We start from the raw sequence: 57,671 nt of genomic DNA, 5'->3' as shown, positions 1-57,671 counted from the left end.
CAAAATCGCTACAGGGGCAATGTCGACGATTGTATCGGCGGCTGCAACGGTTAACCTCGTAAGCATTGTAGGCTGATTATTGCCAGCTGTAGGAGACTCAATGAAAATAGTCATTCCTGGAGAAATTACAGTTATTTCGCTGTCGATCTTCCCTTTAAAACTGACCTTTTTGCCGGAAACATCCAGCTTGATTTTGCCGAATCCGCTTTGTCCAGAAGAACCCTCTAACACAGCTTGAGTTGTCACTTCGGTATGAGTTATTTGGGTACCATCGCCGGCTTCTACTCTCACGGGAAGCCCGTTGTTGTTCACTGCGTTTATTTTCAAATTCTTTACGACCGCATTTCGCAGCTTAATGGAGCTTACGCTCCCCGACCGCACTTCCATCTGCTCTGCATCAATATTGTTCAAGCTTACTTCGCCAGTAGGACCCGGGTCCAGAATTAGAGTCTGGACATTTGTTTTACCGTTTGCGGGACCGTATGTGCCGGATGATTGAACGGTAATAGCCGTTTGCGGTTTTCCGCTGGCAAGCAATTGCTCGACTGTCGGCGTTACGCCGCCGGGAACTCCGCCCCCTCCGAAACCGCCACCGCCAAACACGGGAGACGTGCCCTCAACGGACTTGCCGCTGGGCTTGCCTTTGTACGTTAATACGTATTTCGTTCCGGAATTTTGCGATGTTGTCGTGAGCACGACAATTGTTTTGCTCCCCGACTTGAAATCCGCCGCTGTAACGAGAAGATCATGATCGAACTTGAAATCTTCCTTGTTCAGCTCCGTCAATGCGGAAGAGAATGTAACTTCGATTGTTGTGCTGCTTTGCGAAACCAAAGACTGGATCTGCTGCGCCGGTTGAGTCACTTCGGGCTTGGAAGCCAGGATTTCTTCGGCTTTGCTTAAATAGGCTTTATTATTTGTTTTGAATTCATAAGCGAGACGGGCTACAGCCTGACGGTCCGAACTGCTTTTCGGCTTGAAGAGAAGCCCTCCCTCACCGTCGATCCCGTTGACAAACCCGATCTCATAAGCCAAAGATATGGACGGCTTGGCCCAGTCGGACGCCAGGTGCAAGTCTGTCAGCTTGGTTGCCGGGCTTTTTACGGAAACACTCTCCGCGAGCCCAAATGCCCTCACAAAAAAGACAACCAGTTCTTCACGCGTTACTTTGGCCTCCGGCGAAAAAGTGCTGTCCGTCGTCCCCTGTGTAATGCCGGACGCTACAAGTGAGCCGACATAGCCGCTGTACCAGCTCGAAGCGTCTACATCATGGAAAGAAGCCGACTTGGCCGGTTCTTCCTTCAATCCCAGAGCCAATACAAGAATTTTTGCGAATTCGGCGCGCGTTATGGGATTTTCAGGTTTAAAAGTTCCGTCGGGGTATCCCGAAAGGATTCCTTCCGAGATGAGACCCGCTATTTCTTTTTGGGCGTAAGAGCGATCCAGGTCTGTAACGTTTCTGTGGATGCCGCTTGAACAAAGTTCGGTAACAGCATACCCAGAACCAGAACACTTAATGAAAACAAATTCATAAAACGGCGTAATCTTGCGAGCTTCATTTTACGGGTTCCCTCCGTTAGTTCTAATAAGTATGTTGTATACGCCGTTTCTTGTTGTCCGTAGTGCTTTGGGTCTAAACGCATATAACGACCTTATTATACTAGGTCGATAGTATGAAAAATAGAGGGAAAAGAAAATATTGGAAAACCACTTGTTATTCGCTATCCTATGAGAAAAATCTTTGAAGCACTAGGCGCTAATGTAACCTGGGATAGTAACACGGAAACCGTGACGGCTCAAAAATCAGATATCTCTTTACAATTAAAAATCGGCTAGAATAAAGCCATAGTAAACGGCAAATAAGTATTCTTGGAATCTGCCGTAACGGTGGTTAACGGATCTGCTTTTGTACCTGCAAGAATGGTAAGTGAGACATTTGAAGCAAAAGTAAACTGGGACTCACATACAAAAACAGTTGATATCAGACAATAGTCTGATCAAGGTACTTACAATGATCGGAATATCCCAGAAACAAAGAAGATACGGATACTTGTTAAGAAAAAACCGAAAATGTTAGTAGCGCTCACCCTCTCGGTTTTTGTTCATTAGGCAACCCTGTAAACCCTTGGATATAGATAGGTATTCAAAGAAAAGGCAAGATTAGGATGTTCTTTCACCTAATCTTACCTTTGTCTTGTCCGCTGTAATATGAAATGTCATTAATTTAGCCCTTTAAAAGGGCTTTTTGTATGAACAAAATGTCATCTACAGCATCATCAAATGTCAATTTGTATAAATGTTGTATGGTCAAATGTCAAAACGGTAGGTTGTATCTGTTACTCGGTTATAGTGGCGAAAATATCCTCGAATTGATCCGAGCAAAGATTCTCAAGTTTCGCAAAGTCGTCAACCCTGTGTTTAAGTCCGAATGTTCAGATTTTACTATTCTGTTTATCGTAAGGTAGGGGTGGGAAGCTAGGATATGTAATAGATGAGAATAGCAGTGTAATAAATGCACTCGCTATGTAGTTAACGAATATATATTTCTCAATAAAGTAAGAAAGAGACCCGATGTTTCCCATAATTCAACTTTAACATATCAGATTAGTTCCATTTCTTCTAATTTTTTGAAGTAACTCTTATATAATAACCGTCAGGATCTACTATTCTAAAGTCAGTCGCCCCCCACGGTCTAACAGTTACTCCGGTTTCTATAGGGTGATTGCTATTTTGTATTTTATTTACATACGTTTTAATGTCATCTACTTCAAAAACTATTTCAACACAAACTCCTTTACGTTCTGACTCTGACCCCGGTTTTAGATAATGGTTGTCATCAAGCAGGGACAAAACACCAAGGCCAATGACAGCATCACCATTTCTCATTGAAATGTATTTGTCAGACTCTTTTCCTTTCGTAAAACCCAACACATCAGTATAAAATTTCACAGAATCATTCAAGTTCTTAACGAACAATTCAATTCTCATGATCAAGTCATTATACCCCCTATTTCAATAACCTAATATTTCCCGTCAACAGCCTTAATAATCTGGTGATATGTTATATTAAACTCACTACGCTTCAGATTTAGCACTAATTTATCAATATAATAACAATTTGCCTCATTCGGTCCCGATAATATCGGTTGTCGCATTTATATCCCATATTCTAATTCATCGGAAGACTTATCATTATACTAGTTGTGATTTTTCATTAGAAGTGAGAATTTCAATGCAAAACCCCCGCATTTATACAGGATCTTTGTTTCATAATAAATGAGAATAGCAATGATCCGGTGCCCGGACTTCTCAAAAAATTTCATAAAAAATGTGAAAAAGCACTTTTGGCATTTATGCATTGATTTGCATAATATTCATCTCACTCTAAAAGTACATCCTATATCAACACACAAGCAATAACTGGTCAAAAACAAAACGAGCAGTTACCTCAGAAACTTCTCGTTTAATCTAAACCAACTCACCGCCAAGCCCCAGTTTCCAAATCTGACCATGTCTTTTAATTCCATGCACCTGATGATAATATGAATTTCTTGATCAAAACTTTCACCTTGCGGCAAAAACAACTTCTCAGCAAATTCGATCATAAAATCATCAATGTGGAACATTGCCTGGAAATGACTTATCAAGCATGCATAAAATGATTAGTTATACTAATACTAAGATAAAAATTCCATGGAGAATAGCTATGAATATACCTTAGAGGAGTTATTATAAGAATAATAAACCATGAAGATATAATTCTTACCTGTGTCTGCCCAATAAGATGTCCCCTACTGTGACACCATCCACTTTATTTATGGCAAAGTAAAAATGGTCGACTCGGTTCCATAGGTAAATGCTTGACTTCTTGTATCATCATAAATATCTGCACCTACTTGATTTGCTAATGGATAGTATGCCGCATACCACCCATACATTTTAACTACTAATGCGCCAGCTTTTAAAGATTCCTCTTTAAAGTTTGGAGACCACTCATTAGGTAGGGTGCTTTTCACGTAGTCGTAGAAATTTACTGATGATACACAAGTACTGTTACCACAATATTTATTTGATTTTGTGATTTACTCATGTACACCCTAATACTTGAAGGACGTACGTGATCAGCTGTAGATAAAATTCCCAGATTATTGATAGCTTGCGTGTTCTTTGATCTAAGCTTTTCTTCTTTATCTAATTGTTCTGCTTTCACACCTATATCCTCAATTAAATCTCCTTTTCGATTAAAAACTTTACCGTTCCTTCTCTCCTTTAACATTTTTGAAGCTTTTTTCTCATCATTCGTGTTGAAACCTTTATTTAAAAACACTATTTGATCTACAGGGGCGTCTGAGAATTGAGCAAATTTCCATTCTTCACGGTCTTTTACAACAACTGCTATTCTATAATTAATGCCATTCATGTAGTATTTGCTTTCATTTCTAACGTTATATTCAACAGCAACATAATAATGAACGGTTATCATAAAACAATCGAACTTTTTGTTTAAGAGTTCCCATGACCCCCAGATTACCCACCAATGAGAGAAACGGCTGTGTTCATATGGTGAATCAAGTGGAAAGTACCGTATCGGTTATTCGCGGGTAAACGGAAAGAAAGGCCACCTGGCGTCAATGACGCCAGGTGGCCTATTGGTTTGCGATGCGCAGGCTACGTCTGAATATACTTCGCGATAAATGCGGTGACGCGGCTTTCGTATCCGGTCGGATTCGTTTGGTACGCTTTGCCGTGGCGGGCCTTCGGGACGACGAACAGCTCCTTCTCGCCGCCGGCGGCATCGTACAGCTCGCCGGCCATCTCGAACGGCACGAACGTGTCGGCATCTCCGTGAATGAACAGCACGGGCAGCTTCGTTCGCCGTACCTGCTCAAGCGCCGACGCTTCCGCGAAGCCGTAACCGGCGCGCATTTTCGTCAGCAGGCTCGTGCTCTGCACGATCGGGAAGCTCGGCAGATGGTACATGCGGTCGAGCTGGTAGCTTAATTGGTCTTCGACCGACGTGTAGCCACAGTCGGCAACGACCGCCTTGACATTTGTGGGCAGCCGTTCTCCGCTCGTCATCAGCACCGTGGCGCCGCCCATCGACACGCCATGCAGGACGATTTCGGCATCGGTGCCGACTTTGCCGATCATCAGGTCAATCCACTTCACGTAATCTTTGCGGTCCGGCCATCCGAACCCGATATAATCGCCTTCGCTCTCGCCGTGTCCGCGGTCGTCCGGTATGAGCACGTTATAGCCGAGCTTATCGTGGTAAAAGGCGGCATAAATGCCCATGTCTTTGCCTTTTCCGGCGTATCCATGAGCGATGATGACCGTTTTCTTCGTCGGCGCAGGCGCATGCCAGTAGTAGCCGCGAAGCTTCAATCCGTCGTCTGACGTCAGTTCCATCTCTTGGTATGGATGCGAGTCGATCCACGCTTTGCCGTCCACGTTAAAGCCGGCTGCGGCAGGCCTTGATCCCAAATCGGGGCTGCTCAACAAGAAATATTTCGGCGCCCTTTCAATCGCCACATGATAAAAGTAAAAGCTCCCCCCGACATCGACGCTCACCAGCAAGGCGACGACGATTCCCGCGGCGGCGAGCCATTTCTTCGTTCTTTTCTTCAATTGCTTACTCCCTCCATGCAACTTGCGGTAATTCGGTTGTTCCGTAATACTATCACACGTGTAGCACGAATAGCACATGACCTGTTTTACTAATGACTGGAAAAGCTTTGTGATCATCCAGTGGATGCGTTTTACTACGCTTGTCCCCCTACTCCAAATACATGCTTTGCAAGGCTTCCCGTCTTTGACTGGTCAAGCCGAATTCTTCAGAAAAATAAGTGTCAACATTGCCATACGTCTTCTTGATCGACCCGAAGGCGGCTTCCATGAATGGTTCTTTCACTCCAAGCAGGTGTTCGATATTGCGCAATTCCACCTCATTCACATGTTCGGCAAGCTGACTCAGCAATTTCCCGTTGAAACCTTTCATCGTTTCGTTGGTGAGCAGGTAGTCTTTCATTACCGTTTCCTCCGGGACGCCGAGCGCCAGTAAGATCAAGGCAGCACCGACTCCCGTACGGTCCTTGCCCGCCGTGCAATGATGCAGAAGCCCAAGGTTGTACGAATGCTGGATCATTTCCATTAATCGTTTATATGACGGATTGCCGAGCGGGAGCTTCGTATACAGTTCCATCATCATAGTATCTGCGCGAAATTGTTTGAAAAAGCCGTTTTTGACCATATCGACGATAAAGTGTTGGTTTCGATCGGCATTCTCAGCATTTCCCGATATGTTGATTCGAGATGCTTGTTCTGCTTGAATAGCAGCAATGCGAATATTTTGTACGCCGGCAAAAACCGGATCCGGTTTCTTTTGCGCTTCATAGTCATCGCGGTAATCGAAAATCGTTTTGATATTCAAGGCTTGAACAGCCGCTAAATCTTGCTCCGTCAAACCGGTCAATTCATCGGAGCGAAAGAAAATACCATATTTGACTTTCCTTCCATCGGCAGTTTGATAGCCTCCCATATCGCGGAAATTATGTGTTCCTTCGAGAAGGATTATTCTCTGCCCCTGATACGCCCCATCACGTGTTGTTGACATAAGTATCACCTCATAGTGTTCAATTCGCAATCTCTTTTCGGGTCTGAAGAGTCAATACCGCCGGCACCAGCCCTTCCGAATACGCTACAATGCGTATCTCCCCTGCTTTTTCCAACGACTGAATCAAGGCTAGAGCGTATCCATTGAACACGCTTCTCGTATCTCCCTTATCCGATTCGTGACAACCCGGGTCTCCGTTCCCCAAACCAAGCAGCTTGCCTTCACCTGCTACATGGAGCCGGATCAGGTTGCCCGCAACCGGTACTACCCTTCCCGATTGATCCCTCACCGAAACCGTGACCATGGATACGTCTTGACCGTCAGCAAGCAGTTCCGACCGGTTAGCCTCCAAATGAACAGAGTATGCTTCCGTTGTGGTCTCTTTCCGCTCTGCTGCTACCATCACACCATCCCGATAAGCGATGGCTTCGAGAAGACCGGGCTCATAGGCCAACTGCCACGATAATATGTGCTCGCCCGCTTCAGCATCCGCTTGCTTCTTGCCCAAGCTTTGGCCGTTCAGCATCAGCTCCACTTCATTGCAGTTGGTATACACGCGGACCTCCACCTGCTGTCCCAGCCGATCCGGCCAGTTCCAGTGCGGCATAAGATGAACGATAGGCTCGTCCTTCCAGATCGATTGATAGAAATAGTAAGAGTCCTTGGCAAATCCGCAATAATCCAGAATGCCGAAATGCGATAGCACGGACGGCCACTGGAACGGCGTCGTCTCCCCGCGATAATCAAAACCCGTCCATACGAACAAGCCGCCCGAAAAACGGTTATTTAAGAAATAACGCCAGCTCCGTTCAGGCGTTGACGTGCCGCCCGCTCCGCCCAGATTGCCTACATCCACCTCCTTACCGAACATCGTATATCTCGAGCCGTAGCTGGAACACCGCCCGCCCTCTGGATCATCCTCATAGACGCCTCTTGCCGAGAAGAAGGAGACATTCTCCGTATTCAGGACTTTGGCTTCAGGATGGGACTGGAACCATTCACCGATCGTTTGACTTCCTTTTATAGACTCGGCATAATTAACGCCATTGACCTCAATGTCCATTCCTTCCTGACTTAGATTGGCAGCCGTAACAGGACGAGTGGGATCGATTCGCTTCGTCAAATCCTGCACACGCTTCAGCATCCGTTTGGCTTGATAACTGCCGCTGATCTTTTCTTCATTGCCGAGACTCCACATAAAGATGCTCGGATGGTTGCGATCACGATACAGCATGGATTTCAGATCATCGAGCTTGATCTCCGTACTCTCCATGATCCGGTTCTCGTTCATAACCAGCATCCCGAGTCTGTCGCATACATCGAGCAGTTCCGGGGCCGGAGGATGATGGGCACAGCGGTAAGCGTTACAGCCCATTTCCAGCAGGCGTTTGATTTTATATTCATGCACACTGTCCGGCAGCGCGATGCCCACGCCGGCGAAATCCTGGTGATTGCAAGTGCCTTTCACTTGTACGTACTTACCATTAAGGTATAATCCGTCCTGGCGGTACTCCACCGTACGGATCCCGAAAATGGTCCGATACGTGTCGACAATTTGACCTTCATGAAGCAGTTCCGTTACGGCCTCATACAGATGAGGCGTATCCTGCGACCAGAGCAGCGGCTTCGCCACTTGAACCGATTGAAGAACCGTTTGCTTGTCGATTCCCGGCGTTTCGCAGTCGGTTTCCGTGATGGCAACGAGTTCCCCAGCCGGATTCAGAATACTCGTTCGGATGCCGTACTTCATCGTCTGCGGATATTCGTTGCTTACCGTCGTTTCGACCGTAACCGCGGCCATTTCATTGTCAATCTGCTCAGTTCTGACGAAGGTTCCCCAGCGGTCCACATGCAGGTAATCATGTTTGGTTAACCAGACATGGCGGTAGATGCCTCCGCCTTCGTACCACCAGCCTTCGTCTCCGCCTGTCGTATCCGTTCGGACCAGGATGACATTATCCCCTTCCTTATCCCCATATTTCAGCAGGTCCGTGATGTCATAATGAAAGCTGGTATAACCGCTGAGATGGTCGCCGACGAAGCATCCGTTCACCCAAACCGAGCTGTTCCGCATTACACCGTCAAATTCGATGATGATCTTCTTGCCTTCATCCTCCTGCGGAATTTGAAATACCTTGCGGTAATAACCCACTCCATTGGGCAGATAACCTTGAAACGCACCCCCGCGTTCCGAGTTGTACGGCTGTTCCAACCTCCAATCATGCGGCAGATGAACACCCACCCAGCCTGTAATCTTATCCTTTGGCGTATCCGAGCCATAAATTTGGGTAAGTTCGAAGTTTGGATCGCCCAGTAATTCTCGAGCGACATTCTGGGTGATACGTCCAGCTTCGCCGATTGCAAAGGGCTCATGTCTTTCCTCACCCAGCGCATTCGTCAGGCCGGCGATCATGCCGGCTTTTTTTACCGTCTTGACAATTTTCCCTACCTCACCGACATGAAACATCCAGTTCCGATCAAAATTTTCTTTGGTTCTCATAAACAACGGCTCCTTTTACGTCTAAATCTTATATTCGAAAGAGTATCTCCATAGCAATCAACCTTACTCGGCTGTATCTTTTTTTAATTCTTTCGATTCGGCATCCGGCATTACAGGCAGCTTTAATAGCTCTTTGATAGGACCGATTCGGGAGTCTTTCCTATCAAGCCAATCATAAGGAGTCTTCCCAATTCATAAATTCATTGAATTTTTTCCGGTTACCGGAATAGCCGGTTTCAAAGCAGGCAAATAACTGGATTCCGTCCACAGCACCATCTCCAGCGCCGTAATTTCTTCCAGCGCTTGGACGATATTTTCTTCTTGATGATTTTTGACCGTGAAGCAGAGTTGCATCGTAGGCATACCTCTGGCCTCAGGTGACGCGTGTTCATCCGGCATCATTTTGACGTTGGCGATTTGGATCCCTTGTTCGCCGAATTTGGAAGCAACCTTCCCAAGAACGCCTGGCATATCGATAATCATACACTTGACCTCGTGCTTTTTGCGGTGGCGCAACAAATGTTTCTCCCACTTGTTCAGCACGTATAGACTGATAAGGACGAAAAACGTACACAGAAATGCGACAAACAAAAACCCCGCTCCGACGCAAAGGCCGATTGCCGCCACAACCCAAACCGAGGCCGCGGTCGTGAGCCCTTTGATGACAGACCCGTTGCGCAGAATCGCGCCCGCACCCAAAAAGCCGATCCCGCTGATCACCTGAGCGGCCAGACGGGCAGGGTCGATCCGGACGTTGGATTCGGCAACAAAGTCGGAGAATCCGTAAATCGAAAGCAGCATAATGGTGGTCGAGCCGAGACAGACGAGAATATGGGTGCGGAAGCCTGCCGCATGGTTGTTCCACTCCCGCTCGATGCCGACCAATCCGCCCAAAACTGCGGCGAGGACCATGCGTACGAACAAATCCCAATGACCAAGTTGCCAAACATTAGCAGCGGCGCCGGACAATATCGTCCACCCCCCTTATTTCAAACATATATTTTGCAGAGTGTCCTGCCCTTGAAAAAGGAATTACGCGTTGCATGCCTATGCACTTCGTTGTTATTTTTTTGCGCCCGATTTCAAGTCTTTTAAGATGGCTGCCAATTTCTCATCCGTAAACATCGGATCGGAAAAATTGAAAAGCGACTTCAACGAAAACGCTTTGAGATAGTCGATCTTCGGCGATGCCAAAAGATCCGGAAGATACCGCTCCAATACGCGACTGCTGCAATCATCGGCCAGCAACCGGCCTACTGTTGTATACTCGTCAATCACTCGTTCTACAAGGAGGAAATTTCTGGTTTTCAACCATGCCTCACACAGCTTTGTCCATGCTTGCGCTTCCCGATGGCCGCCGGCCAGTCCGAGTCCATGAGGACCGCTCTCAAAAAGATGCATTTCGAAAGAAACCCTAAACTTCCTGAGCGCTGCCGCGAACATTAAACAATTCTCAGCCTGAACGACCGGATCGTCTGCCGTGATCCACATAAAAATCGGCGGTGTTTCTTCCGTTACTTGCTTTTCACTTGATAACAGCTCGATCAGAGCACGGTCGTTCTGCCGCTCCCCCATCAATACCGACTTGCACGATGCATTCGTAAATTCGCCCATCGTAATGAGAGGATAACAGAGCACGAGCGCATCGGGACGGCTGCTGTATCGTTCGATCGGATCATTGGCTTGCGGATTGCCGTTGTCAAAACGCGTACCTGCCATCGAAGCAAGATGGCCTCCGGCTGAAAATCCCAGCATACCGATTCGCTCGGGATCAATATTCCATTCCGGCCCTCTGTGCCTGATCGTTCGTATGGCCCTCTGAGCATCATGAAGCTGGCTCGGATATTGTGCCGGAGAAACCCTATAATGAAGGACAAAAGCCGAAATGCCGATCGCGTTCAACCACTTGGCGACAGGCTCGCCTTCATGATCGGCCCGATGTCTATAGCCTCCGCCAGGACAAACGATGACGGCAGAAAACGGTCCTTCCCCTTCCAGCAAGTACGGTGTTAAGCTGGGACAACCTTCGTTGAATCCCTGCAATGCGGGTTGGTCGTGCCACAAAGGAATGTTCATTGTTATGACTCCACCAACATACTTTTTATTTTTTCCGCAACGGCACTTCCGAGCTTCCGGTGTTGTTCCGCTTCGAAATGAATGCCGTCTGCATCACTGGAAACGATCACGGTCGAAGCATCCATGATAGAAGCGTCGGTATACGGACTAAGCATTGCGAACGCCTCGCTCAATTGTTTGGACTTCTCTTCCCCGCCCTTGAACATGCCTGCGAATAATCCAGTTTCCTTGATTGGCGGCGGAACTAGAATCAGAACCTGAGGGACTATCGTAATCCCCGGCCTTGAAAAAGTCGTTTTTACGAGTCCGGCAAGCGACAGGGTGCTCATCGCGATATCCAGCGCCGAGACGGAAAACCGCTCTTTCAAATCATTCGTTCCGAGCATGATCACGACAAGATCAAGCGGCCTGTGAGACAGCAGGCAGGACGTCAAGTACTCTTTTCCGCTCATGATTCCATCGATCGGATCCGTCCACACTGTCGTCCTCCCGGGCAGGCCTTCCTCGACAATGTCGTAGCCTTCTCCCAGTTCCTTACGCAGTACCCCCGTCCACCGAACATCCGCCGGAAACCGAACTCCTCGATTCTGGGGATCGGCTCCCCATGTATTTGAATCCCCGAAGCATAAGATCGTTCTCGTGTCGGTCATCTGTAATCACCTCCAAAATAATAGTGTCAACCTTTGACGGCGCCAACCGTCAGGCCTTTCACGAAATACTTCTGAAAGAATGGGTATACGACCAGCAGCGGAACGACCCCGATCGCGGCTATGGCCATGCGCATGGAGGTGAGCGGAAGATGACTTGTGGCGACGATCTCCGTCGATGACTGCAAAAATTGCGCATCGAGTAAAATCCGGTTGAGCATGTTTTGAAGGCTGAAGTACTGGCTGTCGGTAATGTAAATCAGCCCGTTAAACCAATCGTTCCAGTACATAATCGTATAAAACAACCCGACCGTAGCCAATACCGGCGTCGATAACGGCAATACGATTGCCGCGAAAATTTTCCATTCCTTCGCCCCGTCGATATAGGCGGATTCGATGATCGGCTTCGGAATCGAGGTTGCAAAGAACGTTCGCATCAGGATGACGAAAAAACCGTTCATCAATAGGTTCGGAATGATCAGCGCCAGTATCGTATTTTTCAAATTGAAGAAATTGGTGTATAGCAGGTAGGTCGGCACAAGGCCTCCGTTAAACAGCATCGTGAAAAATACGTAGAAGGACAGTATCTTGCGAAATGGCATCTCGGTCCGTGACAGCGGATAGGCAAGCAACGCCGTTAGCGTCAATCCTGCAGCTGTTCCGACCACCGTCACGAGAATCGTAATTCCATAAGCGCGCAGTATATTAGCTGAGTTCGTCCATAAATATTCGTATGCCGAAAAACTGACGGCTTTCGGGAAGAAAGCATATCCATCGCGAATGATTTCCATGTCGTCCGTAAGAGAAGCAGAGATCAGCAACCAGAATGGCATGATGCAGAAACATGTAAATGCCAGCATGACGATGTTGATCGTCCATTGATAAAGTTTACCGGATGATGGCATGGGAACGCCCCTTTCTAGAACAGTGCATTGTCTTTGTTGAATTTTCTCACGACCGCATTGGAAGCCAGCACCAGAACAAATCCGACGAGCGCTTGATACAAGCCTGCGGCCGACGACATCCCGATATCGCCCATATTGATCAGCGCGCGGTACACATACGTATCGATCGTGTTCGTGACCGGCATTAAGGCGCCCGTGTTAAGCGGCACTTGGAAGAACAGGCCGAAGTCGGAATAGAAAATGCGCCCGATCGCAAGCAGCGTCATAATCGTAATAACCGGCGCAATGAGCGGAATCGTAATCGTTTTGATTTGCTGCCACCGGTTCGCGCCGTCAATTTTAGCCGCCTCATAGTACTCTTGATCGATGCCGATAATCGCAGCCAAGTAGATGATGCAAAGATGTCCTACGCCTTTCCAAGCGTGTACGATCGTCAGGATCCACGGCCAGTATGTCGTTTCGCTATACCAAGAGATAGGCTCTAGGCCGAACAAGGGGAGCAGAGTCTTGTTCATGAAGCCTTTTTCGACGTCCAGGAAACCGAGCACGAGGTAACCGACGATCACCATGGAGATCAAGTGCGGAAGCAGGATCATCGTTTGGTATGCTCTCGATAAAATGCGCTTGCGGATTTCATTCAGCAGAATCGCAAGCGAAATCGCGATTGCCGTATTCAAGACAATGAAGGAGAGATTATACAATAACGTGTTGCGGGTGATAATGTATGCATCCTTCGTCTTGAACAAATACTCGAAGTTCTTGAAGCCGACCCACTCGCTCCCCCATATGCCCGTCGCGAAATTGACGTTTTTGAACGCGATGACGATGCCGAACATCGGCAAATAATTGTTGACGAGAAAGTAGAGTAGCCCCGGCAGCGTCATGAGCACGAGCATCCGGTATTTTTTTGCCTTCCTCATCTCAAGCCGCAACACCGACATTTTGCTTGCCTTCATACGTTACTACCACCTTTTGCTGTCATTGTTTTGTGCATGTTTTCATCTTATAGCAATTTGTCCGCCCCTACTTCCATGATCCCGACATCATATTTTTGAGTTTCCGACATCGGCTTGACTGCATCCGCGATGGCGTAAAAAATCCCCCCGTTCGAGACATTCCGTCTTTTACAGGAGGATCCGTCGGATTATTTATTGGCCGCTGCCCAAGCGTCAAGCTGCTTTTGCTTCTCGGCAATGACCTTGTCGATGCCCGCCGCTTTCATTTGCTTGATATACTCGGGCAATACCTTAGCGGGATCCACCGTGCCGGTCTCCAAAGCGAGAGCGTACTGGTTCGACACATTCGTAAGAGCCGCGATTTCCGTCTTAACAGACTCGGGATTGTAAATGAAGCCGAGCGCTTTCGATTTTTTCGAGTTTTTAATGAATTCCGCCAGCTTCTTGTTACGGTCCGGATCTTCCCCGTTGAACAAATAGGAGAGGAACATATTTCCGAATAGCCAGTTTTGGTAAGGGTAATAGCCGCTATTCGAAGCGTTGACGCCCTGCGGGAAATCGATGACATTATCCGATTTTTTCACATAATGCTGCCCTTCGATTCCCCAGTCGAGAAGATTGACCAAATCTTTGTCCGTATACATCAAATTAAGCAGCATCATAGACCTTTCCGGGTCCTGCGCGTTTCTGGGAATGCTCCACATATACGCGGTGATGTGGGAATTGGTCGCGACGGCCGGCAACAGGCGCACCTCGACCAAATCTTTTCCTACACTTAAGGAATTTGCCGCTTCGCTAAATGGACTCATATGGTGGAACGTCGAGAAGGCTTTTCCCGCCTTCATCAAATTTTGCCAAATTTCCGTACTGGTTGCCGCATCTTTAGCAACATACCCGGCCAAATACCATCTTCTTGTCGTATCCAGCAGCTTGGCATATTCCGGAGTTTCAACCCAATTGACTACCTTCATCCCGTTATCATGCGCCGTCAGCACACCGAAGCCGTCTCCCAAAGGATCCATCATGCCAGTGGAGAAAGGGGTGCTGCCGAGAATCGAGTTGGCAAACTTGGTCACCGGAATCACATCAGGCTCATTCTCCTTGATCACCTTGAATACGGCGTCAAGATCGTCCAGCGATCTGATCGCTTTCGTATCGATTTTGTACTTGTCCACAAGATCCTTGCGCATCGAGATACCGAAGTCGTTCGCCAGGTCCCGGATACTCGTTATCCCGTAAGATTTCCCGTTGATCCTGGTCGCTTTTAAGTAAGCCGGATCCAGATCGTCCAGCGCTTTTTGGGCGCCTTGACCGTATTTGGCAATGTAGTCGTCAAGCGCAAGATAGTTACCCTTGGCCACTTGCTGCTCGTACGTGCCTCGGCCGCTTACGATGAGGTCCATTTTCTCGTTGCCGGACAGCATCAGTGTGGTTTGCTGCGCCCAGGCGCCTTTCGTGATCTGAACGAGCTTCACGGTCGCATTGATTTTTTCCTTCGTAATCTTGTTGATTTTTTCTTGTACGGCTTTCAAGTCTTTCTGCTCGCTGGCAACCGGAAACACCATCGTCAGTTCAACGGGCTTCAGGTCCGGCTTCGCGCTGCCCGACAGTTCAGGAGCTCCGCTCGCATTCGGTTGGTTGCTCGAGCCCGAGCTGCAGGCTGTGACCAGAGTAGACGTTGCCAGCACGGAAATCAGAAGCATTGCAGCGCTCTTCATGCTTTTCTTCATGTATGAACCCCCTATTTTGATTGGTCTTGCCGCTTGCTATTATTATTTTATTGAAGTTCCCGTTTACCCGCTTTCAAGAATCCGTGCTCTCGGTTTCGAGATTCCGTCCACATAAAGAGAAAAACGCCAGTTGGCGTCCTTGATGTACATATTTCGTTTACATGCTGGAAGAGAATCTTTTCCGATATTCTTGAGGCGTCATCAAGACTTCCTTCTTGAAGAGGGTGGAAAAATAAGAGAAATTAGCGAAGCCAACCGCCAAAGCGACGTTGCTTATCGAAGTTTCCGATTTGGCCAGTAGTTCTTTCGCAAGATCGATCCTTTCTTTCAGAATATACTCCGATATCGAGAGACCTGTTTCCTTTTTGAAAAGCTTGACAATGTGGTCGGGACTGAGTCCAATGTAGTCGGCAATGTACTGTCTGGACATCTCCTGATCGATATTCGCCGATATATACCGCTTGATCTTTTCCACCACTGTCTCGTTCGAACCAAGCGCTTCGATGGAAGTCATTGCAAATTTAAGGACGTCCGTTACCCAGTCTTGCAGATTCTTGACGCTCTCGGCGGCAGACGAAATACGTTCCGGCGCGAAATGATCCGCTAAAATATCGTCCGTATACAACCCTTTCTGCTGAAGCGTATGCAGAACCATCTGCAGGAAGCTTAAATAAAACTGCTGCAGGCTTTTCGAGTTCAGCCCTTCGATCCGCTTAAGCGACTCCAGAAAATCTTGCGACTCAGCCATCAGCTTCTTCTTGTCCCCCTGCTTGATCAGCTCGGACCATATTCTCATCGGAGGCATGGGAAAAGGCGTTTCATTTGCCATTTTCTCGTCGATAAGCACGACCCGGTCGACGGCGTTCACTTGATTCTTTCTAAGTGCTACCAAATTTTCAACCATATCGCGCACGTCGTGTATCTCCGACGGTTGACCGATATAGCAGGACAAATGGCAATAAAAATATCGGTTACACGTCTCGATGAACAAACCGCAGCGTTTTATGAGCTCTTTGCGGAACTTCTCTCCGCTCGCCTCTATCGCTTGTTCCGTAGAAAACACCGCCAATAACTGTTTGGCCTTGATGCGAACGATGTGAGCCGTTGCAACTTGATGGATGACCAATTCCTCCAAGGCGTTCGTTAGCGCGTACTCCATAATTTGGGCATCGCGAGCGCTCAGTTCTTTTGTCCAGTGTTGAATGCCGATCAAAATGGGTAAAAACTTCATCCTGCTCGTATACGGTATATTGTGCTTCCCGATAGCCTCCATGATTTTGTCCGGCCGGGATGGAATGACCTGCTGCAGCACATCCTGCCAGAACCGCTCGATGACGATCGATGACGATTTCCGGTCTTTGCTTATTTTCTTGATCATCTCCGTCATGACTTGCTCCAGCTCTTCGGGTGGCGCAGGCTTGAGCAAATACTCGAAGCTCCCTAGCTGAATCGCTTTTTTCGCGTATTGAAAGTCGGCATGGCAAGTCAGAAAGACGCACTCCGTCCAAGGATGCTCTTCCCGTACCCACTCATAGAGTTCGAGTCCGCTTCCTTGCGGCATCTCGATATCACATATCATCATGTCGAACGGATGTTCACTAAACTTTTCCTTCGCTTGACGTGCATTGTTCGCTACAGATACGTGAATGATGCCGAATTTTGACCAGTTCACGCTTGCCTTAATGCCGTTCGCGGTAAATTCTTCGTCGTCCACGATCAATAACCGGTACATACTCTCGCCCCTATCCTTTCATGATCGGCAAAAAAATATCGACAATGGCGCCGTTATCGTTTGAAAACCCGATGATCGCCTGACCCCCGTACAACAGCCGCAGTCTTTGCCGAGCATTCCAAATCCCGATATGCTCACCTTCTTCAGTCGTCAGCTTGATGTCTTGTCTCAGCTTCTCGAGCACCTCGTTCTCATAACCCATGCCCGTATCGCGAATGCGGATATGAAGCCGTTCCTCATCATTCCGGTTATCCCGTTCGATTGAAATTTCGATATGGGTAGGCTCGTCCGTGTTGACCGCATGCTTGATCGTGTTTTCTGCAAAGCTTTGAATAATCAGCGGGGGAATACAACAATCGAGCAGGTCATCCGGGACGGTAATGGCGTACGTCAAGCTTCCCGGAAACCGGATCTTCTGGATATTCAAATAATTTTTCGTATGACCCAGTTCGTCCCGAACTAGAACATGATCCGTATGGCTGCGAAACATGAAGCGGAAATATCTGATTAATGAAAGGGAAAGCTCTTGAATCAACCCGTATTTCCTCTCCTGGGCCAAATAATAAACGACATTCAGACTGTTCAAAAAGAAGTGCGGGTTGACTTGCAGCTGCAAATGCTTCAGCTCCGCTTTCTGATTGATCAATTGCTCCTCATAGACATCGATTTTCAGCTTCTGAATGTCGGTCACCATGCTGTTGAACATCTCGTTCATCAGTTCGAATTCGTTAGAGGTCGGTGTCTTCGCTATTCGCATCTCCAAGTGACCCTCTTTGATCCTGCGCATGGCCAGTACGATTCGGTTAATCGGACGGAGTACGACTCTCCTCATGTAATAGAAGGCAAGCAGTAAGATCAAGACGGTCCCTGCCGCAATTAGTGAAATAATCCTCTGCAAATAAGGCAGCTTCTGGAGAATGCTTTGATCGGGGACCACAGCGACCAGTCCGAAATCCCCTTTGCCGGAATGCTCTCCGATCACCAGATACCCTTCATCGAAACCGCTTAAACGGTACGACTTAGGCGTATAGGAAAGATCGATTCCCTGTTCTCTAAAAAATGATTCGTCCTTTAGCGGCTTGTGGTTGCCATCGACCAGCAGTGCTCTCCCATCGGCGCCGAGATCCAAAAGATTGAGCGGCCCCGTCACATCCTGCGTATTTACGCCAGCCCCGATATATAAACCACCAACCTTTATGGTATATAACAAATAATCCTTTTTATTAGCGCGAAATACGGACCACTTCCCTGTCTGAAAACTCTCTGCCGATTGCCCGTCATCAATAAGCCAGACGATGGCATCCTTTATAGGCTGATTGTCGGCGTCAGCCGAGACTGTCTGCTTGGGGGCAAATAGCAAATCATTGTTAATGGGCGAATATATGAAAAAATAGTCGAGTCCCTCGTAGTAAGTCACATTATTCACCAATTGTTTGAATTGCCAAATGCGTTCCATTTTATATAAATCGATATCGATCTCAGGAGACCGATCAAGAACGTGCAGTCCTGTTTCCTCCGAGGCATACTTCAGCAAATAGCTGTCAATGTCGGCTAACGACTTGTCGATCAACCCCATATAGAGGCTGATCATGTTGCTGTTAGATTGCGCGACCTGGTTGCGAACAACCTGGATCGAATAGAAGTTTGTATAAATCAGGAAGAGAACAATCGGCAGCATAATAAGCATGAGTCCTGTGATCAGCTTAAATCGGAGCGAATTGAATATTGTAGGAGGTGGTTTTCTCATGTTGTCCATGTTCCCTTCGTCCCTTTAATGATAATTATTTTACCACATAGACGGCATGACTTTTACGGCTCGTTTCCCCTGATCGTCTTGACAATGATACCTGATTGCCAAAAATGTTCCTTGTGTCTTGCAATCTATTCGTTTCTAGTCAGTTTATAGCGCCTATAGTCATTTGTGGTAATCTTACCCTTCATAATAAATGTATAGATGGGTTGCCTGCTTTCAAGATTCCGTCATACTCTTTTTGAGTTTCCGAATCATCAGACCTCTCCCATTCATCTCAAACAGCATTTCTAAACCCAACTCCTCAAGAAGGGTTTAGAAACAAAGAAAACGCCCGTTCCATCCAGGCACGGACAAATGACATGAGATGACGTTTTATCGTTCAAACAAGGCAGCCGCAAGATGTCCTTTTCACTTTTCCCGCTACGCGTTACCGCGATTATATATCTTTTTTGTTGAGCGTTAAAATTTTTGAAATGATTCTGGGCTCTGCTTGTTCCGGGGGGAAAACATGCTCTTGCATCTTGTATATATTTACAAGTTTAATATAAATACATAAAATAAAATTCCTTTTGCTAAGCCAACTCGGATACACTTTATGTAGTTCTGTAGCTTATGCAATCGTTGTCGAGATATACATTTTATGTATTGTATTGTCATTCAAAACATTATTGTGAAATCGGCCACTCTTTATCTCAATTTTTAAGGACTGTAGTCTTCTCACGTCTTTAGCAAGTAGTTCTGAAAACCCCTCTATCTCTTCAACATTCATAAACAGGAGGTCGAATTCCCTAAAACTAGAGGCATCTTTATAATTTACAGATTGTTTACGAAACCAATTAATATTACACAAATTTACACTAGCAACTCTAAAGAGGTATCCATAAAGACTTTCATCAAAAAATGTTCAGGTCTTATTAACAGATGTTCCGGAGTGTAGGACACATTTTAACCTCAAAAAAAAGATGAGGAGTTCCCCCCTCATCTTTTTTTATATTTATACAAAAAGCTGTATAGCGCTGTTGTATCACTAAAGTTGAAACGGTTTTATCAACTTTAGTGGTGTTATTCTCATTTCGAATGAAAAATCACATCTATAAAGTAAACTAAACTTCACTCATCCTTACGAACAACGGCTGTATCCGCAGTTCGTACAGTTCTTACAGCCTTCGCTGTTCACAAGCGAAGCGGAGCCGCAGGACGGGCACAAGTCAAGCGATGTCAGCCCGGCAGGCGCAGCACCTGCGGGAGGTGCAGCATCGCTAAGAGCATCCGGCGCTTCTTGCACGACTTCTTTCGTGGCGGTTACGTAAGCCTCCGCATCCGTTTCGCCGGCCATCGCCTCTTCATGCATCTCAAGCGCTTTGGCGACCGCATCGGCGATGGACTCGACACGGTTGGCGCCGAAACCGATGGCCCCGGAACCGCCGATGCCTTTGAGGTGCTTGATCAGCAGGTTCACTTTGTTCCCGTGATCACCGTAGCGCAGGAACAAGGAGCAGACGCGGCCGAGCGCTTCCGCCATGGCGAAGACGTCCGAGCCCGCTTTTCCCACGTTGAGGAAAATTTCGCTCGGCGAGCCGTTCATGTCGTTGATTGTAATGTACGCCATACCGAACGGCGTATTGATTTTATAGGTAGCGCCGCGCAGAATTTGCGGACGGCGTTTATATTCTTTATCGAAGACGTTCCCGGAAATCGCATCCGCTTGGACGACCGGTTCCGCCGCAACCGCCACAGACGGTGCTTCTGTCGGAACTTCAGGCGCAGGAACGGCCGCTTCGGCTTTCTTTTCGTCCTTCTTGTCCTTTTCCGTTCCGGTGCTGAGTACCTGTACGTCACGGCTGCCGTCGCGGTAGATGGTCACGCCTTTGCATCCCAGATCGAAGGCAAGCTCATACAGCCGTTCGGTTTCTTCGACCGTGAAATCGGCCGGGCAGTTCGCCGTCTTGGAAATGGAGCTGTCTACCCAGCGCTGGATAGCGGCTTGAACGCGGATATGATCCTCGGCGGACAAAGTCATGGATGTCACGAAATAATCCGGCAGGTCCTGATCCTTGTTGGCATCCTTCCATTCCTGCGCGATCGGCACGAATTGCTTGTCGTAACCGAGGCGGCTTTGGCGGAAATATTCAAAGGCGAAATAAGGCTCGATACCGGTGGAAGTTCCGACCATCGTTCCCGTGCTTCCCGTCGGTGCCTGCGTAATGACCGTCACGTTGCGCATGCCGTTCTTGCGGACGGATTCCGTCACTTCCGGATAAACCTCGTGCATGTTTTTCATAAAGCCGCTCTGCAGGAATTTCTCGGTGTCGAAGTGCTTGAAAGAACCTTTCTCGCCGGCAATTTCAGAAGAAGCCAAGTAAGCTTCGCGTGCCATGAAACCATAGATTTTATCCAGGAATTCGAGAGATTCCGGGCTTCCGTAACGGATGCGAAGCTTGATCATCAGCTCGGCCAGCCCCATCGTTCCAAGTCCGACACGGCGTTCGCCCTGCTGGTTCTCACGGTTTTCCTCGAAGTGGTACGGCGTCTTGTCGATAACGTTGTCCAGAAAACGCGTGGAGTAACGGACGGTTTTGCCCAGCTCGTCCCATGCGACATCGTCATTCTCCTCGTCGTAAAACTTGGACAGGTTAACGGCGGACAAGTTGCATACGCCCCAGGCCGGAAGCCCCTGCTCTCCGCAAGGATTGGTACAGATGATCGGGTTGAAGTACCAGCTGTTGGACATCTGGTTGTAGTACTCCATAAACACGACGCCCGGTTCCGCGGAGCGCCACGCGGACTCGATGATCGTGTGCCAAACTTCGCGGGCTTTGACCGTGCGGTACACTTTTACGGCTTTTCCGAGCTTTTTCCACTCATTGAGATCGCCGTTCCAAACTTCGTCGTATTCGGGGTCCGTCGTATCCGGGAACACGAGATCCCAGTCCAGATCCTCCTTCACCGCTTTCATAAAGCCGTTGCTTACGCAAACGGAAAGGTTCGCGTTCGTAATCTGGCCCATCGTAGATTTAACGGTGATAAAATCAAGCAGATCGGGGTGCCAGTCGTTGATCATAAGCATCAGCGCACCGCGACGGCTGCCCCCCTGCTCGATCAAGCCCGTCGTATAGCTGAAGAGGCCTCCCCATGACACGGAACCGCTGGAGGAGCCGTTAACGCCTTTAACGATTGCGCGACGCGGGCGAAGAGACGAAAGATTAATTCCGACCCCGCCCCCGCGGGACATAATTTCCGTCATCTCGGACAAGGTGGCCATAATACCGCCGCGGCTGTCATGCGGAGACGGGATGACATAGCAGTTGAACAGCGTCAGTTCGTCGCTGGCATCCGCGCCTGCGGCAATGCGGCCTCCCGGAACAAGCTTCCAGTCGTCCAGAATGTAACGGAATTTTTCCGTCCATTCCTTCTGTTTTTCCGGCGTCGCTTCCACGGAAGCCATTGCCTTGGCCAGGCGGTCCCACAGCTCATCCGGCGTTTTTTCTATATTAAGAGTCAGTCTGTCGATGTTCGACTCGATCGTTTCGCCGCTGCGCAGCTTAACGGTCACATTACGCCCATCTCGCGCGGTGATTTCCCCGACTTCCTTGGCCGGAAATTTCGGGTCGTCCTTGGTCAGGACAAGCACCACGTCTCCGACTTTCGTATTGTTCGTGTCCGCATCTTTTAACGCATAACGATCCAAAAAGATTTTTTCGCTCAAACCTTCCAAACTTTTCCGCTGCATCGTCTTCAAAACGGCAACACCCTCCCAAATCAATGTACCTGCACCCGGGAACCCGCACCACTGCGCGAATTTCGCGGTATGTACGTAAGCACTATATATAGTGTCCTTAAAAGATTATACAACACTAGATGTTGTGTTACGAATAAACTGCGAATGAATTCAACGGGATAACAAAAAGCAGGTGCTTGTTTTCTCACTTTTTCTTCGCCTTGCTCTTTATTTCGTTCGCAAAACATTTATAAAAAACGACAACTTTCGACATTCCGAGCCTGTAAAAGGGGAAGAGCCGCGGTACTCCACAGGTAATTTTTTGTCAAAATCGCTGCAGCTGATTTCCGTGCATACAGACCATCGTCTCATTTGTGTAAGGCATTCTTTCCCCTATATACTATAAACAGATCCGCCGAAAAAAGAAACGGACGTTCGCCAGTTGGGTAATTTTTCGTATTATCCCCTACATACTTTTTACTTTCAATCGGCTGCGTCCAGACACGCTTGCCAACACAAGCGCTTATTTTGGTAGTAGAAAGATAACTTAAAGGAGAACTTGCCCGATGATGCTTTTCGGAAATCAACTTGTACCGGACGAAGAAGTCCGCGTTTCTCCCCTTGACCGGGGCTATTATTTCGGGGACGGCGTCTACGAGGTGTTCCGTATTTACGACGGCCGGCTATTTGAAGTGCAGGGGCATATGGAACGTTTCAAACGCAGTATGGCCGAAGTCCGGATCGGCCTTCCTTATCCGCTCGAAGAGCTGGAGAATCTGCTGAACCGGCTCACGGAGGCGGCCGGTATCCCCGACGGCCTCACATATGTTCAGATCACCCGAGGCGCCGCTCCTCGTTCCCATCCGTTTCCGGCTGCGGCGGAGCCGGTCGTGACGGGCTGGTGCTCCCCGTTTTTGCGTCCGCTGAAAGATCTGGAAAACGGGATTTCCGCCATCGTCCGGGAGGATATCCGCTGGCACCGATGCGATATCAAATCGCTGAACCTGCTCCCGAACGTACTGCTGAAGCAGGAGGCTCTTGACGGCGGCGCGGGCGAAGTTATTTTCAACCGAGGCGGCGTCATCACCGAAGCGAGCGCGTCCAACGTGATGATCGTCAAAGACGGTATCGTGAGAACTCATCCTGCCGATCATCATATCCTGCGGGGCGTCACCCGCTCGCTCGTTATCCGGCTCGCGGAAGGTCTGGGCATCGCCGTGCGTGAAGAAGCTTTTCGGGCCGAGGAACTCGCCTCCGCCGATGAAGTCTTCATCACCAGCACAGGCTCCGAAGTTATGCCGGTCGTGCTGGTGGACAGCCGGCCCGTCGGAGACGGCAAGCCCGGTCCCGTTACCCGGCGGCTCCAGCAGGCCTTCGAGGCGGCGATTCCGGCCGGAAGCCGCTGATCCGGCGGGACAGCAAAAAAGGCCTCCAAACCGCACTCTAGAGTGGGTTTGGAGGCCTTTTTTTACCGCGGCAGCGGGGCCGCCGACGGCGGAAACCGGTATGCGGCTGCCTTCCGCATCCGGTACTCGCCCGGCCCCCGCGGCTCGTTCGCACCGGTTAACCCGGCGGTGCGAACGAGCCGCCCCCCCTGCGCGCGTTCGGTATTCCGCACCGCGCTGGACTCCCAGCGCGCAGTCGCGGTGCTTAGCGTCACATGACGGCGGTCAGCCACACACGCATATACGGGAGCAAACCAAGCGGCTGCCGCCATCCTTTCGCTACCGGTGCTGCCTCATCCATTCCGCCGCATAATCGACAAGCGGACGCTGCGGCATCAAGGCCGTGTCAGCCGAGCCTACTTTTCCGCGGATGACTACCGAGTGCCGGGCTTCGAAGTCCGCACCCGCCCGGTCAAAATCGTCCGAGTCGATTCCGACATCCGGAAACTCCACCCACTGACGGACCCCGTCTCCATCAAGAACAGGCGCCCCGTTCGCGACTTCCTTCTTCGACGCATACTCCGCCCGGTATTCCGCCAAATGGATGGACGTGTTGGAGCCGTGACCGACGCCCAACAGCAGCACATGACCGTCCAGCTCGTACAGACGGGCAAGCGGGGAACCCTCCCCGAGCCCGTAAGCCAGGGAATGATCGCCGGTCAGTTTCTGCGCCTGCGGTCCGATCGCCGCAAACGAAACCTGGGGGTGGCTGCTGCGCATAACCCCCGGGTAAGTTCTGAACGCTTCCGGCAAGGCTCCCATAAAAAACGTCCGGGTCTCCTCCGCTTTATAGGCCGGCATCGTGCTTCGGATCACGTCCCACCACTCCTGCGGCACGGGCGGATTGCTCCAAGCCGATGGCTCCGACAAGTCGCCGCTGTGTGTCGGCATCATCAGCGTGCCTCCGCTGCCCAATGCGTCCCGGAGAGCAGCTATGACCGCCTGTGTGCCTCCGCAAACCCAACCGAGGGAACTTAGAGAGGAATGGACCAAGAGAGTCATCCCTTCCTTCACTCCGAGTCTTCTGAGATCTTCCGCAAGGCTTTCCGCCGTATGCGGCCGTTTCCCCGTCCGTTCTATAATCGTGTCGATCGCCATGGTACGTTCACCTCATCCCAAAATTACCGCTACCGCTTCAAATTCCATTCGTCGGAACTGTATTTTTCACGTGCCAGCTCCTCCGCAAGCTCCAGTTCGTACGGAGTCAACGCTCCGTCTTCGAGCTCAATACCCATGCCTTCGGCTACACCGGCGCGGAATGCGGTTTCCACGTCCCCGAGTGTCACGGGTGCAAGCCCGGCGCTTCGGAGCAAATCGTTAATCGCGACCGCTTTCTGCACAAAGCTCTGCTTCATCCGCTCCGCAATCCGCTCGTTGGAGAAAAGCAGCAGGCCGAACAACTGCTCGACGTCCAGTTCCAGCAAAATAGAACCGTGCTGAAGCACGACATTTTTCTGCCTAACCTGCGCGCTTCCGGCGACTTTGCGGCCTTCCACGACAAGCTCGTACCACGAAGGGGAATCGAAGCAGGCCGCCGAGCCTAGCGATTCGTACTTCCGCTTCTCTTCTTCGGTTGCCAGGTTCACCATCTCGGCCGCCAGTCCCAGCTTCCGGAATCCGAGGAGCAGCCCTTCGCTGAGGACCCGGTAAGCTTCCGTTACGCTCGTTGGGATCCCCGGATAACGCTCCGAGACGATGATGCTGTATGTAAGTTCGGCATCGTGCAGAACCGCCCGGCCGCCCGTCGGACGGCGTACGAATCCGAGACCTTGGCCGGCGACTTTGTCCAGATCGATCTCCTTCTGCGCTTTCTGAAAATAACCGATGGAGAGAGCCGCCGGCCCCCAGCCGTAAAAACGGACCGTCGGAGGAACCCTGCCTTCGCTGTGCGCGATGAGAATCGCTTCGTCGATCGCCATGTTCTCAGCCGCCGTCCGGTTGCCTGTATGCATATAACGCCATGTTGTCATGTTCCTCTTCCCTTCTTATCAAGAACGGCAGGCGCGGAAAGCCCGGCCCGCCCGTATCGGTTTTAAGTGCTCGTTCATTCCTTTATCATAGCACAGGAGCGCTTGCGATTACATTCGATAGAGCTCCCGGCAAGGATGTCTGTGGCGGCACAAGCCGAAGAAGTCCCGGCAGTGCGGCCGCGTTATGAAACCTCCTTCTTTGGATCATACTAGTTACAAAGTTGCAGATTGCATACGCCGGACCGCATAACGGCAGCAGCAAGCGGATGACGGGCAGACGGGTCGGGAAACGATGCCCGGGATTCGGCCCATTTTCGAGAAGGAGGCAGAGCCTAGATGAACAACCAGACAACGGAGCACATCCGCCCGATTCATGAAGGGCTGAGCATGCATACGGATCGGGAATGGTTCCTGGACTGGGAGTCGCGTGTCGTCCGCAACGGCCCCTGGGATAATTGGACCTTGTACCAGCTTGCTTACGAGGCGGAAAAGTCGAGCCTGATCCACTCCTTCGACGAGCTTCTGTGCCTGAAGCATGTGAACGGAATCGAACCCATGAGCCATCAGATCGATACGGCCAAGAAAGTGCTGTACGACATGCGCGGGCGGGCTATTCTGGCCGACGAAGTCGGACTCGGCAAAACGATCGAAGCCGGACTTATTTTAAAAGAATATATGATCCGCGGACTTGTGCGCAAAGCGCTCATTCTGGTACCCGCTTCGCTTGTCCTGCAGTGGGTCCGGGAGCTGAATCAGAAATTCGGGATCGCGGCAGCCGCCCAGAAAAAATCGTACATGTGGCAGACGTGCGACGTGATTGTCGCTTCCATGGACACCGCCAAGCGGGACCCGCACCGGGAGATCGTGCTCGGTCTGGATTACGACATGCTTATCGTGGACGAAGCCCATAAACTCAAAAACAAAAAAACAACGAATTACCAGTTCGTCGGAGAGCTGCGTAAAAAATATTGCCTGCTGCTTACCGCTACGCCCGTACAGAACGATCTTAAAGAACTGTACAATCTGATTAATCTTCTGAAGCCGGGGCAGCTCGGGGCGCAGACGAATTTTCAAGCCAACTTTGTCATGGCCAAAAGAATGCCGAAAAACGAAGGCGTTCTCCAACAGGAGCTTTCCAAAATTATGATCCGCAACCGGCGCGGCGACGGAAATGTCGAGTTCAAGAAACGAATCGTGAAAAATATCACGCTTACGCTTTCTCCTGAGGAACAGGCGCTTTACGATGGCGTCACGGATTTTATCCGCAGCCAGTATGAACAAAATCAGAGCCAACCGAGCAATACGCTGGCGCTTGTCACCCTTCAAAGAGAAGTGTGCAGCTCCCGGGACGCCGTTTTTATAACCTTAGTCAATATGTTCAAAAAGACGGAAGAAAACTCTCCGGTCCGGGCCAAAATATGGGAGCTGGTCGAGCGAATCCGCAGCATCCAGGCTAACACGAAAGCCGAAACCGTCTTGAATCTGATCCGGGAGATTGATGACAAGGTCATCATATTCACCGAATACCGGGCGTCCCAGGAATATTTGCTGAACTATTTAAGAGAGAACAAAATTACGGCCGTCCCCTACCGCGGGGGAATGAACCGGGGCAAAAAAGATTGGATGATGGACCTCTTCCGTACCCGCGCCCAAGTGCTTGTCGCAACCGAAGCCGGCGGCGAGGGAATCAATCTCCAGTTCTGCCATCATATGATCAATTTCGATTTGCCCTGGAATCCCATGCGGGTGGAGCAGCGAATCGGACGGGTGCACCGGCTCGGTCAGACGGACGACGTAAGAATCTACAATCTCTCTACCCGCAATACGATCGAAGAGCATATTTTGAACCTGCTGCACGAAAAAATAAACATGTTCGAACTGGTCATCGGCGAACTCGATTCGATTCTGGAACGTCTGGAAAAAAAATCGGCCTCGCTGGAAAGCTCCCTATTTAAAATGATGATGGAATCTCGTTCCGATGATGACATGCGCCGTCAGATCGACCGTCTTGGGGATTCGCTTACCGGCATCCGGGAGGAGCTTGAACCGGAAAACGAAAGGAAAGCCAAAATCGGTTCCATACTCAGCGCCATCGGGCAGAATGTCGGGGTGAACCATGAATACCGCCCAGGTTGAACGCTTTGTTATGCGGTTTCTGGAAGCGTACAACTGCCGCATTATCGAAAAAACGAAGCACGCCGTCATCGTGAACCTCTCTCCGGAGGCGGATAAAGAACTCACCGGCCGCTCCTACTATTGGAGCTTCGTCGAGCGCACCGGAGTCGAACCCGAAACGATGACCTACCGTTTCGTTTTCGATCCGGAAGGGGACGCGGCAGCCGCGGCGGCGGCTCGTCCCGTACCGGCCGGGCCGCTTAACGGGCCGCTGGGGGCCGTTTCCACAGCGCCCGGGCCTCAGCCTGGTGCAGTGGATCGCCAGGCGCAAGGGGCCGCCGGGCCGGGCAATGGCCCCCAGGGCGGCCTCTCGGCAGCCACGGCCGGTCCGGGGGCTGCCGCCGGTGCCGTCTCCGCGGCCCCTGGCGCTGCGGGCGGCGGTGGCCAGGCGGCCGGAGGCGGCACTGAGCCCGCGGGCAGCAGCGGGAGACCGAGCCCGCAGGGCACGCTCACGGCAGGCGCAGCAGGGCCGGGGGCGCCTGCCGCGAGCGTGCCGGGAGGCGCCGCTCCTGCGGCCGGAAGCGGCGGAAGTCCGCCCGAAGCGATCCGCTCCGCGGACAGCATCCTCGGGCGGTACTTCGGCACGGCCCCCGCTCCGCCGGTCGGCCGCGTCCCCCGCGACGAGGTTACCTTCGGCAGCCGCCGCCTGCAGCAGCTTTTCGCGACGGCCTTGAACAACGGCCGGTTTACCCGGCTGTTCGAGGCTCCGCCGCAAGCCGCCAGCAGTTCTCAGCCGGGGCGCTCCGCTCCCCTCACCTACTGCAGCTGGATGAATGTGAACTACAAGGTGGAGTATGCCTGCGATATGAAACGCAGCGAGGTTCATTCCTTGGCCATTCAAATGACGACGGGAGAAATCCGCGAAGAGTTTCATCCCTCCATGCTGACGAGGAAGCTCGCACCGAAACTTCCGGCCAACATTCATCTGCTCGGCGATAATTTGACCCTTTCGAGGGCCGCCTCCATCCTGGAAGATTATCTGGAGCAGAAAATCCGCCGCACCGACCACCGCTGGGCGGACCGTGCCAACCAGGTGCTGGCCGAAGAGCATCAGCTCGTCCGCTTGTATTACGAAGGCATGCTCGCGGCAGCCGAACCGGAAGCCCGCGAAGAGCTGGAGATCCGCTATGCGGCCCGGCAGGCGGAGGTAGACTGGCAATACCGGCCGAGAGTGCATGTATCCGTCATCAATTGCGGATTATTTCATTTAAGGGCGGACGAAAGGTGAAGATGCGACGAAAGTCGCTAAAAGTTCCTAAGGGCCGGCCTACACGTTTTAACAAACTTTTTACAAGGATTCCCTTACACTAGATTTATAGAATGAACGGCAGGCAGGTGAACAAATGAACCGCACAGCTGTATGGACGGCAGCGCTACTGGCGCTCGTTGTCTGGCTCGCTGCCGGGCCCCCTTCGTTCTCGCAGGGTGAACAACTCTTCTCTCAAGAAGCTCAAGCGTCCCTTTCCGGCTCGGCAACACGCATGAAGCAGGAAGCCGGACGAGCGTCTTTGGATAAAAGGTACACGATCCTTCCCGGAGTCAGACCCGCAGAGGTTCTGGCGGATTTTAAGGCAAATGAACCGTCGGATACTCCCGGAGCGTCCAACACCGGTACCGTACTGAACGAACACATCGTACGTTGGATCGACAGTCTTGCCGGCCGAAAGGGTTTCGAAGGCTGGAACCGCGCCAAGTGGACGGTCGCTCCTCTCGGGCCGGGTACACACGGCTGGATCGTCCTCCTGACGGATAACGGCCGCGAGACAGGCTATCTGATCGTGTCCGCCGCCGAAAACGGCACCCTGCAGCTCATCGAATACGGAACAGGCGAACATCCCCTGTTCAGCACCCGAACGCTGTACCGAACCTTGGTGCAGCACGCCATCATTCCTGCATCCATGTCCTATCAAGCTTGGCTGGACTCCGCGGAAACAAGGCTGCGCCGTCTTTATACGGATGCCTTCCATGCGGTTTGGACCGTTCCCGCCGGGAACAATCGTATCCTCGTCGATGCCAAAACCGGTGAAATCCGAACCTTTCAAAATTATTCGCCCGCAAGTGATTCAAGTTTGCTCGGGCTGCATGGCGCAGCCTTTGAACATACACCCGGAACGCCGCTTGAGGTCATGCCGTCCGATCCTTATGAAGAGATAGCCTGGCTGACCCGAAAAGCGCTCCCTATCCGTTCCTATGAAGACTTGACACCCTACCTTGCGGCCGGCAAGTCCCTGACTTTCGTATGTGAATGTTTCGAGGGCAGACTTACGCTGCCGCTTCCCGTAACCGGCGCTCTGCGCTGGACCGGCGGTGCCGCTTTTATCGCCTTCGAGCAGGAAGGCAGACGCTTTGTTCTCCTGGACGAAGCGGTTTCGCTCGGACAGTTTTACCCGACTGACGGTATCTCCTCCTCTTTCCCATAGAAAAGCTTCCCCGGGTCCCGGAACGGTTTACCGTTTCCGCCGTGAACCCGAGGAAGCTTCTTTTTTTGACCAATCGCTTCAATTTCGGCCTTGCGAGTTAAACATTCAGTTTTTGCTCCGGCGCCTTACGGCCTTTATGATCATGGAGATGGACAGGGGGATCATCCCGAACCAGTGGACCGACCAGCTTTCTCTGGTTTCTTTGTGCCTGACGCGCGCTTCCTTTCGTACTTGCCTTGGGGTTTCTATATAGTGAACCACTTGTTCCGTTATATATTTCACGAGTTCTTCTCCGCCTTTTGCCATTTGTCAGCCCTTCCTTTCCACGTTAAGAGTGCGCTCTCCTTTAACTCTTAGTATTTCCCGGACTGCCTTTGCGTAAAACCGGCCATACGCACATTCCCGGTCATGACTCTTTCCAATCGTTCCCTCCCCTCCTATAATGAAAAGTGGAGCGTAAAATCACAGTCCGGTTGGTAGTCCGGATGCATGCTGCAGATTTAAGCCTGATTAAATCTGTTAACATGTCGTAGCCTTCCCCCTCGGGATGTCCGGCGCTCTGTTTACTTAAACGGAGGGGAAAAAACATGAAATTAACGGTTTTTTACGACGGGCAGTACTGGATTGGAATTGCGGAGGACGAAAGAAGCGGCAGCCTGCATGCAGCCAGGCACATATTCGGAACGGAGCCCCTTGACGGGGAAGTGCTGGACTTTGTTCTGCACGATCTGCTCCGCTTGCTTGAAAGTGTCGGCAAAGGCGTTCGTGCCGCTCCCGCAGTTGAACGGAAAATAAATCCGAAGCGGCTTGCGCGGCTGGCTTCCAGGGAGCTAGCACAAAAGGGCCCTTCCACGATGGCCCAGGCAGCCATCCGCGCGGATCTCGAATACCGCAAGAAAGTGCGGACAACGTTATCCAGGGAAGAACGCGAGGCAGATGCGGCCCGCAAGCGCGAGATTGCCCGTCAGAAAGCCAAAGACAAACACCGCGGCCGCTGAAATGGCGCACAAAAAAACCGGCTGACGCTTCAAGGCGTCAGCCGGTTTTTTGATCATCCTGTAAGTCGGGCTGCATCAATCGCGGCTGATGCCGACAATCGAAGCGATAAAGCGCAGAATATACAGGAAGAGGTTAATAAAGTCGAGATACAAATTCATTGCGGCGAGCGGCACTTCTTCCGCTGCCACGCCTTCGCGGTATTGAGCGACATCATAGAGCACCCAGCCGCTGAAGATCAGAATGCCGCCAACGGACAAGAGCAGATTCAGCGTCGAACCGAAGTTGACGAACAGAGATAGCACGCCCATCAGCACGAGGCCGATCGTTGCCGCGAACAGGAAGCCTCCCAGGAAACTGAAGTCCTTCTCGGAACGGGCCGCGTACCAGGCAAGTCCCCCGAATATAACGGCTGTAGCCAGAAATGCCCCGGACACGAGGTTGGCACCGATTATCGAACCGTACGACATAATAACCGGGTACATGGTTACGCCCGAGATAGCCGTAAAGGCATACAGGAACCCGTAGCCGATGTTTTTGCCGCGCATCCGGACTACAATGGCCGCCACGATCATCACGAGCTCAACGACAATAAACAGCGGGATGATCGATGGCGGTACAATCATGGCACCCACCAGCATGCCTACGAACGAGATCAGCAGAGAAAGCGCAAATGTCCGCAAGATGTGAGAAAGCGATCCTTGGTGGGAATACGTCATCGTTCTTTCCAAATTACAACACACTCCTTTTTAAATACTACCCATTTTCCACTTATTTATAAATGATTATACGAAAACGGCCAGGCATTCGTTTCATTTTTCAAGAAGGATTTTTAATAAAAAACAAAAAAGCCACCTGCTCCGGTTGACCGGTAGCCAGTGGCTTTCCTGTATTGCTGATGCGGTCGAGAGGACTCGAACCTCCACGGCTGTTACACCACTAGAACCTGAATCTAGCGCGTCTGCCAATTCCGCCACGACCGCGTGCTTTGTAAGAACGAGATTAAATATATCATGCGCCAAAACGTTTGTCAAACATATTTTTAATCTTTTTTTGAGACGCGCCATCTTCATACATTTGACCCCAAATAATACAAGGGAAAGTCGTAACGGCTTTCCCTTGCCTTATCTGAACTGGACACGTTTCTAATCCTTTACCGGTTCCGGGACCGGAATTCCTTTGTGAAGCAGTTTTTGACCGTATGACGAGCGGAAGAATAGGCGTTCCAGTATCGTAACGATACCGCTGCCCGTCCAGTAAAGGACAAGAGCCGCCGGGGAGCGCCACATCACCGTTAATGAAACGCCCATGATGACAAGGGGCATTCCCGCCCTGAGCAGCGCCGGCTGCGACGCCGCCGGATCGGGAACGAGGCTGATCAGCATTCCCAGCCATCCTATAATGCCGTACAACACAGGCAGCGCGTGTGCCGGATCGGGAACGCCCAGTGACTGCATCCATGGGATTAGCATAGAGGTCATCTGAGCGCCGTGCAGAGAAAAATACGGATAAAGGCTCATAAAAATCGGCATCTGGATCAATCCCGCCGCAAACGCGAGTCCAGGTTTGATGCCATAGCGGGAATACAGCCGGAGCATCTCCTCGCCCAGCTTGCCGGACTGGTTCGCATACTGCTCCCGGAGCTGCCGGATGGCCGGCTGCATACGAATCTGTCTCACTTGCTGCCGGGCACTGAGCAGATTTACGCGGAATAGCAGGCTGCGCACAAGCAGGGCAAGCAGCAGGATGGCCAGCCCCCAATCATTCGTAAAGGCGGCTAATACATTCAGAATACGGTCCAGCAAAGAGATAAAGGGTTGTAAAAGTGACATGAAGGATTCCTCCCGTTTTTTGATAGCGGCAATACCGACAATAACCTGTATCGCGTTAAACGGGAGGAATCCGGTTCACCAGAATGATGATCGCTCCTGACGGGAACTTTTCGCCGGATTCTGAAAATACCGAACCCGATGAGCCGGATAAGAACCGGCGTACCGCTTTTGTCCGAAGTGACCAGGGCGACGGGAAATTCCTCGGCTTTGAGAGGGGTCAGCGAAATCCATTCGCCCAGCCACCAGCACGTAAAACCGAGCGCCAAAAATAGCACCGGTATGTCCAAACTCCACTCCATGGCAATCCCCCTCTCCTTCATGATGATACGGCTGGGGTGTTCAGCGGTTTCAGAAAACTCCGGGCGGATTCACTGCAAGGCGTTCAAGCTTATTCCATGTTTATTCCATGCTTATTCCAACGTTTTCTCTGTCATGATCGTACCAAAAGAAACAGCGCCATCCTATAGGAAGGAGACGCTGCACTGTTATGAAGAGGCGTACCACACAAACCGCCACACCGAGGGTTGATGTGTACTGTGAAGGATCTACAGGTCACCACCGTTATAAGAAACCGGGCCATGCGCTAGCAGCTGTGTACACCGGTGTCTCACCTTACGGGAGCGGCAGGACCTTCTTGTAAGCCAGGCCGGACTGCATGGCGGCTTCATAAACGGACCGGCCGATCATATGGCCGAGGTAAGTGGCCGTTCCGGCGTAGCGGTGGAGCCGGCCTCTCTGCGTGGAGGCGATCAGCACGGCGTCCGTCGTCGTGCCCGTCGCCCCGCTTCCGTCTTCCAGCGCTACGCCGAGGTCCTGCAATGCCGCCGCCTTCGCCTCGGTGGCGGTAATGACGGCGTTGACCATGGCTTCATCGGTCAACTCGCCCTCCACGGCCACGATAATATTAATCGTGCCGGGAAAAAGCGCCGAAGCCGGAAGCCCGCGTCCGGCACGCGCCTTGTTGGAATAGCCGACGGTGACCCAGGCGCTGACGGCTATTCCGGTGTCCGCCGCGGCAGCGGCAGTGGCAGAGGGCTCCGCCGCGCCGATGCCGTTCACGGGATTCGCCGTACCGAAGTCCTTGGCATTCGCCTCATCCAAGTCAGCCGTGACATTGGCCGTATCAGAGTCCGCCGCGGCTGACGGATACTCTTTCGAGGGCATGGGAGTGTCCGGCTTTACGCCAGACGTATCGAGAAAGCTTCGCGCAGCTTGGTCTTCGGCTCCTACACGCACGGGGGCGGGAGCGTCCAGGCAAAGATGGCTTTCGCCAAGGCCGCTCATATGTACGGAGGTCAGCAGGCAGGCCGTTTCTTCCCTGTTCAGACCTGCCGCCTCCAGAAACCCGTTCATTTCCGTCACCGGATCTCCGCAGGCATACGTTTTGTCTACCTTCCGGTTGATGATCGTCCGGTGATAACCGAAACCGCCGCCCCACGGCGCGGAGCTTAACGTCCTCAGAGGCGACGGAGCTTCCAGCAGCAGATAGCTCCCTACCGCGCCTTCTTTCACGGCTGCGGTAATTGCTGCAGCCGGGCGGTTTACCGTCTGAATGAGCGTTTCTTGAGTGTTCAACGGATCAGGCCTCCTCGCCCTCGCTAGTTTCCCTTGGCAGCGTATACTCAGCGGGACGGCTCTCCGTATACGGCTGATAAACGTACTTTCTGTCCAGCTGCACCAGCTTCCGGCTGCGTTTACGAATAGCGACGGACGACTCGTTCCATGCCACCACGTAGCCTCTTATATCGTTGCGCGGATCCGCATCCCTGACGATTCTAAGCAGGGTGCCGTCAATCCGGTATCGGTCTAACTGCTCGTCGCTGATCATGACAAGCCCTCCTTTTGCTCCAAAACATTTCCTGGGCAATTGTATCTATTGGATCTTCGGTCCGCTTGACCTGCAAGGCAAAACCGGCATCCTTACTAGCATACACAAAACACGGCGGCAAGCCAAGAGAGCACGCAGTACGGACGGAATACGCTGATTCACTTTTTTCGGGCACCGGGTAATAAAATCTGCGGACTGCGGGAGTTTTAGAAGCCGGCTAGTTGGGCAATCCTTTTAAGAGAAAGGGTACAACCTGCGGTCAGGCTTATAAGAAGGGAGCGAAGAGCGATGGACGGCAAAAAAACATTTTACGTCAGCGTAGGTTCCAAACAAATCGTCGACGAAGCGGACGAAATCAACTTCGATTTTGAAATTAAGGCAACGGATGAGGAAATCGACAAACTGGCCGAGCTGTTCGAGGTTATAGACGAGTCGGACGAGCAGACGCATTTCCGGGCTCTCCTGCCTTTTAAGGAATATCACAAGGACAAAGAAAACGACGCCTACGACTACGATCTCAAGCAGATTTACCAGACGCTTTACAATCTGGGGACGGAAGAGACCCGCAAACATATCGAAGAAATGAATGTGCTGAATTAAAAAAAGACCTGCCGGGAAGCCCGGCAGGTCTTGCTTATGAGGAACACATCAGCCGACGTGTTCTTTGGAATCCGTATTTTCAAACCAGCAATCCAACACTTTGCTCGACATAACGCGTTTCTTGATATAATCGACCTGCTGAACCGTAAACTGGGACTCCCATGGAACGGAAAGTTCCGTGAAGAATTTGACCACCGTAAGAAGTTCAGACCATGCCACGTATCGTTTATACCAGAAAAATTGAGGGTGTTCAATCATATACGGGTACAAATCATCAAACTCGGTGTGTTTGCAGTCTAGGGCGCGTTCGAAATGGTTCTTCGCTTCGGACAGCTTCTCCAGCAAATATTCGGCTGGAATTTGCTCATTTCCCATAGCGATCCCTCCTCTCCAGATACCTTCCTCTATTATATCGAATTTACCCCGTCCAGGAAAGTATTGAAGCAGAATGAAAATGTTTTCATAAAATAGCGGTTAATCGGCGAACACGATGTGTCCTTGTTCGAGAGACGTTATCGTCACGAGGGACTCCGTACGGATTCCCTGCTCCCGGATCGCGCGGCCTCCGGCTTGAAACGCCTTCTCTACCGCGATCCCGACGCCGACCAGTTCGGCTCCCGCGCGTTCGACAATCCGGATCAGCCCTCTGGCCGCGTCGCCGTTGGCAATAATGTCGTCTATGATTAAAATCCGGTCGTTTGCGGTTATATATTGGGAAGAAACCATAATATCCGTCACGATTCCTTTGGTGAAGGACGGTACACGTTCACAATACGTATCCTCGCCCATGGTCACCGACTTTTTACGTCTCGCGAAAATAAACGGGACGCCCAGCTCGCTTGCTACGGCAAAAGAGAGCGGGATTCCGGATGATTCGACAGTCAGCACTTTGGTAGGTGAGCTTTCTACAAAACGCCGGGCGAATTCCCTGCCCATTTCCTTAATCAATGCAGGGTCAACTTGATGATTCAAGATGGCATCCAATTTAACGACTTGGTCGGAAACGACGCTTCCGGCTTCTAAGATACGTTGTTTCAACAGTTCCATAGCTTCTCCTCCACCTTTGAATATGTGTTAACGTACCACAAGCCAAACATAGGTTTCAAGTCCCATTTTACGCCTTAGGCCCTTTCTCCCGGAACTTTTCGGCCCTTTTACGAGTCTGTATAAATAACAGGCATTTAATGCCGCCCTCCTTGCCGGCGGCAAAGCAAGAAAAGGCGGCTTAAGCCGTGCATGGCAGATGACGGAGCCGTTTGAACGAACGCCAGTCTCTAATTTCACCCCATCCAGGCTAATATGAAATTTGAACGAATCGTCCCCAGGGCTTATGATAAGGAATGTCGCTTTGCGTCCGAAACCGGAGCGGCAGAAGAAAGGAACGATTGCAATGAAGAACAAACTCCGCAGAGCAGCGATGATCGGTCTTTTGATCTCCGTTCTGCCGGCGGCGGCAGGCTGTGAAGCTGTACATACGTTTTGGGGGAAAGAAACTGCCGGTCCCTCCGCAAATCAGGCAGAACCTAACGGAAACGCGCAGCCTTCGCCTTCCGGTGCAGCCGGGCAGACACCGGCTCCCGATCGTTCGGCCGCCGTTTCTTCCAACGAAAATACGGAAGGGCCGGTCAAGGCCAAGCCCGTGGTGACTCCGGAGAACACATACCGGGTCAACAATCCGACCTTGATGGGCGTCACGCTGGGCACGCCTAAAGACGAGGTGCTGAATCTCTTCGGAAAAGCGAAGAACATGTTCGTCATGGACGAGGATCCCCAGTCCGTCACGGTATACGAATACGGGTCTTTCTCCGTCGGCTTCAACGTGTTCGACCGCCTCGAATTCGTCCAGATCCAATCGGCCGATATCGATCCGGGCCTTGGCGGGCTGCGTCTCGGACAAACCGCCGACGATGCCGCGGACGTTCTGGGCAAGCCAAACAACCGTACGGATTACGTGCTGGCCTACAAAGCCCAGAATACCGTATTGAAGCTGGACCTTGATCCCGACAATCAAACGATTCAATCCATCAAATTGTTCCCGGCCAGCTAAACGCCGGTATACGGACAGTTAAAAACCCGCAGCCCTAGGGCTTGCGGGTTTTTAACTGTTCTTTTTTCTTTTTCTGCGGACCAGATAATAAATAAGAAAACCGACTGCGGCGGCCACGGCGAGCCACATGATGCAGATGCCGAGATAAGTGTGAAAACCGTGCAGAACCGCTTCAAAATTGGCCCCGATAAAATGTCCGAGCGAAAGAAACGTACAGCACCACAGCAGAGCGCCCGATCCGGCAAAAAGCAGATAGCGCCAAAGGGAAATCCCGCTGACTCCGGCCAGATAACAGGTGAAATGTCGGAGTCCCGGAACGAAATACCCGAAGAAGACAGCCCACATGCCGTATTTCTGAAACCACAGCTCCGTGCGGGTGATGCGCTCCTGTTTGATGCGGACCCACCTTCCGATTTTGTACAGGAAGGGCTTGCCGAGCCGAAGTCCGACCGTGTAGGAAATCAGCATCCCCGTCATCGTTCCCAGATAGGAGACGATAAGCGAATGCGTAAAATTCAACGGACCGGTGTCCATCGTAAGCGAGCCGACAAATGTCATCAGCGTCTCGTCGGGGATCGGCAGGCCGACAATGCCGGCGGCAAGCAAAGCGTAAAGAGCCGTATACCCGTAATTGGAAATCAGCTCAAATATCGTTTCTTTCACTACATAACACTCCTAACGGGGTTGTTCCTGCGCGTTTCTTATGTTGCTGTCATGCCCGTCCGGTCCGAAACATACCTTGTACTAGTACGAAACGTGAAGGGTGAGAACAATGGTTTCTAAAACATGGACGCAAACCGCACAGGTTGCTTTTACGTATGTCGGGACGGTCGTGGGAGCGGGCTTTGCGTCGGGTCAGGAGATCCTGCAGTTTTTTACCCGCTACGGCGCGGCGGCTTCCTTAACCATCGCGCTCGCGAGCGTCTTGTTTGTATGGCTCGGCATCAAAATGATGCTCATGGCGCACGATGTCCGGGCGGAGTCGTACGAAGATTTGAATATCGCTTTATTCGGCCCGAAAATCGGCAGATGGATCTCTCTGTTCACTTTGTTCGTTCTTTTCGGCATCTCTTCGGTCATGCTCGCCGGCGGAGGAACGGTTTTCTCCGAGCACTTGTCTCTGCCCTTCCAGAGCGGACTGCTCGTCACCGCTGTCCTGTCCTATGCCGTAATTACACGCGGCATCGGTGCGATTATGGCGGTGAACACGGTCGTCGTGCCGGTAATGGCCACGTTCAGTCTTATTCTGGTGCTCTACACGAATAAGCTTCCCACTTCGCAGGCATGGCTGACCCTCGGTACCGACCATTCACCGCTCAGTGTCTGGACCGCGCCCCTGCTCTACGTCGGCTTCAACCTGGCCACCGCCCAAGCGGTTCTCGTTCCGCTCGGCGCCCAGATCAAAGACCGGCGCGTACTTTTCCGGGGCGCACTGCTGGGCGGGCTCGGAATCGGTCTTCTGCTGTTCGCCGCGCACTACGCGCTGAGCGCACAGATGCCGGGAATCCGCCAGTTCGGCATTCCGATGGCCCGGATTATGGACGGGATGGGAACCGTCATCCCTTTTGTGTATCTGCTTGTCATCTATGGAGAAATCTTTACGACCTATCTTTCCAATACCTATGGGCTGACTCTTCAGCTGCAGCAGCGGACGGGCCTCGGCCGCAGGACCGTTCTTCTCCTGCTTATCGCGCTCAGTTATATCGTCAGTCTGATCGGCTTTAAGCCGCTTCTGTCGGCGCTTTATCCGTTATTCGGCCTTGTCAGCTCGGTGTGGCTGGCCGTGATGATGTGGAGAAACCGCTCCGCCTGAGGAACGCCACGCCCGCACCGTCAAAAACAGACGATTGAAGCTCATCAGCATACCCAGAAATACAAATAAAAATCCGCAAAGCAAATAACCGATGTGATAATCGGGAAAAGCTTTCGCATCGCGCAGCACCGCAACAAGATCGGCAAGAAGCATGATGATTCCGATCGCCATGAGAGCAAACTGCGCATAATCAAGCGGGGTAATCCGCTGCAAAATTTTTGCCGCATGCTGTTCGGGAGCAGCGCCCCGCATATCCCTTTTCCACATCCGGTGAAGGACCCAGGCGGTATAAACGGAAGCGGCGGTTACAAGAAGCCCGAAAACGGCTGTAAATACGGCCAGAATTGTAAACAGTTGAATGGAAATCCTCTCCCTTGCGCAAGGCTGTCAGCCGAATGTTAAGAGCCTGGACACGACCCCGAGGGTACATGCCGCTGCCGCGGCAGACAGTACCCAGGTTATCATTGTCGCCGCCCGCCAACCGGGCAGCGGAGTTGACCGCCACAGCAGCTCCATAAGACGGCTGCTCTCCCCTGAAATGGGTGTAGCTTTCTCTTCCGGGTTCGTCCGAACGGCAGGGTCTGACGGGTCTGGGGCCCTATTCGCGCTTTCGCCGGAAACAGCCGCAGGAGAAGGATTGCTTGGATGTTCTATATACTCAGACGATTTTGCGGCCTCCATCCCTTCAACCTGCCGGGATCGGGAGTGCGCACGTTCGGCCTCTGTCTTCGCTTTTTCTCGTTCCGATGCAGATTTTTTCGATTTGAAAGGCTCCCGCTTCGGTTCCGGAAGCTTCTCGTCCTGCGCGGGGGCCTTCGCTTTTGCCGTGCGGATACGGCCTTTGCGGCGCCCGACTTGATAGGTAATCTCCCGGTCTCCGGGTTTTGCCGGTTTTTTCTCAGACAAATGTCTGTCCCCCCAGTTCCTGTAGAACCTCTTTTGTCCCCGGTCTTCTATTAGACGACTGTTGCGCCGGACAAGTTGTGCTTTACAGCCAAAAAAAAGACCTTTCCGTCCTATTCGACATAGGGAAAGGTCTTTCCTGTTTTTTACATGCAAAAATAATGACTTTATACCTAGATAAACCTGGAAAGGTTCCGAAAAAAGGCTTATACGATCCCGGCCGCACGGTTTGCGGCGAATGCCGCGCTGCCGATTACGCCGCCGTCGTCGATAAGGGTGCCGGGGTGGATGGTGAGGCGCTCCCAGTATCCTTTGTAAACCGACTTCTGCAGCTCTTCGCGCATAGGCTTGAACAGCCGCTCGCCGGCCAAGGAGGCTCCGCCGCCGATAATCAGCGCGTCCGGGCTGTACATGGTTACGGCATACGAAAGCCCGCGGCCCAGCAGCTTGCCCGTATGGTTCATGACTTCGATCGCCAGCCGATCGCCTTCGTCATACGCGCGGGAAACATCCGCAGCCGTAACGGAAGCCGCTTCTTCTCCGGGGAACCACTGACCCAGGATGCTCTCGCGTCCTGCCGCAAGCGCTTCCTTGACCTGGCGGACGATCCCCGTCGCGGATGCGATCGTTTCCAGACAGCCGACGAGTCCGCAGCCGCATGGCGTCGTTTCCGCATCGTCGACGCGGATATGACCGATTTCGCCGGCCATGAAGCCGCCGCCGTAATACAGCTGGCCGTTATTGACCAGTCCGGCCGACATGCCGGTCCCGAGCGTAATCCCGAGCACATGCTCGTACCCTCGGCCCGGTCCCTTCATGGCTTCGCCGTATACGTACATACGGACGTCGTTGTCGATGAAGACCGGTACGCCCAGTCTTGCTCCGAGCTGATCGGATACCGGCACCTCGTTCCAGCGGAGGTTGCTTGCGAACACGCACACTCCGCGAACCGGATCGATAAAGCCCGGCGTTCCGATTCCTACCGCTTTCAGCTGCCCGGGCGCAATATTCTGCTCCCGGAGCATCGTTTCCACCATAACCGCAATCTTTTCCAGCACATAGTCGCTGCCTTTGGCCGCTTCCGTAGGCTGTTTGCTTTTGACCAGGACATTGAATTCCTCATCCAACAACCCGCATACAATATTCGTTCCTCCGAGATCCACGCCGACGAAAAAGCTCATTCCCGTCCGTCCTTTCCCTTATGCGTTCGCATACAAAGTGGTAATGCCGTGCTGCTCAAGAACCTTCTCCATGTCGGGTTCCAACCTCGCGTCTGTCACACACACGTTTACGTCCGCAAGCGGAGCTATGGAGAACAAGGAGGCTTTCCCTACCTTGGTATGGTCAAACACTGCTATCGTATGCTGGGTGCGGCTTATCAACAGACGGGCGGTCTGGGCTTCAAGCTCCGAAAACGTCGTGATGCCTTTGTCCGCGGAAACACCGTCCACTCCGAGAAAGAGCTTCTCGATGTTGAGATGCTCGATCGTCTTCTCGGCCAGCGGCCCGCTGAGCTCGAAGCTCTTGCTGCGCATGACGCCGCCGACGACGACCACCTGTAGGCCTTCGCTGTCGGCCAGTTCCATGGCGATATTCACGGCATTGGTCACGACCGTAATCCCCTGGCGCTGCTTCAGTTCGCGGGCGATGAGGAAGGTTGTGGTGCCGCCCGTCAGGCAGACGCTGTCCCCTTCCTCGATAAGGCCGGCCGCCCTGCGGGCGATCGCTTCCTTCTCCAGCCAGAGCTGCTGCTTCTTCTCGGCGAACGAGGTTTCGCGGACAGCCGTGAGGCCTTCGAACAGGGCCCCGCCGATGGTGCGGACAACCTCGCCTTTTTTCTCCAGAAGGTCCAAATCGCGTCTTGCCGTCGCTTCCGAACATTGAAAATGCTCGATGATCTCCCCAATGGTAATGCGCCCCTGCTGCTTGAGGATCGTCATAATCTGCTGGCGCCTGAGGTCTCCTTTGGAAGGAGTCGTGTCATTCATTTCAACTTTCACTCCGTCACAAGGTTAAATTTCGACGAACTGAGTCAGGTTGCGCGGATCGTCCGGATTCAGCCCGCGCTTCATCGCGTTGTAATAGCCGTTGTACTGGACAGCGGGCAAATACAATACGCTGCGCGCTTCATCGCTGAGCGCGGCTCCGCCGAGTTCCAGAACCAGATCCGCAAACTCCGTGTCTTCCCCACGCTCCGCGGTCAGAAGCAGGATGGTCGCCCCGTATTCCTTCAGCTCTCTGGCTACCTTCAGCTCGTAATCGCGAGCGGACTGCGAAAGCAGGAAGCAGACAAGCGTATCCGAGTCGACGATGGATTTGGGACCGTGTCTGAACTCAAGCGTGCCGTACGCTTCCGTCCACGTATACGTCATTTCCTTCAGCTTGAGGCAGGCTTCCAGCGCCAAACCTCCGAGTGCGCCGAGTCCGAGATAGACCGTTTTGTTGAAGTTGTGCGCCGACACCCATTCTTTGATGCTCGTATCCGAGGCTTTGACCAGTTCTTCGTCTAATTCTAACACAGTTTTAAGCTCTTGTAAGTATGCCTCGCCGCCCGCCGCCATGGCGATTGCGGCCTGCATCATAAAGGTCATGGAGCTGAGCGATTTGCTCATCACCGTGCTCTTCTCTTTGCCGAGCGGCGAAAGCAGACATTCCGTCATCCCGAACAATTTGCTCGTCTCGTGGCAGGTGATGCCGCACGTATCGATATGAGCCGCATTTTTGACGGAATCAAGCGCAAGAAGCACCTCGTGGGATTCGCCCGAACGCGACACGCCTACAATCAGAAGCTTCTTCCCTCTCGGGAGTGTGGCGTCGCGCAGCAGGAAAATATCGGAGGAAGGCTGCGCGGATGCGCTGCGTCCGGTCCATTTGCGGAACGTCGCCGCCATCGTGATCGACTGGTAGTAAGAAGAGCCCGATCCGATAAAAACGACTTCCTCGTATTGATCGTTTCCTAAATAACGGTTCACCCAGTCGGACTGCTTCTGAAGCTGATCCCATGCGGCCTGCAGAGCGGCGGACTGGGCACTGATTTCGGTATACGTTAATTGGCCTTGAACGTTTGACATCTTCTAATTTCCTCCCTTATAATCAACTTAATGACATTATAAATCATTATTTTGATCGTTTCAATCATTTTATACGAGGGGGTTTTTCAAATGGCTCATTTGATTTCTTCTACACACCTGCTTCAAGCGGCTCGTCAGAACGGCTACGGCATCACGGCCTTTAACGTGCATACGCTGGAAATGCTGCAAGCCGTCGTCGAGGCGGCCGAGGAGCTTCAGGCTCCGCTGATTCTGCAAACTACCGTCGGAACGGTGAAACACCTGGGACCCGACTATATCGTTGCGGCCGCAGCCGCTGCCGCCAAACGGTCTTCCGTTCCGATCGCGCTTCATCTTGATCATTGCACGGATTACGAGCTTATCGTACAATGCATCCGGGAAGGCTATACATCGGTCATGATTGACGCTTCCATGCATCCGTTCGAAGAGAACGTCCGGCAGACGCAGGAAGTCGTGAAAGTCGCCCGTGCTGCCGGCGTGAACGTGGAAGCGGAGCTCGGCAAGGTCGGCGGCGTCGAAGACGACATCGTCGTAGCCGACGAAGATGCGCTCCTCGCCGATCCCGACGAATGCGTCCGCTTCGTGGAGCTTACCGGCGTGCCGACCCTTGCCCCGGCCATCGGAACGGCTCACGGCATTTACAAGGGCGAACCGAAAATCGCTTTCGGCAAACTGGAAGAAATCTACCGCAAAGTGAGCCTCCCCCTTGTTCTGCACGGCGGCTCCGGCATACCGGAAGAGCAGGTCAAACGCTGCGTATCCCTCGGCATGGCCAAGATGAATGTCGCCACGGAGCTGCGCATCGCCTTCTCCGATGCCATCAAGAAAGTGTTCCAAGCGAACCCGGATGAAAACGACCCGCGCAAATATATGGTTCCTGCCAAAGCGGCCGTTAAAGAGCTGGCACAGGCGAAAATGCGGCTTACCGGCTGTGTCGGCCGCGCCAAAGATTTCATTTAATTTCAGTCAAGACAGGAGAACCCGGATGATTACCACCGTGACCCTCAATGCGGCAATCGACAAAACCTACCGCGTAAAAAGCTTCGAAATGGACTGGGTTTCCCGCGTAACGGACATGATCGCCGTACCCGGCGGCAAAGGGATCAATGTCGCCCGGGTGGCCCGTCTGCTCGGCGAGCCCGTTACGGCCGCCGGCTTCGTGGCGGGCTTCAACGGACAGTTTATCCGCAGCGGCCTGGACACGGAGGGCATTCCCCATGACTTCACGGAAGTCCCGGGAGAATCCCGCCTCTGCCTGACCGTTCTGGATGCGGACAACGGCACGCAGACGGAGCTGCTGGAGCCCGGACCCGCCATCGCCGAAAACTCTCTTCTCCCCCTAAAGGAGAAGGTGAAGGCGCTCGCAGGCAGGTCCACGCATGTGTGCTTCTCCGGCAGCCTGCCGCTCGGCTGCCCTCCCTCGCTCTATGCGGAGCTGATCACGCTCGCAAGAGAAGCCGGCGCCGAGGCCGTCCTGGACGCGAGCGGCGACGCTCTGGCTGCCGGGCTCGAAGCGAAGCCTCTGCTCATTAAACCCAATGAGCATGAAATCGTGCGCCTGCTCGGCAGGCCCGCCTCCTCCGACGACGATCTGGCCGCCTGCATCCGGGAACTGATGCAGCGCGGAATCCGGCACGTCGTCGTCTCGCTCGGCGCGCGGGGAGCCCTCGCGGGCAGCAGCGGCCGCGTACGGCGGGTCGCCATCCCGGCGATCCGGGCCGTGAACCCGGTCGGCAGCGGCGACGCGATGGTGGCCGGCATGGTCACGGCTCTTCGCCGGGGAAGCAGCGACGAGGACGCGGCCCGCTTCGGCGCGGCATGCGGAAGCGCCAACGCCCTGCAGATGCAGGCGGGGGTCGTCACCACTGAAGATGTCGAGCGGATCTTCCGGTCCGTCACCGTGACGGATTACTGACACGGGCGGGATCGACAAAAAGACGACGGACGACGGGAGACCGAGTCTTCATGCTTGGCGCCGGAACACACGGCACCGCGCACTCGCAAAAAAACAGGCATGTTCTCTTACAACGCGGAGAACATGCCTGTTTTTACGTTTTGTCCCGGTCGCTGCCGGGGAGGCCGCACGGTGCATGTGAAACGCTTCGCAGCATGCGAGTTTTCCGGGAGGCCATGCCGTGCTGTTGGAGGCGATCACCAGCCGACCCGGCCATCCCCCATGTATCGGCAGCTTACGGGTACCGTCACATTTTCACTCCATTGCCCCTGGTAATTTGCCGGTGATCTGGGAAGTCTACCCTTATAGCTCTAGCGCGATGGAGGGACATCATGACCGATCAGAACGACAGCCGCAAGCCCGACGGCCGGCCGACGCTCCCGGCGGCGCCTACACTGAACGCCGACCAATGGGACATACCGCTTGCCGCCGATACGGACGGGGTTATTCAACTTTTCCAGGAGCTGCTGCCGACCGATGAATTTCAATGGATTCTTACGGACAACGGCAGTTCCGGCTGTATGTTTATCAGTACCGCGATCGACAAAAGTCTTTTTCAAGACGACGTCGCCCCCCGCCTTAGCCGGTGGGAATCGCAGCCGGACGACTGGCCGACTCTCTTCCCGACCGGCACCCATATCCGTAAGGTATCGGATACTTTGAACCGCATGCTGCAGGGAGACGTCATTCTGCTGCATAACCGGCTGCCGCACAGCGCGATCTCGTTTCCGGCTCCTTTTCAAAAAGGACGCGCCATAGAACCTCCCAAAATCGAACGGGTGATCCTTGGCCCGCAGGAATCGTTCGTCGAGGACATCGACGTCAACCTCGGACTGCTGAGAAGACGGCTCCGGGACCCCAACCTGATCGTCCACTATTACGAGGTCGGAGAACGATCCAAAACGACCGTAGCCGTGGTTTATCTGAACGATGTCGCCCAGCAGAAGTGGGTAGACGAAATCGAAAGCAAAATTGAAGTCATCCAGACGGATTCCGTCGTGCTGATGAAAGAATTAATGGAATTTATAAGCGGCCCCAATCTGACTCCCTTCCCCTTATACGAGAAAAGCGAGCTGCCTGCGCGTTCGGCCCTTAACCTCCTGAAAGGAAGAATCGGGGTCCTCATGGACGGGTCTCCCTTTATCGCCTTCCTGCCGAATACCGTGCTCACCAGCTTTATCGGCGGGGAAGCGGTCATGCACGGCTCGCTTATTCCGACATTTGTCCGGCTTGTCCGGATTCTCGCTTTCGTCATCGCGATTTACGCGCCTGCCGTCTATCTCGCTCTGGTTACGGTAGATTCGTCCATTCTACCGACCGTATTCGCCATCTCCATCGCCCAGGATCAGGCCGGGATCCCTTACACCAGCCTGTTTGAAACGCTGATGATGATGATCGTAATGGACGTGCTGAACGAGGGGATGACTTACGTCCCCGGCAATGTCGGCTCCGCCTTAAATGTGGTCGGAAGCCTGATTATCGGCCAGGCCGCGGCCCAGGCGGGATTGACCAGCAAATTTATGATTATCGTCGCATCCATCTCCGCCGTAGGCGCCTACATCGCTTCGTATCAGATTTCTTACGCGGCACGCCTGTGGAAATACCCGTTTATTTTGGCGGCGGGTCTGTTCGGCTTCTATGGGATCACCGTATGTTCCGTTCTGCTGCTGGGACATCTCGCCTCTACCAAGTCGCTTGGCCTGGCGTACACCTCCCCATTCAGCCCATTCAGCCTGAAAGCGATCCGGATGCAATTCTTCCGGCCGGCCGCGCAAATTGAAGGAACGGGACCCCGTCTTTAAACCGGCGGACAAACACAGCCAGAGAGGAGATTCGTCATGACCAAGCCGGGCATTTCGGGACTTCAGTGGTTCGTTATTTTGGCGGTCACCTCGATTGCGATGGGCCCGCTGAGATTTCCGGCCTACTTGTCCCAGCAGATGGATCAGCACGGATGGATACTGCTTCTGCTTGCGCTTGCTATTTCCTTGTGGAACACCTATGTCGCAGTCCGCTTATCAAGCCGGCATCCCGGAGCGGAAATCGCGGAATGGTCCCGGCTGTATTTGGGCAAATTTTTGTCCGCCGTTTATATCGGCTGCATCGCGATTTACTTTTTCATCTGGGGGTACCTGACTTTCGGCGAACACTGGCTCCTGGTTTCGTACCTGCAGCTGAAATATACGCCCGTTTACACGATCGTGCTCCTTGTTATGCCCGTCGTGCTGTATATGGTATGGAAAGGGACGGAAGCTTGGGCGCGGCTTTTTCTTCTTCTCGGCTTTGTCATGGCTGTCTGGCTGCTCAGCATCAATTTGCCCCAGCTGCGCAACATCAATGTCACGAACCTGCTGCCGCTCGGAAACCTCGGCCTGCCGAACTTGTTCGGAAAAAATATCCTCACGATTTTCTACTTGTTCAAAGGCTTCGCCGTCCTTTATTTTCTGTCTCCTCTCATCCAATCGGATAAAAACCTGCTTCGGCTGTCAGCAGCCGCAACCGTGACGGCCGGGGCCGAAGTCATGCTCTCTTATCTGCTGCCCATTATGGTCTTCGGTTACGAGACCGCCAAAACCTTTACTTTCCCGTACCAGGAGTCGATGGAAACGGTGCCTTTTCTCCTGCTTCCTTTTGAAAAGTTAAGTTTTCTGGCGCCTCTGTTTTTCGTGCTGGTGAACATCATGATTCTGATCGTCTGCGTCACCTGCTGCTCTCAGGCGCTTTGCAGGCTATTTAACACCCGGCGAATCAAACGAATGTACGTGATCGTCACGGTCCTCATGTCACTCGCCTTTCTGCGGACCCTGACCGTTAACGAAGTCGATCAGCTGGTTTACATCACCGCTCTCATATTCGGTGCTATCTTCGTCCTGATCCCCAATTACATGTGGATCGTCACTCTTTTCAGGAAGGAGAAGACGAGATGAGAAAATGGATGCTTCTTCTCCTACTTGTAACCGGAGCCGCAGCGCTTTCGGGCTGCTTGAGTATTTCGGAGATCCGGGAACAGTCCTTTATCGTGGGGATGGGGATCGATCGCGCGGAGAATGGAGAGCTTGAAATCAGCATGATGGAAATCGACATGGACGGAATGAAAAGCGGAGGGAACGAAAGCAGCCCCGGCGGCAAAGCGCCCAAATATATCATCCGCAACGCGACCGGTTCGAATATTCCCGACTGCCTGAGGCAGATCCGGACACGGCTGCAAAAAGAGCTGTCCCTCGATAAAGTCAGTTTTATCATGTTCAGCGACAAAATCGCCGGGGAAGGCATCCATCCCTACATGGATTTTCTGGTGAGGTCGCCGAACATCGACCAGACGGTGCATATGTTTGTCACCACCGATAAAGTGAGCGAACTTTTCCGAAAAGATAACGGGGGACTGACCAACTTTTCCGCCAAAGGCTACGCGTTTGTGCCGACCTTTCTCGCCAGCCGGCTCTGGCAGGTAAACAAAGCGGTCATGAGTCCTCTGCAGAGCATCCATCTTAACCGCTTCAACTATGAGAATAAGGAATTGAACTTCGTGGGAGAAAGCTTCCTTCGCAAAGACCGTCTCGTTTATCACTTGAACGGAATCGAATCCAGAGAGTTTAACGTACTCGTAGACCGGCAGGGAAAAGAAGTTATTCTGCATGCCGACGCCGAGAAACGCAATGCCCTGCAAATCAAAGAAGTCAACAGAAAAACAGAGGTAAGACGGGATCGGGTAACCTTCACCTATTCGATTCAGGCTACGATTCTGGAAAGCAAGGAACAGAATCCGTACCGTCATGCGGACGAAATCGAAAAGGAGGGCAGCCGGCTCTGGGAGAAAAACTTCACAAAACTGCTCGACGGCACCAAAAAACAGGGCTTGGATATTCTCGGGATCGGCGAACAATTCCGGATGAGAGGCTGGGATACGGCAAACTGGGAAGAACAAATAAAAAAACTGGAAGTCAGGGTCCGCGTTCATCTCAAAATCCTTTCTCCGGAAGGCAAAAGAGAATAGAACATTTTCTTATAAGGACCTATACGATGAACGCCAAAAGACCCTTCCTTTAATAAGGAGGGTCTTTGGACTGTCTATTAAACATGGAGCACGCCTGCTGCGGGAGAAATTCCTGTCACCGCATCTCTTACATGCTCGTGACAAGTAAACAGCAGAACCTGCCGCTTTCCGCCGAACTGCCCGATAATCCGCAGCGCCCCTTCCATCCGCTCTCTATCGAAATTGACGAATATATCGTCAAAAACGAGCGGCAGGGAAGCTCCGCCGGTAAATTCTTCAACGAGCGCGAATCTCATCGACAAGTAAAGCTGCTCCGCGGTTCCGCGGCTCAGTCTCGATGAGTCCACCTGGCGTCCGTCCGACCGGACGGCATAAAGCCGCTGCTGCCCGAACGGCGCGACCACCTGCGTAAACCGGCCGCCCGTCATGGCCGCAAAGCAGGCCGAAGCGCGGCGGAGCACGCCCGGCTGGCGTTCGCGTTCGCAGCGCTCGCGCGTCCGCTTCACGAGTAGGGCGGCCATCGCGAGCACCGCGTATTTGCCGCCGAGCTCGCGCGCCTCGGCGAGCTGCTCCTCGGTGCGCTGGAGCAGCTCGCCGCGCTCGCTCCCGCCTTCGAGCTTCTCCAGCTCGCCGGCCAGGCGGCCGCGCCTGTCGCGCAAGCGGTTCGCCTCGGCCTCCAGGCCGCTCAGGCTGCCTGCGAGCTCCTCCTCGCGCGAGGCGAGGCTCCCCTCGTCGGCGCCGGACAGCGCCGCGTCGAGCCGCTCCCGCCGCGCGACGCCGGCATGCGCATCCAGCGCGCCGGAGAGGAGCCGCGCTTCGGCCGCGAGCTGGGCAAGGCGCTCCTGGAGAGCCGCCTGCCGGAGAAGCGCTTCTTCGCCGGCGGCCTGCGCCTCGCTCAGAAGCGCTTGCAGGCGCTCCGCCGCTTGACGCGCCTTCTGCGCGGCAGCCGTCTCCCGGCGCCGGGCCTCCGCGGCTTCGGCCGCGAGGCGCTCGCGCCTTGCGAGCAGCCCCTGCTGCTCCGCAAGCCGCTCGGCGCGGCGCCGGAGCCCCGGGAGCGGGTCCGCCGCTTCGGCCTCGCCCAGCAGCCGGACCGTCCGCGCTTCGAACGCGGCGGAAGAGGCCTGCAGGGCGGCCAGCTTGGACTCGCAGCCGGCAAGGCGCTGCAGCAGGTCATGCCCGCGGGCGATCAGCTGCAGCGATTCCAGGGCCGCTTCGGGCGACAGGTGCGGCCTCAGCTTGCGTTCGCGAAGCCAGACGCTCCAGCGCTCCTGACCGGACGCGGCGCGTTCTTCCAGCGAACGCATCCGGGAGGAAACCGCCGCCTGCTGCTTCTCCAGCGACTGGATGCTCTGCTTCAGCTCTTCAAGCTTGGCCCGCCGGCGCTCCAATTCGGAGCGGTGCTGCGCCCACAAATCGGTGCCGGTCAGCCAGCTTTCCAGCTCCCGGTCCAGCCAGCTCAGCGTCTCCGGCCAAGACGGCAGAGGCATGCGTCCGGGAGCGGTAGCTTCATCGGAAGAGCCGTTCGCGCGGGCGGCGGCCGCTTCACGGCTTCCCGCTCCGCGGCTGCTCAGAAGAAGCGCCAGATTCTGCTGAAGCCGCTGCCGGAGAGCCGCCTTGTCTGCCTCCAGCCCGGCATCCTCTCCGTCTGCCCGGTGATCCGCTTCGCCCGGTTGCGCGGCAGCAGACAACCAATCGCCGGAGGAGGCCGCTCTTCCCCGGCGGGCACGCCCTCTCCCCTCCGTCCGGGCTTCCGGCTTCAGGGGACTCCGGCTGCGCCTGTTTCCGCGGGCTCTATCCGGAGAGCCGAATATCAGCCAGGCCGTACCCGCCGCCAGCACAACAAATACGGCCGCAGCCGCAGCCGCCTGACCGCTTAAGAGCAGCGCCGCCGGCAGAAGAACCGCAATCGCTCCCGCGGCGTAAGCGGTCTTTTTCCTTGTGCGGTCGGAGTCGCTCCGCCTTTGGTCCGACCAGGCTTCGAATTCCTCCTGCCTGCGGTGTTCTTCCTCCCGGATCCGGTCTCTCTGTTCTTCCTCGCTCTTCAGCAGTCTCCACTGCGCGTAATCGGAAGACAACCGGCGAAGCAGACCCGATTCGGCGGCTGTCCGCGCACCCGGCGCATCTTCCCGGAGCCCCGACAGCGTCAGCCATTCGCTCCATTCGAGCTGGCGCTCGGCGAGCTCGCTCTGCTGCTCCTCCAGACGGCCAAATACCCGGCTCAGCTCGCTGTCGAGCAGCGCCCTCTCTCCGTCCCATTTCGCAAAGGAATCCCGGGCTTCCCGGATCTGCTCTTTCATGCCGACCGAAACGGGGAAATCGGCCAGATCCTGCCGCGTCCACTGCTCGTCGAGCTGCCTCAAGAGAGCCGCCAGAGCTTCGTTCAGCTGAGCTTTCTCCGTCTCCGTCGAGGCCGCCGCAAGCTGCCCGCTGCGGTACGCCCCCGCTTCCTCTTCAAGAACGGCGAGTTCGGCCGCGCCTTCGAGCAGCTCTTCGCGTACGGGCAGGGCTTCGACCGCCCGCAGAAGCGCAGCGCTCTCTTCCTCGTATTGACGCCGCTCATTCTCGAAATCGTCCCGTTCCTGACGGATGGCTTCATAACGCTCGGCGGCATGCAGCGGAAATCCGGGAATTTCCGGGATTTCCGCCATTTCCGCCTGAATCCGCCGCAGTTTCAGCCACGGCTCGAAGGCCTTCCCGCAGCGCCGGGTCCATTCCAGCTCGGCGGCCGTCTCCGTCCGGGCGGCATCCAGCTCGTTCAGCCGCTCTCCAAGCCGCTTCCACTCCGCCGTCGCCTCTTCGTACCGGCTGATCTCGTCGGCGGAACGGTTCCGGCTGGAGCGGAGTTCTTCATAAGCCCGGATGCTGCGGTTCAGCTCCTGGGTCCGTCCCCTTGGCCGGAACAAAGCATCCGCTCTTGCGGCGAGCTTGCGCTCCGCTTCCACTACGGCGCTTCCGCTCACGCCGAAGCCCGCTCCGTAGAGATAGCCGCCGATGTCGTCCCCCTGCAGGGTCCGCAGCTCCTGAAGCTCGCCCAGCCCGAAGGCGAACAAGCTCCGGAAAAGCTCCGCGGACAGTCCTCCGAGCAGATGACGGAGCAGTTCTTCGCCGCCTTCCTCGCCTCCTTCGAGCGTTACTTTAACGGAGCCGGCTGCAGGGGGACGTCCGGGACCGCCGTGATCCGCGTAGCGTTCGATGAGGACGGTCCGGCCCTGCTTGTCCTCCAGCAGCAGTGCGCCGCCGTGCGATCCCCCGCCATCGGGCTCATACCTGTCGGCGGCCTGCGCCCGCGTCGGGAACCCGAACAGGACGGCGCGGATAAAACCGAGCAGGGTACTTTTGCCCGCCTCATTGGGGCCGTACAGCACGGTAACGGGCGATTCGAACCGGTAAGTCCGGTTCTGCAGGGAACCGAACCCCCGGACTCTTATTTCGCGGATGATCATTTGCCCCGCCTCCCGTCCGGCATCAGCTGATCGACGGCGAGTTCACGCGCCGCCTCCAGCCAATCTCCCGTGTCTTCGAGAAGCCCGTCCGCTCCTCCGAACAGCCTGGAAGCTCCGTTCTGGGCAAGGAGGGAACCGAGCGCCTCATCGGCGAATTCTCGCAGCTTCCCTTCATCCGCAGCCAGTTCTTCCGCCAGCCGGAGGAGGTCGCCTATGAAGCTTTCCTCCCGGAGAAGCAGTTCAAAGTCGATATCCTGCCCCGTCCGGGCTTCTATGGATTCGATCCAGACGAACGAAACGTCCGCCGCACTGCGGAAGACGCCGCCTGAGGGGGGAGCCTTAGGGTAAGAGCCCGCCCTCTCTTCCATATTGTCGTCTGCCGGGTGGGGAGCTTGCGTATGTTCGACGCCTGCACCGGTGCCGCTCCTGTCGTATCCGGCGGCCGAACGTCCCGCCAAAGCCAGCAGCTCGCTCTCGCGCAGCTCACGGAGCAGGTCGGCAAGGGTACTCCCTGCCTGCAGCTTCAAATGAAGCGGTCCCCGGCCTTCCAGGAAAATCCGGGCTACGGTCGGCCTGCCTTCGGCTTTCTCCCTTAGCCGGGCCAGCAGATCCTGCAGGCTTTCCTGCAGTTCCTGTTCCGTGCCGATGCCCGCGATAGAAAGAGACTCCTGCTGCCAGCGCACCCCGTCCAGGGCGTGAAAATCCAGCTCGGGACTCCCGTTCTCATCCACGGCCACGATATAGCACCCGCGCGGGCCACACTCCCGTATGCTCCTGCCCTGTATGTTGCCGGGGTACACGGCGGCGGGTTTCTGATCCATGACGATTTCTCTTGTATGTATGTGGCCTAGGGCCCAATAGTCGATTCCCCGCCCCATAAGATCCGATTTGCTGCAAGGGGCATAGTTGTCGTATCCCGGGCGTCCGTCGACATTCGTGTGAAGCAGAGCCACTTGGAAAACCGAAGCGTCCCCGCTCCGGAAACGCAGGGCGAGGTTCTCCGTTACGGCGGCGGACGCGTACGAGATGCCGTGAACTTCGGCGATAAGCCCCCGGTCTTCCTTCACGATCCGAACCTTCTCGACCCTGTCCGACGGATATACATAAGCTCCCGCCGGCCATTCCAGGTCCGCTCCCCGTCCGTCCAGCGGATCGTGATTGCCGTGGATAACCAGGGCGGGGATTCCCGCCCGGTCCAGCTCGGCAAGGGCGCTGCGGAAGCGCAGCTGAGCCCGGAGGGAGCGGTCGCCGGCGTCGTAGATATCGCCGCTGAAAACAGCGAAATCGACCTTCTCCCGGACCGCCAGCCGGACGAGCCGGTTTAACGCTCCGAAGGTCGATTCCCGGATTACATCCCGGATCCGCTCGGGAACCGCGTTCATCCCTTTGAACGGGCTGTCGAGGTGAAGGTCGGCGGCATGCAGAAATTTCAGCGCCTTCATCCGCACACCCCCTTCGTTTGGCCTAAAGCGATGAAACTTTTCATTTGCCGTACCTCTCGTACACTCCGCGCAGCTGCCGGATGACCCTGTTGAGCGAGTACGATTTCTTCGCTTTCTCCGAAGCCGCACGGGCCAACTGATACCGGTAGGTCGGATCGACCACGACTTTCTCCAGCGCCTGGCTGAGCGCCGGCGCATCACCCGGCTCGACCAGCAGCCCGTTGCGTCCGTTCTCGATCTGCTCCGCAACCCCCCCGACATTCGTGCCTACTAGTGCCAGAAGGCAGAGAGCCGCCTCCGCAAATACGGAGCCGAACGCCTCGGCTTTCGAAGGAAGGACGAAAACGTCGAAGAAGGGCATAAACTCTTCCGGGTGCAGCATGTACCCGTAAAAAATAATCTCTTCATATAAGTTCAGCTCCTTCGCCAATTCCTCGAGCTCTGTCCGGGAAGGGCCGTCGCCGATAATATGCAGGACGAAAGGATGCCCCCGTTCTTTGAGCATCGCGCAGGCCTGAAGCAGCGTTTCGAGCCCTTTTGCCGGAACCAGGCGGCACACCGTAATGAGCTGGGCCACTTCGTTCTCGTGGGAAATTGGCCGGAAACGCTTCTCGTCGTAGCCGTTCGGGATAACCCCGATCCGGTCGGGGTCTTGGATAAATTCGCTTATATATCCTTTGAACGAGTTCGAAACCGTTAAAATCTGGTCCAGCCGCGCTTCCATTTCGCCGTAAATCGACGTCAGAAAAAGCTGCTCGGGACCGCCTTCCTCTATTTTTCCGTTCAGCAAAAGCTCTCCCTCGTAGCTGGAGTGAACGGTTACGATGACCGTCGTATCGGGGAATACTTCCTTGATAGCGAGCGCGGCAATCGGGTGATGGGCGTGAATCAGATCGTAGCTCTTACGGATACGAAGCTTCGTCCACCACACGTAGTCTTTGTAGGTCTGGATATATTTGTCCACGATCGGGTTCCCCGCGTAACGGGTCCAATCGAACGTATTGAAGGTAACGGGCTCGGTTCCCTTGCCTCTGACCCTTCTGGGAAGGGAAAACAGTTCCATGTCCCAGCCTCTTTTATTAAACTTTTCGGTAATATACGGGACCATGGAAGAAACCCCGCCCGGCTGCTCCGGCGGGAAGAATAACGCTTGCAAAATGTTCATCGGTGCACACTCCTGATCCTCCGTCCGCTTGCGCGGCGCAAATCCGGCTTACAGCATCATACGCTCAGCCTCTTCTTATTGTACCTTCTGCCCGGCTAATAGAAAAGAGAACACGTCCCTGCCGGTGGGGATGGCGTTTCCGTCTGCCGGTACTTTTCCGAAAAAAGTTGTTCTTGTCCCCGCCCTATTTTGCTATAATGAAATCGCCTGAAAATGCGAACGTACATTTGAGTCCGGCCCCCCCAAAAGGGAACGGATAACCTCGGAGGAATGTTGAACTTGTGGAACGATCCGATTGAAACATGGGGTCCGGAGACGGCCAGCTCCATGATGCTAGTCATTCTTACCCTGATGGTTTTCATCTCGGGAAGGCTTTACTATACACGCAGAAAAAAGGGCTATCTCTCGATGACCGTCTCGCTCATCCTCATGCTCGTGCATAACCTTCTTCGGCTTTATTGGCAGGCCTCGGGCCAGCTGCAGGGCATGTCGGGCTTCGCGGACGCTCTGCTGCAGGCCGTCACCTTCGTCCTGATCAATCTGGGCGTTTATCAGCTGTATAATCCGACGCGGCGGCGTCATTATTTATATTTTTACGGCTTGATCGCGGTCGCTTTGGGCGTTTCCGCTTTTCATTTTTACCCGCCGTCCGGAGGAAGTCCCGAGCAGGCTGCGCTGCTGGCCGACTTGCCGCTGGAGCTGTACATGTTCGTGCTGATCTTTTTATGCGCTTACACCATTACGCCTCTGATCGGACAGCAAGGTAAATTCCAGGCCGTGATGACGCTGTATTTCGCCAAACAAACGGCACATATGGTCAATCTGTACCTGTTTCAAGGGGAGCAGAAATGGCTGATGCTGGCGGAATGGTTCATTCCGGTCATCTATGCGACGATTCTTTTCTTCCTGTTGTTCGATCGGGTAGTCGAGCTCATGCAGGCGATTTACCAGTCCTCGATCACCGACGGCCTGACCAAAGTGTATAACCGCAAATACTTCGATAAAAGAGTTTCGCAGTATATCCGGCTGAATTTGAACGTTTCGGTCCTGTTCAGCGACATAGACAATTTCAAAAAGCTCAACGATACCAAGGGCCACCACATGGGGGACGAGATGCTCAAGCAGGTGGCGAGCATCATGCGCCAGGAAGCGGACGAAAGCGGTATCGTAGGGCGTTACGGCGGCGAGGAACTGGTCATTCTGCTGACCGATCCCGATGTCAAACCCGCCGAGCTCGCGGAGAGAATACGCAAGCGCATCGAAGAAGAAACCATCGTCACCGTCAGCATGGGTTTCAGCACCTACAAGAAAGGCCTTACGGGAGACAAGCTGATCAAACAGGCGGACGAAGCGATGTACAAGGCCAAAACAACCGGGAAGAACAAGGTCGTCAAATTCGGCGCTTGACTTCTCCCCTGCCCGCTCTTCCCGCAGCAATGACTACACAGCAGTGATGACAAAAAAGGCGCGGCCTCTGGCGGGACCGCACCTTTTCCTCACTGAATGTGGAACAACTCCTCGACCTGCTTTCCGAGAACGATGCTCAGACGCTTCGCGGCCCCGGGACCGACCGACTTCATCGACCGCTCCAGCAAGCTGATGTATGCGTGGCTTAATCCCGTCTGTCTGGCGAGCTCCCGCTGGGTCAGTCCCAGCGTCATTCTTCTGCGGATAAATTCTTCCGATTTGGCGATAATCCTCATAAAAAATCATGGCCCCCATTTCCTAATTAATTCCATGGTAGCATTATAATTTACTATTGTAAACATAAATATTTACTATAATTGACACTATCTCTTCTTTCTTTTACCCCCGATTGAAAAACCACATTTTCCCTGCTATGATAAGCATGTTAACTAATGTTTACCAAGAAATGCGGGTGCTGCAATGTATTTCTATGACAAGCTCAAAGATCTCCGCAAGCTGAAAGGCTATACGATCCG

At 53.3% G+C, this 57,671-nt stretch carries 51 protein-coding genes and 1 tRNA gene (1 of these 52 cut by a window edge); 16 read left to right on the top strand and 36 right to left on the bottom strand.

Features of this window, described 5'->3' with window-relative positions; translation table 11 throughout:
• A protein-coding gene (locus tag HMPREF1207_RS21290) for an immunoglobulin-like domain-containing protein (protein ID WP_009674807.1) crosses the window boundary here: on the bottom strand, positions 1 to 1,317 show its 5' end (the start). 1,803 nt of this gene lie to the left of the window's left edge; the window shows 1,317 of its 3,120 coding nt (coding positions 1–1,317); it begins with the start codon at positions 1,315 to 1,317; the stop codon falls past the left edge of the window.
• 411 nt (positions 1,318 to 1,728) lie between these two features.
• Between HMPREF1207_RS21290 and HMPREF1207_RS30805 the strand changes: the two genes are divergently transcribed.
• Complete coding sequence (locus tag HMPREF1207_RS30805) at positions 1,729 to 1,836, top strand: stalk domain-containing protein (protein ID WP_082211335.1); 108 nt, start codon at positions 1,729 to 1,731, stop codon at positions 1,834 to 1,836.
• A 33-nt stretch (positions 1,837 to 1,869) separates the two neighbouring features.
• Positions 1,870 to 1,992 carry a stalk domain-containing protein gene (locus tag HMPREF1207_RS30800; protein ID WP_082211334.1) on the top strand — a complete coding sequence of 41 codons (123 nt, stop codon included), beginning with the start codon at positions 1,870 to 1,872 and terminating at the stop codon, positions 1,990 to 1,992.
• Positions 1,993 to 2,619: 627 nt separating this feature from the next.
• Here the strand turns inward: HMPREF1207_RS30800 and HMPREF1207_RS21285 are convergent.
• The 15 genes from HMPREF1207_RS21285 to HMPREF1207_RS21215 all read right to left on the bottom strand — a co-directional run bounded on the left by HMPREF1207_RS21285 (position 2,620) and on the right by HMPREF1207_RS21215 (position 22,651).
• Complete coding sequence (locus HMPREF1207_RS21285; protein WP_231392165.1) at positions 2,620 to 2,988, bottom strand: VOC family protein; 369 nt, start codon at positions 2,986 to 2,988, stop codon at positions 2,620 to 2,622.
• An 827-nt stretch (positions 2,989 to 3,815) separates the two neighbouring features.
• Positions 3,816 to 4,016, bottom strand: coding sequence for a SpoIID/LytB domain-containing protein (locus HMPREF1207_RS30795; protein ID WP_170318683.1), 201 nt, complete (start codon positions 4,014 to 4,016; stop codon positions 3,816 to 3,818).
• A gap of 14 nt (positions 4,017 to 4,030) precedes the next feature.
• Positions 4,031 to 4,420: a hypothetical protein gene (locus tag HMPREF1207_RS21275; RefSeq protein ID WP_231392122.1), complete on the bottom strand. Its 390-nt coding sequence runs from the start codon at positions 4,418 to 4,420 to the stop codon at positions 4,031 to 4,033.
• A gap of 248 nt (positions 4,421 to 4,668) precedes the next feature.
• Positions 4,669 to 5,628 carry an alpha/beta hydrolase gene (locus tag HMPREF1207_RS21270; protein WP_009674773.1) on the bottom strand — a complete coding sequence of 320 codons (960 nt, stop codon included), beginning with the start codon at positions 5,626 to 5,628 and terminating at the stop codon, positions 4,669 to 4,671.
• A gap of 148 nt (positions 5,629 to 5,776) precedes the next feature.
• On the bottom strand, positions 5,777 to 6,613 hold the full coding sequence (locus HMPREF1207_RS21265) for a tyrosine-protein phosphatase (protein WP_016423964.1): 837 nt from the start codon (positions 6,611 to 6,613) through the stop codon (positions 5,777 to 5,779).
• Positions 6,614 to 6,632: 19 nt separating this feature from the next.
• Positions 6,633 to 9,113 (bottom strand): glycoside hydrolase family 2 TIM barrel-domain containing protein, encoded by a 2,481-nt coding sequence (locus HMPREF1207_RS21260; RefSeq protein WP_009674806.1) that lies wholly within the window; start codon positions 9,111 to 9,113, stop codon positions 6,633 to 6,635.
• A 192-nt stretch (positions 9,114 to 9,305) separates the two neighbouring features.
• Positions 9,306 to 10,025 (bottom strand): MgtC/SapB family protein, encoded by a 720-nt coding sequence (locus HMPREF1207_RS21255; RefSeq protein ID WP_231392121.1) that lies wholly within the window; start codon positions 10,023 to 10,025, stop codon positions 9,306 to 9,308.
• 150 nt (positions 10,026 to 10,175) lie between these two features.
• Positions 10,176 to 11,189: an alpha/beta hydrolase gene (locus HMPREF1207_RS21250; protein WP_009674769.1), complete on the bottom strand. Its 1,014-nt coding sequence runs from the start codon at positions 11,187 to 11,189 to the stop codon at positions 10,176 to 10,178.
• A 2-nt stretch (positions 11,190 to 11,191) separates the two neighbouring features.
• Positions 11,192 to 11,839, bottom strand: coding sequence for an SGNH/GDSL hydrolase family protein (locus tag HMPREF1207_RS21245; protein WP_009674732.1), 648 nt, complete (start codon positions 11,837 to 11,839; stop codon positions 11,192 to 11,194).
• A gap of 26 nt (positions 11,840 to 11,865) precedes the next feature.
• Entirely contained in the window at positions 11,866 to 12,741 is an 876-nt protein-coding gene (locus HMPREF1207_RS21240; RefSeq protein ID WP_009674755.1) for a carbohydrate ABC transporter permease, read from the bottom strand.
• A 14-nt stretch (positions 12,742 to 12,755) separates the two neighbouring features.
• Positions 12,756 to 13,697, bottom strand: coding sequence for an ABC transporter permease (locus tag HMPREF1207_RS21235; RefSeq protein ID WP_009674765.1), 942 nt, complete (start codon positions 13,695 to 13,697; stop codon positions 12,756 to 12,758).
• A gap of 188 nt (positions 13,698 to 13,885) precedes the next feature.
• Positions 13,886 to 15,427: an ABC transporter substrate-binding protein gene (locus HMPREF1207_RS21230; RefSeq protein ID WP_009674776.1), complete on the bottom strand. Its 1,542-nt coding sequence runs from the start codon at positions 15,425 to 15,427 to the stop codon at positions 13,886 to 13,888.
• Positions 15,428 to 15,584: 157 nt separating this feature from the next.
• Positions 15,585 to 17,159: a response regulator gene (locus HMPREF1207_RS21225; protein ID WP_009674793.1), complete on the bottom strand. Its 1,575-nt coding sequence runs from the start codon at positions 17,157 to 17,159 to the stop codon at positions 15,585 to 15,587.
• A 10-nt stretch (positions 17,160 to 17,169) separates the two neighbouring features.
• Positions 17,170 to 18,906 carry a sensor histidine kinase gene (locus HMPREF1207_RS21220; protein WP_231392120.1) on the bottom strand — a complete coding sequence of 579 codons (1,737 nt, stop codon included), beginning with the start codon at positions 18,904 to 18,906 and terminating at the stop codon, positions 17,170 to 17,172.
• Positions 18,907 to 20,032: 1,126 nt separating this feature from the next.
• A complete protein-coding gene (locus HMPREF1207_RS21215; RefSeq protein WP_009674749.1) occupies positions 20,033 to 22,651 on the bottom strand; it encodes an adenosylcobalamin-dependent ribonucleoside-diphosphate reductase in 2,619 nt (872 codons plus the stop codon).
• 545 nt (positions 22,652 to 23,196) lie between these two features.
• Here HMPREF1207_RS21215 and dat point away from each other — a divergent pair.
• On the top strand, positions 23,197 to 24,036 hold the full coding sequence (dat, locus tag HMPREF1207_RS21210) for a D-amino-acid transaminase (protein ID WP_009674808.1): 840 nt from the start codon (positions 23,197 to 23,199) through the stop codon (positions 24,034 to 24,036).
• Between the two features lie 318 nt (positions 24,037 to 24,354).
• On the opposite strand, the gene HMPREF1207_RS21205 is transcribed toward dat, so the two are convergent.
• Entirely contained in the window at positions 24,355 to 25,173 is an 819-nt protein-coding gene (locus tag HMPREF1207_RS21205) for an aminoglycoside N(3)-acetyltransferase (RefSeq protein WP_009674772.1), read from the bottom strand.
• A 29-nt stretch (positions 25,174 to 25,202) separates the two neighbouring features.
• Entirely contained in the window at positions 25,203 to 26,045 is an 843-nt protein-coding gene (locus HMPREF1207_RS21200; protein ID WP_009674795.1) for a lipoate--protein ligase family protein, read from the bottom strand.
• A gap of 336 nt (positions 26,046 to 26,381) precedes the next feature.
• Here HMPREF1207_RS21200 and HMPREF1207_RS21195 point away from each other — a divergent pair, with 336 nt between their 5' ends.
• From HMPREF1207_RS21195 to HMPREF1207_RS21185, 3 genes are all read left to right on the top strand, one after another.
• Positions 26,382 to 28,181: a DEAD/DEAH box helicase gene (locus HMPREF1207_RS21195; protein ID WP_009674778.1), complete on the top strand. Its 1,800-nt coding sequence runs from the start codon at positions 26,382 to 26,384 to the stop codon at positions 28,179 to 28,181.
• Positions 28,162 to 29,448: a YqhG family protein gene (locus HMPREF1207_RS21190; protein WP_016423963.1), complete on the top strand. Its 1,287-nt coding sequence runs from the start codon at positions 28,162 to 28,164 to the stop codon at positions 29,446 to 29,448. Before HMPREF1207_RS21195 ends, HMPREF1207_RS21190 begins: the two co-directional genes overlap by 20 nt.
• Positions 29,449 to 29,563: 115 nt before the next feature.
• Positions 29,564 to 30,640: a hypothetical protein gene (locus HMPREF1207_RS21185; RefSeq protein ID WP_009674779.1), complete on the top strand. Its 1,077-nt coding sequence runs from the start codon at positions 29,564 to 29,566 to the stop codon at positions 30,638 to 30,640.
• Between the two features lie 105 nt (positions 30,641 to 30,745).
• On the opposite strand, the gene HMPREF1207_RS21180 is transcribed toward HMPREF1207_RS21185, so the two are convergent.
• Positions 30,746 to 30,946, bottom strand: a complete 201-nt coding sequence (locus tag HMPREF1207_RS21180) for a YqzE family protein (protein ID WP_009674750.1) — start codon at positions 30,944 to 30,946, stop codon at positions 30,746 to 30,748.
• 281 nt (positions 30,947 to 31,227) lie between these two features.
• On the opposite strand from HMPREF1207_RS21180, the gene HMPREF1207_RS21175 reads away from it, so the two are divergent.
• On the top strand, positions 31,228 to 31,638 hold the full coding sequence (locus tag HMPREF1207_RS21175; protein WP_009674767.1) for a YjdF family protein: 411 nt from the start codon (positions 31,228 to 31,230) through the stop codon (positions 31,636 to 31,638).
• Positions 31,639 to 31,713: 75 nt separating this feature from the next.
• Here the strand turns inward: HMPREF1207_RS21175 and HMPREF1207_RS21170 are convergent, their stop codons facing one another.
• The 5 genes from HMPREF1207_RS21170 to HMPREF1207_RS21145 all read right to left on the bottom strand — a co-directional run bounded on the left by HMPREF1207_RS21170 (position 31,714) and on the right by HMPREF1207_RS21145 (position 35,296).
• The gene (locus tag HMPREF1207_RS21170) at positions 31,714 to 32,367 is read right to left on the bottom strand and encodes a Bax inhibitor-1/YccA family protein (RefSeq protein WP_009674792.1); all 654 of its coding nucleotides are present in this window, start codon (positions 32,365 to 32,367) and stop codon (positions 31,714 to 31,716) included.
• Positions 32,368 to 32,535: 168 nt separating this feature from the next.
• Positions 32,536 to 32,619 (bottom strand) — tRNA-Leu (locus HMPREF1207_RS21165).
• A gap of 162 nt (positions 32,620 to 32,781) precedes the next feature.
• A complete protein-coding gene (locus tag HMPREF1207_RS21160; RefSeq protein WP_009674787.1) occupies positions 32,782 to 33,468 on the bottom strand; it encodes a YidC/Oxa1 family membrane protein insertase in 687 nt (228 codons plus the stop codon).
• 612 nt (positions 33,469 to 34,080) lie between these two features.
• The gene (locus HMPREF1207_RS21150; protein ID WP_009674800.1) at positions 34,081 to 35,043 is read right to left on the bottom strand and encodes an adenosylcobinamide amidohydrolase; all 963 of its coding nucleotides are present in this window, start codon (positions 35,041 to 35,043) and stop codon (positions 34,081 to 34,083) included.
• Between the two features lie 4 nt (positions 35,044 to 35,047).
• A complete protein-coding gene (locus tag HMPREF1207_RS21145; protein WP_009674782.1) occupies positions 35,048 to 35,296 on the bottom strand; it encodes a hypothetical protein in 249 nt (82 codons plus the stop codon).
• A gap of 288 nt (positions 35,297 to 35,584) precedes the next feature.
• Here HMPREF1207_RS21145 and HMPREF1207_RS21140 point away from each other — a divergent pair, with 288 nt between their 5' ends.
• Complete coding sequence (locus HMPREF1207_RS21140; protein WP_009674764.1) at positions 35,585 to 35,896, top strand: hypothetical protein; 312 nt, start codon at positions 35,585 to 35,587, stop codon at positions 35,894 to 35,896.
• Between the two features lie 48 nt (positions 35,897 to 35,944).
• Here the strand turns inward: HMPREF1207_RS21140 and HMPREF1207_RS21135 are convergent, their stop codons facing one another.
• Both HMPREF1207_RS21135 and HMPREF1207_RS21130 read right to left on the bottom strand, forming a co-directional pair.
• The gene (locus HMPREF1207_RS21135; RefSeq protein WP_009674785.1) at positions 35,945 to 36,271 is read right to left on the bottom strand and encodes a hypothetical protein; all 327 of its coding nucleotides are present in this window, start codon (positions 36,269 to 36,271) and stop codon (positions 35,945 to 35,947) included.
• A 99-nt stretch (positions 36,272 to 36,370) separates the two neighbouring features.
• A complete protein-coding gene (locus tag HMPREF1207_RS21130; RefSeq protein ID WP_009674748.1) occupies positions 36,371 to 36,943 on the bottom strand; it encodes a xanthine phosphoribosyltransferase in 573 nt (190 codons plus the stop codon).
• 343 nt (positions 36,944 to 37,286) lie between these two features.
• On the opposite strand from HMPREF1207_RS21130, the gene HMPREF1207_RS21125 reads away from it, so the two are divergent.
• Positions 37,287 to 37,943 carry a hypothetical protein gene (locus HMPREF1207_RS21125; RefSeq protein ID WP_016423962.1) on the top strand — a complete coding sequence of 219 codons (657 nt, stop codon included), beginning with the start codon at positions 37,287 to 37,289 and terminating at the stop codon, positions 37,941 to 37,943.
• A gap of 51 nt (positions 37,944 to 37,994) precedes the next feature.
• Here HMPREF1207_RS21125 and HMPREF1207_RS21120 read toward each other — a convergent pair whose 3' ends face one another.
• Positions 37,995 to 38,606 carry a DedA family protein gene (locus HMPREF1207_RS21120; protein ID WP_009674770.1) on the bottom strand — a complete coding sequence of 204 codons (612 nt, stop codon included), beginning with the start codon at positions 38,604 to 38,606 and terminating at the stop codon, positions 37,995 to 37,997.
• 109 nt (positions 38,607 to 38,715) lie between these two features.
• Between HMPREF1207_RS21120 and HMPREF1207_RS21115 the strand changes: the two genes are divergently transcribed.
• Positions 38,716 to 39,756 carry a YkvI family membrane protein gene (locus HMPREF1207_RS21115; RefSeq protein ID WP_009674790.1) on the top strand — a complete coding sequence of 347 codons (1,041 nt, stop codon included), beginning with the start codon at positions 38,716 to 38,718 and terminating at the stop codon, positions 39,754 to 39,756.
• Here HMPREF1207_RS21115 and HMPREF1207_RS21110 read toward each other — a convergent pair.
• The 5 genes from HMPREF1207_RS21110 to HMPREF1207_RS21090 form a co-directional block, all read right to left on the bottom strand.
• Complete coding sequence (locus tag HMPREF1207_RS21110) at positions 39,694 to 40,023, bottom strand: hypothetical protein (RefSeq protein WP_218229593.1); 330 nt, start codon at positions 40,021 to 40,023, stop codon at positions 39,694 to 39,696. The two genes, HMPREF1207_RS21115 and HMPREF1207_RS21110, sit on opposite strands and share 63 nt — an antisense overlap.
• Positions 40,024 to 40,143: 120 nt before the next feature.
• The gene (locus HMPREF1207_RS21105; protein WP_009674798.1) at positions 40,144 to 40,662 is read right to left on the bottom strand and encodes a hypothetical protein; all 519 of its coding nucleotides are present in this window, start codon (positions 40,660 to 40,662) and stop codon (positions 40,144 to 40,146) included.
• Between the two features lie 203 nt (positions 40,663 to 40,865).
• Positions 40,866 to 41,840 (bottom strand): ROK family protein, encoded by a 975-nt coding sequence (locus HMPREF1207_RS21100; protein WP_009674768.1) that lies wholly within the window; start codon positions 41,838 to 41,840, stop codon positions 40,866 to 40,868.
• An 18-nt stretch (positions 41,841 to 41,858) separates the two neighbouring features.
• Positions 41,859 to 42,647 (bottom strand): DeoR/GlpR family DNA-binding transcription regulator, encoded by a 789-nt coding sequence (locus HMPREF1207_RS21095; protein ID WP_009674761.1) that lies wholly within the window; start codon positions 42,645 to 42,647, stop codon positions 41,859 to 41,861.
• A gap of 24 nt (positions 42,648 to 42,671) precedes the next feature.
• Positions 42,672 to 43,730, bottom strand: coding sequence for an SIS domain-containing protein (locus tag HMPREF1207_RS21090; RefSeq protein ID WP_009674783.1), 1,059 nt, complete (start codon positions 43,728 to 43,730; stop codon positions 42,672 to 42,674).
• 90 nt (positions 43,731 to 43,820) lie between these two features.
• Between HMPREF1207_RS21090 and fba the strand changes: the two genes are divergently transcribed.
• The 5 genes from fba to HMPREF1207_RS21065 all read left to right on the top strand — a co-directional run bounded on the left by fba (position 43,821) and on the right by HMPREF1207_RS21065 (position 49,678).
• Positions 43,821 to 44,690: a class II fructose-1,6-bisphosphate aldolase gene (fba, locus tag HMPREF1207_RS21085; protein WP_009674758.1), complete on the top strand. Its 870-nt coding sequence runs from the start codon at positions 43,821 to 43,823 to the stop codon at positions 44,688 to 44,690.
• A gap of 25 nt (positions 44,691 to 44,715) precedes the next feature.
• Positions 44,716 to 45,645, top strand: coding sequence for a 1-phosphofructokinase (gene pfkB / locus HMPREF1207_RS21080; RefSeq protein WP_009674735.1), 930 nt, complete (start codon positions 44,716 to 44,718; stop codon positions 45,643 to 45,645).
• A 371-nt stretch (positions 45,646 to 46,016) separates the two neighbouring features.
• Positions 46,017 to 47,486: a spore germination protein gene (locus tag HMPREF1207_RS21075; RefSeq protein WP_009674796.1), complete on the top strand. Its 1,470-nt coding sequence runs from the start codon at positions 46,017 to 46,019 to the stop codon at positions 47,484 to 47,486.
• Between the two features lie 36 nt (positions 47,487 to 47,522).
• A complete protein-coding gene (locus HMPREF1207_RS21070; protein WP_009674746.1) occupies positions 47,523 to 48,611 on the top strand; it encodes a GerAB/ArcD/ProY family transporter in 1,089 nt (362 codons plus the stop codon).
• Positions 48,608 to 49,678 carry a Ger(x)C family spore germination protein gene (locus tag HMPREF1207_RS21065; RefSeq protein WP_009674740.1) on the top strand — a complete coding sequence of 357 codons (1,071 nt, stop codon included), beginning with the start codon at positions 48,608 to 48,610 and terminating at the stop codon, positions 49,676 to 49,678. Before HMPREF1207_RS21070 ends, HMPREF1207_RS21065 begins: the two co-directional genes overlap by 4 nt.
• 77 nt (positions 49,679 to 49,755) lie before the next feature.
• On the opposite strand, the gene HMPREF1207_RS21060 is transcribed toward HMPREF1207_RS21065, so the two are convergent.
• From HMPREF1207_RS21060 to HMPREF1207_RS21050, 3 genes are read right to left on the bottom strand one after another with little or no spacing between them, the layout of a single operon-like run.
• Positions 49,756 to 53,121: an AAA family ATPase gene (locus HMPREF1207_RS21060; RefSeq protein WP_009674803.1), complete on the bottom strand. Its 3,366-nt coding sequence runs from the start codon at positions 53,119 to 53,121 to the stop codon at positions 49,756 to 49,758.
• The gene (locus HMPREF1207_RS21055; RefSeq protein WP_009674742.1) at positions 53,118 to 54,563 is read right to left on the bottom strand and encodes a metallophosphoesterase family protein; all 1,446 of its coding nucleotides are present in this window, start codon (positions 54,561 to 54,563) and stop codon (positions 53,118 to 53,120) included. The genes HMPREF1207_RS21060 and HMPREF1207_RS21055 overlap by 4 nt, the downstream gene beginning before the upstream one ends.
• Positions 54,564 to 54,603: 40 nt before the next feature.
• Positions 54,604 to 55,728, bottom strand: a complete 1,125-nt coding sequence (locus tag HMPREF1207_RS21050; protein WP_009674801.1) for a glycosyltransferase family 4 protein — start codon at positions 55,726 to 55,728, stop codon at positions 54,604 to 54,606.
• 270 nt (positions 55,729 to 55,998) lie between these two features.
• Between HMPREF1207_RS21050 and HMPREF1207_RS21045 the strand changes: the two genes are divergently transcribed.
• Positions 55,999 to 57,135 (top strand): GGDEF domain-containing protein, encoded by a 1,137-nt coding sequence (locus HMPREF1207_RS21045; RefSeq protein WP_231392119.1) that lies wholly within the window; start codon positions 55,999 to 56,001, stop codon positions 57,133 to 57,135.
• Between the two features lie 89 nt (positions 57,136 to 57,224).
• Here the strand turns inward: HMPREF1207_RS21045 and HMPREF1207_RS21040 are convergent, their stop codons facing one another.
• Positions 57,225 to 57,431: a helix-turn-helix domain-containing protein gene (locus HMPREF1207_RS21040; RefSeq protein WP_009674753.1), complete on the bottom strand. Its 207-nt coding sequence runs from the start codon at positions 57,429 to 57,431 to the stop codon at positions 57,225 to 57,227.
• Between the last annotated feature and the right edge of the window lie 240 nt (positions 57,432 to 57,671).

This window comes from Paenibacillus sp. HGH0039 (genome assembly GCF_000411255.1).
Classification (GTDB): Bacteria; Bacillota; Bacilli; order Paenibacillales; family NBRC-103111; genus Paenibacillus_F.
Note: the sequence above shows the minus strand (reverse complement) of the source record. Positions and strands in the feature narration are given on the sequence as shown.

Coding starts and splice junctions, on each gene's coding strand:
- HMPREF1207_RS30805 (WP_082211335.1), top strand. CDS start 1,729: ATGAGAAAAATCTTTGAAGCACTAGGCGCTAATGTAACCTGGGATAGT.
- HMPREF1207_RS21285 (WP_231392165.1), bottom strand. CDS start 2,988: ATGAGAATTGAATTGTTCGTTAAGAACTTGAATGATTCTGTGAAATTT.
- HMPREF1207_RS21275 (WP_231392122.1), bottom strand. CDS start 4,420: ATGAATGGCATTAATTATAGAATAGCAGTTGTTGTAAAAGACCGTGAA.
- HMPREF1207_RS21265 (WP_016423964.1), bottom strand. CDS start 6,613: ATGTCAACAACACGTGATGGGGCGTATCAGGGGCAGAGAATAATCCTT.
- HMPREF1207_RS21260 (WP_009674806.1), bottom strand. CDS start 9,113: ATGAGAACCAAAGAAAATTTTGATCGGAACTGGATGTTTCATGTCGGT.
- HMPREF1207_RS21255 (WP_231392121.1), bottom strand. CDS start 10,025: ATGGTCCTCGCCGCAGTTTTGGGCGGATTGGTCGGCATCGAGCGGGAG.
- HMPREF1207_RS21250 (WP_009674769.1), bottom strand. CDS start 11,189: ATGAACATTCCTTTGTGGCACGACCAACCCGCATTGCAGGGATTCAAC.
- HMPREF1207_RS21245 (WP_009674732.1), bottom strand. CDS start 11,839: ATGACCGACACGAGAACGATCTTATGCTTCGGGGATTCAAATACATGG.
- HMPREF1207_RS21240 (WP_009674755.1), bottom strand. CDS start 12,741: ATGCCATCATCCGGTAAACTTTATCAATGGACGATCAACATCGTCATG.
- HMPREF1207_RS21235 (WP_009674765.1), bottom strand. CDS start 13,697: ATGAAGGCAAGCAAAATGTCGGTGTTGCGGCTTGAGATGAGGAAGGCA.
- HMPREF1207_RS21230 (WP_009674776.1), bottom strand. CDS start 15,427: ATGAAGAAAAGCATGAAGAGCGCTGCAATGCTTCTGATTTCCGTGCTG.
- HMPREF1207_RS21225 (WP_009674793.1), bottom strand. CDS start 17,159: ATGTACCGGTTATTGATCGTGGACGACGAAGAATTTACCGCGAACGGC.
- HMPREF1207_RS21220 (WP_231392120.1), bottom strand. CDS start 18,906: ATGAGAAAACCACCTCCTACAATATTCAATTCGCTCCGATTTAAGCTG.
- dat (WP_009674808.1), top strand. CDS start 23,197: ATGATGCTTTTCGGAAATCAACTTGTACCGGACGAAGAAGTCCGCGTT.
- HMPREF1207_RS21205 (WP_009674772.1), bottom strand. CDS start 25,173: ATGGCGATCGACACGATTATAGAACGGACGGGGAAACGGCCGCATACG.
- HMPREF1207_RS21200 (WP_009674795.1), bottom strand. CDS start 26,045: ATGACAACATGGCGTTATATGCATACAGGCAACCGGACGGCGGCTGAG.
- HMPREF1207_RS21195 (WP_009674778.1), top strand. CDS start 26,382: ATGAACAACCAGACAACGGAGCACATCCGCCCGATTCATGAAGGGCTG.
- HMPREF1207_RS21190 (WP_016423963.1), top strand. CDS start 28,162: ATGAATACCGCCCAGGTTGAACGCTTTGTTATGCGGTTTCTGGAAGCG.
- HMPREF1207_RS21185 (WP_009674779.1), top strand. CDS start 29,564: ATGAACCGCACAGCTGTATGGACGGCAGCGCTACTGGCGCTCGTTGTC.
- HMPREF1207_RS21180 (WP_009674750.1), bottom strand. CDS start 30,946: ATGGCAAAAGGCGGAGAAGAACTCGTGAAATATATAACGGAACAAGTG.
- HMPREF1207_RS21175 (WP_009674767.1), top strand. CDS start 31,228: ATGAAATTAACGGTTTTTTACGACGGGCAGTACTGGATTGGAATTGCG.
- HMPREF1207_RS21160 (WP_009674787.1), bottom strand. CDS start 33,468: ATGTCACTTTTACAACCCTTTATCTCTTTGCTGGACCGTATTCTGAAT.
- HMPREF1207_RS21145 (WP_009674782.1), bottom strand. CDS start 35,296: ATGATCAGCGACGAGCAGTTAGACCGATACCGGATTGACGGCACCCTG.
- HMPREF1207_RS21140 (WP_009674764.1), top strand. CDS start 35,585: ATGGACGGCAAAAAAACATTTTACGTCAGCGTAGGTTCCAAACAAATC.
- HMPREF1207_RS21135 (WP_009674785.1), bottom strand. CDS start 36,271: ATGGGAAATGAGCAAATTCCAGCCGAATATTTGCTGGAGAAGCTGTCC.
- HMPREF1207_RS21130 (WP_009674748.1), bottom strand. CDS start 36,943: ATGGAACTGTTGAAACAACGTATCTTAGAAGCCGGAAGCGTCGTTTCC.
- HMPREF1207_RS21125 (WP_016423962.1), top strand. CDS start 37,287: ATGAAGAACAAACTCCGCAGAGCAGCGATGATCGGTCTTTTGATCTCC.
- HMPREF1207_RS21115 (WP_009674790.1), top strand. CDS start 38,716: ATGGTTTCTAAAACATGGACGCAAACCGCACAGGTTGCTTTTACGTAT.
- HMPREF1207_RS21110 (WP_218229593.1), bottom strand. CDS start 40,023: ATGTGGAAAAGGGATATGCGGGGCGCTGCTCCCGAACAGCATGCGGCA.
- HMPREF1207_RS21100 (WP_009674768.1), bottom strand. CDS start 41,840: ATGAGCTTTTTCGTCGGCGTGGATCTCGGAGGAACGAATATTGTATGC.
- HMPREF1207_RS21095 (WP_009674761.1), bottom strand. CDS start 42,647: ATGAATGACACGACTCCTTCCAAAGGAGACCTCAGGCGCCAGCAGATT.
- HMPREF1207_RS21090 (WP_009674783.1), bottom strand. CDS start 43,730: ATGTCAAACGTTCAAGGCCAATTAACGTATACCGAAATCAGTGCCCAG.
- fba (WP_009674758.1), top strand. CDS start 43,821: ATGGCTCATTTGATTTCTTCTACACACCTGCTTCAAGCGGCTCGTCAG.
- pfkB (WP_009674735.1), top strand. CDS start 44,716: ATGATTACCACCGTGACCCTCAATGCGGCAATCGACAAAACCTACCGC.
- HMPREF1207_RS21075 (WP_009674796.1), top strand. CDS start 46,017: ATGACCGATCAGAACGACAGCCGCAAGCCCGACGGCCGGCCGACGCTC.
- HMPREF1207_RS21070 (WP_009674746.1), top strand. CDS start 47,523: ATGACCAAGCCGGGCATTTCGGGACTTCAGTGGTTCGTTATTTTGGCG.
- HMPREF1207_RS21065 (WP_009674740.1), top strand. CDS start 48,608: ATGAGAAAATGGATGCTTCTTCTCCTACTTGTAACCGGAGCCGCAGCG.
- HMPREF1207_RS21060 (WP_009674803.1), bottom strand. CDS start 53,121: ATGATCATCCGCGAAATAAGAGTCCGGGGGTTCGGTTCCCTGCAGAAC.
- HMPREF1207_RS21055 (WP_009674742.1), bottom strand. CDS start 54,563: ATGAAGGCGCTGAAATTTCTGCATGCCGCCGACCTTCACCTCGACAGC.
- HMPREF1207_RS21050 (WP_009674801.1), bottom strand. CDS start 55,728: ATGAACATTTTGCAAGCGTTATTCTTCCCGCCGGAGCAGCCGGGCGGG.
- HMPREF1207_RS21045 (WP_231392119.1), top strand. CDS start 55,999: ATGTTGAACTTGTGGAACGATCCGATTGAAACATGGGGTCCGGAGACG.
- HMPREF1207_RS21040 (WP_009674753.1), bottom strand. CDS start 57,431: ATGAGGATTATCGCCAAATCGGAAGAATTTATCCGCAGAAGAATGACG.